The organism is Halomonas sp. LES1 (assembly GCF_031846005.1).
In the GTDB taxonomy this organism is placed as follows: Bacteria; Pseudomonadota; Gammaproteobacteria; order Pseudomonadales; family Halomonadaceae; genus Halomonas.
The window spans coordinates 111,618-162,289 of record NZ_JAVRGC010000009.1; the positions used below are offsets into that span (position 1 = coordinate 111,618).

Sequence of the window (50,672 nt, forward strand, 5' to 3'; positions counted from 1 at the left end):
CCTGGCCACCCCCAACGGGGTCAAGGTCACGGTGATGTTCGAGGAGCTGCTGGCGCTGGGGCATCAAGACGCCGAGTACGACGCCTGGCTGATCCGCATCGGCGATGGCGACCAGTTCGGCAGTGGCTTCGTCGAGGCGAACCCCAACTCCAAGATCCCGGCGCTGATGGATCACTCCACCACGCCGCCCACCCGGGTGTTCGAGTCCGGCTCCATCCTGCTCTACTTGGCGGAGAAGTTCGGTGAGTTTCTGCCGAGCGATCACGTCGCGCGTACCGAGACCCTGAATTGGCTGTTCTGGCAGATGGGCAGCGCGCCCTTCCTGGGTGGCGGCTTCGGGCACTTCTACGCCTATGCGCCGGAGATGCTCGAGTACCCCATCGACCGCTACGCCATGGAGGCCAAGCGCCAGCTCGATGTGCTGGATCGCCACCTAGCTGAGAATCGTTACCTGGCCGGCGACACCTACACCATCGCCGATATGGCCACCTGGCCCTGGTATGGCCAGCTGGTGCTGGGGCGGCTCTATGATGCCGGCGAGTTCCTGCAGGTGCAGGAGTACACCCACGTGGTGCGCTGGGCTCGGGAGATCGACGAGCGCCCGGCGGTGCAGCGCGGACGCATGGTCAACCGCACCTTCGGCGAGCCCGAGATGCAGCTCCATGAGCGTCACGCGGCCGAGGACTTCGCCACCCGCACCCAGGACAAGCTTGCCGACGGTGATGATGAGTAAGCCGCGTGAGCCGAGTGTGAGGGGCGAGGCGAGTGCGCTGCGCCCTGTCTCCTCCCTTGAGGAGCTGGCGGCGCTGGAGGCGGAGTCCCCGGCGCTGCTGGTGCTCTATGGCGGCCCGGCTTGTGGGGTGTGTCAGGCGATCAAGCCGCGCATCGAGGCGATGCTGGCCGAGTCGTTTCCCGCCATGCGGGGCGTCTATGTGGATTGCCAGGGCGAGGGGCAGTCGGTGTGTGCCCAGCGCCAGGTGTTCAGCCTGCCGGTGATACGGCTGTGGTTCGACGGTCGCCCGTTCGACGAGTTCGTGCGCGCCTTTTCGCTGGCGGCGCTGCATCGCTCGATCGAGCGCCCTTACCACAAGGGAAATCAGGCCTGAGAGAATCAGGCCAGGAAAACCCCGCCCCAGGCGTATTTAGGCTTTGTCTGAAAAGTCGGCGAGCGAAGGTTAGACAAGGCAAAAATCGGTGAAAAGACGGAGTTTACGGAGTGTAAATGAGTACTTTGAGTCGATTTTTAACGCCGTATAGCCGAGCGCAGCCAGTTTTCGGACAGAGCCTAGTCACACCAGAGTGACCGCGCCCAGCGCCTCGCTCAGCCGCTCGATCAGCTGGCCGCTATGGCGCCAGCTGTGCCAGTAGAGCGGCACCTCCAGCGCCTCCCCCGGGGCGATGCTGACTAGCTCGCCGGCCGCCAGCCGGCTCTCCACCTGCATGCGCGGGATCATGCCGTAGCCCATGCCGGCCAGGGCCAGCCTGACGAAACCCTCGGAGGCGGGGCAGAGGTGGTAGGGAAAGGGGCCGTGGTAGCCGCACTGGGCCAGGAAGCGGTGCTGCAATTGGTCGTTGGGGCCGAAGACGATGGCCGGCGCCTGGCGAAAGGCTTCGGGGGTAGGGCCCGCCGGGAAGTGGCGCTCGCGATAGGCGGGCGTGGCCAGCGGCAGATAGCTCATCCGGCCCAGCGGCAGGGCGCGTGCCCCGGCGATGGGCTGCGGGCTGGCACACAGGCAGGCGGCCACATCGCCGTCGCGCAGTCGGCGCAGGCCGACTTCCTGATCCTCCACCACCAGGTCGAGGACTACCCCCTCCTCACGACACAGCGCACCGACGGCCTCGGCCCACCAGGTGGCGAGGCTGTCGGCGTTTACCGCGATGCGCAGGCGTGGTGCCTCGCTCTCCAGGGTCGGCAGCGCCCGGCTCAGGTCGCGCTCGAGCAGCTGCACGCGCCGGGCATGATTGAGCAGCTGGCGGCCTACCGGCGTGGGGGCCAGCGCCGGGGTGCGAACCAGCGCGGGCTGCCCCAGGCGTATCTCCAGGGTGCGGATGCGCTGGGAGATCGCCGATTGCGAGAGCCCCAGCGCCTCGCCGGCGCGCTCGAAACCGCCGCACTCCACCACGGCCGCCAGGGCCTCCAGCAGCTTGTAATCCAGCATTCCACGTACCCGGCCGATATTTGGGCTCATCATAAGCAAAACTGATGTGGCATTAACAGGATGATTTTTGCGTATGGATGGCGTCGGCTAGGCTGGACGCCATCGATAACGAGAGGGAGCAGCGAAGTGCTGGAGAGCTATCTTACCGGGCTGGTGGTTAGCGGCGGGATCATCATGGCGATTGGCGCCCAGAACGCCTATGTGCTGGGGCTGGCGGTGCGTCGTCAGCATCACTGGTGGTCGGCCGGGCTGTGCATGACCAGCGATCTGCTGCTGCTCAGTGCCGGCATGCTCGGTATCAGTGCGCTGCTGCTGGCGGTGCCCCAGGCGATGGAGCTGATGCGCTGGGCCGGGGTGCTGTTTCTTGGCTGGCTGGCCGCCCAGGCCCTGTGGCGTGCGGCCAGCGGGCGTCAGGGACTGGATGGCGAGGCCCAGGCACCACCGGGGCGTCGCCGGGTGATCCTGGCCACCCTGGCGGTGACCCTGCTCAACCCCCAAGTCTATCTGGATACCCTGCTGCTGATTCCGGCGGTAGGGGCACAGCAGAGCAGCACCGCCGGCTTCCTGGCCGGGGCGGGGTCGGCGTCGATCCTGTGGTTCAGCCTGCTGGCCTGGGGTGGGGCGGCGCTGGCGCCCTGGCTGAAGCGGCCGGTGGCGTGGCGAGCCATCGACGGGGCCATCGGCGTGATGATGGCCGCCATCGCGGTTCAGCTGGCGAGCGGGACGGGCATGCCGGCCGCCATGGCGGGAGTCAGTTGATCTGGGTAACGACCACCGGGGCCACGCCGCGATCGAGCAACCCCAGCTTTCTGGCGGCGCGCTTGGAGAGATCGATGATGCGGCCCCTCACGAAGGGGCCGCGATCGTTGATCACGACCGTGACCTTCTGGCCGGTGTCCGGGCGCTCTACTTCCACCTCGGTGCCGAAGGGCAGGTGACGATGGGCGGCGGTGAGCCGGTTCTGGTCGAACGGCACCCCGCTGGCCGTGGTGCGGCCCTGGAACTTGTCGGCATAGAAGGAGGCGTATCCCTGCTGAGTCTCGGCGCTGGCGTCATGAGCATGAACGCTGGCAGCAGTGCCGAGGGCCAGCAGGCCTGCCAGGCAGCAGGTCAGCATCAGGCGCGTTCGGGTTCCCATCGGTGTTTCCTCACGATTCTCGCTGGGCACGTGTGCTTTTTCACGATACCACGTGAGTCAGCACGCTGCGGTGCAGCGCGAGGGGAGCTCCTCGCTGCGGTGCACAAATAATACCCGCCAGAGGAGTGGGAGGGCAAGAGGGAGGCAAGGAATCCCGACGATGGGCGCCAATGCCCGCATGATCGCGACAGTCTTATATAGAAGCCCTGTTGTAGAGAGAAAGCGCTGGTGCAGGCCGCCTGCGCGTCAGCTCGCGATGCTGAGACGCCCCTGACGGATCTGCCCGCTGGCGCCGTAGCGCCAGGGCCGGTTGTGCAGTCCATGGCCCACCGGCAGGCCGTGATAGAGCGGGATGCCCAGCGGCGCCAGGGTCGCGGCGAGGATCGCCTCGAGGCATTCGTCGCCCCAGGGCGGGCAGCCCTCGAAGGTACCCAGGCAGACGGCGGCGGCCCGGTCCAGGGCGCCGCCATGCACCAGTTGCCACAGGGCCCGCTCCAGGCGATACCAGGGTTCCCCCACATCCTCGAGGATCACCAGCGCCCCGGGCGGTGCCTGGAAGGCGGCCGGGGTGCCCGCGAGGCTTGCCAGGGTGGTGAGGTTGCCGCCGACGAGAGGGCCGGAGAGTGTGGCAGGGGCCTCGCCCCAGCCGGCAACTGGGTAGTCGAGCGTTGCCGTCCCCTGAATCAGCGCCAGGGTCTCGGTGAACTGCTGATGCACTACCCGGTGCTCCTCGTGGTTGTTCTCGCTAGCGGCCTCGCTTTCGGTCTCCTTGTCGTCGGCCGCGTGTTCGGCCTCGAGCAGGCCGCCCGCGGCCTTGACCACCGGGCCGTGGATCGCCGGCAGGCCGTGGCGGTGCCAGTGGTCGAGCAGCACGGTGACATCGGAGTAGCCCACCAGGGGCTTGGGGTTGGCGGCCAGCCGAGCCCAGTCGATGCCGTCGAGGAGCTGGGCGGCGCCGTAGCCGCCGCGGATCGCCCACACGGCCTGGGTCTCGGGGTCGTCATGGGCGGCATGCAGCTGGGCCAGGCGCCACTCGCGTGAACCGGCCAGGTAGCGACAGGGCCGCTGCAGCGGTTCGGGGCAGCGCACCCTGACACCCAGCGACTCCAGCCCACGAATGCCGCGCGCGATGGCGTCGTCGTCGGTGACCGAGGAGGGGGCAATCAGGCTGATGGCAAGCGACATGGGAAGGATCCGGCGGCTGGAAAAGCCCCTAGGATGGCATGGGGGGCGCGTCGACGCATCTCGTCACCCCGGCTGGAAAGGGCTATCGCACTGGGCGGTACCGCTCAAGGCTGTTCCGGCGACAAGCCGTCGAGGGGGCGCTACGAGTACTTCCTTGTAGGCTACCTCGGCCATCCCTGGTCCTCGGACCCCCTCTCCGGCCTGCCCCCGGCGCCTTTCACTATTACGCTATCGGTAACTGCGATAACTCTGTCCACCTGAAACGAAAACACCCCGAGCGGTGCCCGGGGTGTGAAGGAGTCGCGCAGGCCTCAGTGTCGCGAGGCGTTCTCCTCTTCGAACAGTTCTGCCTTGGCATCACGCATTACGTCCTCGCAGGCCGCCTGGTGGGCGAGCTGGGTGAGTAGGCCCTGGGTCACAGCGAAGCCCTTGCCCAGGCAGGTATCCACTTCCTCCCGGCTCACCGCCGGGACCACATCGCAGTCGACCTTCAACGTTCTACCGCCACCTTCGAGCCGGTCGGCGACATCGCGCAGGCGCCAGGCGATGCGTGCCTTCCAGCCGGCTGCTTCATCCACGCCTTCGTTTACGCTAAACGTGCACCGCCACTCAGGTTTATAGACCTTCATGTGAACCTCCGTGCTGGCTTGGATTGCGGGATCGATCGTGTATTCTGCTCCTTGGTCGTGCGGTACTGCCTCGTCCAGCATACTGGATCGCCGGTGTCGCGGTAAGCGACGTTAGTCGTGACTCGCCCCGTGGGTTGTCTGCCGCACCGCTACTGAATCACAAGCATCGTTTATCGTCATCGTCAGGAGAGCAGCATGGCCAGCATCTTTACCCGCATCATGCAGGGCGAGATCCCGGGACACTTCGTTCACGAGGATGACCAGTGTGTGGTCATCATGACCATCCAGCCGATGAAGCCCGGCCATGTGCTGGTGATTCCCCGGGAGGAGGTCGACCACTGGGATGACCTGCCCGAGCCGCTCTACCAGCACCTGATGACGGTCTCGCGGCACCTGGCCAAGGCGATCAAGAAGGCCTTCCCCTGCGAGCGGGTGGGCATGCTGATCGTCGGCCTGGAGGTGCCCCATGTGCATATCCATCTGACGCCGCTGGATGAGATGAGCGACATCCAGGTGGAGAACCTGCCCATGGCCGACTCGGCCGATCTGGCGGCGGCCGCCGAGAAGCTGCGCGCCGCGCTGGGCTGAGCCCGGGTCAAGCCGGCCAGGCCGGGGCGAACGGCAATGCAAGGCCCGGGTCGATACCCGGGCCTTCCTGCTCTGCGGCGTGTTGCCTGCGACCTGCTACTTGTGAATGGCCGTCCATGGCTCGTGCCCTGTGCAGGGGAGTGAGGAGGTCAGTCGCCCGGTCCACACTCCATGCAGCGGTCGATGACCGCCGGGCCGAGCTGCAGGTTGGCGTTGAGGTCGCGCAGGGCGCTTCGCAGCCCCTCCTCAAGCACCGGGTGGTACCAGGGCATGGCGATCATCTCGGCGACGCCAAGCTTCTGCTCCAGCGCCCAGGCCAGCAGGTGCGCGATATGCTCCATCTGGGGACCGAACAGCTCGGCGCCGAGAAACTGGCTGGAGCCGTGCTCGGCATAGAGCCGCATCAGGCCGCGGTTGCGTCGTAGCACCACGGCGCGCCCTTGATTGTCGAAGGAGGCTTCGCCCACCGCCACCTGATCACGGCCACCCAGGCGTTTCTCGAGTTCCGCGTATCCCTCGCCCACGGTGGCCATCTGCGGGTCGGTGAACACGATGGCCAGTGGCACGTTGCGCCGCCCGGCGCGCAGCTCGGGGAAGCGCCCGGCATTGTCACCGGCGATGCGTCCCTCGCCGTTGGCCTCGTGGAGCAGCGGCAGCTCTTGGTTGGCGTCGCCGGCGATAAATATATGGCCAAAGCTGGCGTCGGCGTTCTGGCATTGCAGGGTGAAGCGGTTGAAGTGCGGCACGCCCTGGTCGTCGAGGGCGAGGCCCGCGTTCTCCAGATCGAGGCAGTCGACGTTGGGGCGCCGACCGGTGGCGGCCAGCAGATAGTCGAAGCGCTCGGTGAGGGTCTCGCCGCTCTCGCGCTCGATAAAGGTGATCACCACGGCGTCGCCGTCGCGTTCGATCTTCTCCACCCTGGCGCCGGGGTCGACGTAGAACTCCTCGTTGAAGGTGGCATCGGCGGTATCGCGGACCCTGTCATCCCTAAAGGGGCCCAGGGAGCCGCTCACGCCGAACATGCGCAGGCGCACGCCAAGGCGATGGAGCGCCTGGCCCAGCTCCAGGCCGATCACGCCGGGGCCGAATACCGCAACCGACTCCGGCAGCCCACGCCATTCGAAGATATCCTCGTTGGTGACCAGCCGGTCGCCGGCGGCATCGAACATCGACGGCCAGGTCGCGCGCGAGCCGGTGGCGATGATGATGGTTCGGGCCTGGACTCGGGTGTGCTCGCCCACAAGCAGGGTGTGCGGGTCCTCGAAGCGGGCATGGCCCTGCAGGCGGTTGGCCTCCGGGATGCGCTGCAGCGAGTCGAGCACACCCCCGACGAAGCGGTCACGCTGCTGCTTGACCCGGGCCATCACCGCCTGACCGTCCACCTCGACACCGCCCACCCGGATGCCGAAGCCTGCGGCGGTGCGGGCCTGGTGGGCGGCTTCGGCGGCGGCGATCAGTAGCTTGGAGGGCATGCAGCCCACCCGGGCGCAGGTGGTGCCATGCGCGCCGCCCTCGATCAGCACCACGCTCTCGCTGTGCTTGCTGGCGGTATGCCAGGCGCTCAGGCCGGCGGTGCCGGCACCGATGATGGCGATATCGACGTCGCGTTGCTCCATCGTGCGTTCCTTCTGTTGTCTGTGGCTTTTGTCTGTGGCTTTCACGATCTCGCGTATCGGTAGGTGCCATTCACTATGGCATATCGCGGGAGAGGTTTGGCTGGGTAGTAATGGTGCGTCTTGTCGCAGTCTGTCAGCGTCGATCAAACAAGGCTTTCCCAGACAAGCCTGGCGGCTTGGTAGCCCGGGGCTGATCTGGCGACAAGCCTTACGAGGAGGCGCTGTAAATACCTCCCTGTACGCTACCTCGGCCGTCCCTGGTCCTCGGACCTCCTCATCGGCTTGCCCCCAGCGCCCCTTGATACCGAAAACTGCGATAGCTATGCGTCGATCAAGAGCTCAAGCAGTGTCGGGGCGGTCTTTCTGTTATCCTGTCGTCATTCAACTCCTCTCTATCTGGCAAATGGCGCCTGCCGCCGGCCCGTGCCATTGCTCGTTTACGACCCGGCTTATCGTCCGTTATGGGTCGCCTCTTTCTGCAGGATACTCCCTTGTCTGATACCCCTTCCGACGCCTCCTTCGCCGCGCTGCCGCTGGCGCCGGAGCTGCTCGACAATCTCGCCTCGCTGGGCTTTACCGCCATGACGCCGATTCAGGCGGAGAGCCTGCCGCCGATCCTGGCCGGGCGCGACGTGATCGCCCAGGCGAAGACCGGCTCCGGCAAGACCGCCGCCTTCGGCCTCGGGCTGCTCTCGCGGCTGACGCTGACCAGCTTCCGGGTGCAGGGGCTGGTGCTCTGCCCGACCCGTGAGCTGGCCGACCAGGTGGCCGTCGAGCTGCGACGGCTGGCGCGCAGCCTGCCCAACGTCAAGATACTGACCCTGTGCGGCGGTGCGCCCTTCGGCCCGCAGCTCGCCTCCCTGGAGCATGGTGCCCATATCGTGGTGGGCACACCGGGCCGGGTGGAGGAGCATCTGCGCAAGGGCTCGCTCGGGCTGGAAGGGCTCGAGGCCCTGGTGCTGGATGAAGCCGATCGCATGCTCGACATGGGCTTCCAGGCGAGCCTGGAGACGATCGTCGCCGAGACGCCGGCCAGCCGCCAGACGCTGCTGTTCAGCGCCACCTTCTCGGATGCGGTGCGTCCCGTGGCCGAGGCGATGCTGCGCCAGCCGCTGAGGGTCGAGGTCGCCGAGACCCACGACGCCAGCAGCATCCACGAGCGGGTCTACCGGGTCGCCGATGGCGACGAGGCGCGCCTGGAGGGGCTGTGTCGGCTGCTGCTGCATTTTCGCCCCGCCTCAAGCGTGGTGTTCTGCAATACCAAGCGCGAGACCGATGAGGTGGCCCAGGCGCTCAACGCGGCGGGCTTCGGGGCGCTGGCGCTGCATGGTGACCTGGAGCAGCCCGACCGCGACCGACTGCTGGTGCTGTTCGCCAATCGCAGCGCCTCGATCATGGTGGCCACCGATGTGGCGGCCCGCGGGCTCGATATCGCCGAGCTGGATGCGGTGTTCAACTACCATATCGCCCGGGACCTGGAGGTGCATGTGCACCGCGTGGGTCGCACCGGCCGGGCCGGCAGCGCGGGGATCGCCTGCACCCTGGTCGGACAGGGCGAGGGCTACCGCCTGGAACGCCTCACCGACTTTCTCGGCGAGACCCTCGAGGAGGCCAGCCTGCCGCCGCGCTCGGTGCTCTCCCGCGAGCCGCTGGTGCCGCCCATGACGACCCTGCAGATCAGCGGCGGCAAGAAGCAGAAGGTGCGTCCGGGGGATATCCTTGGCGCCCTGACCGGCGAGGCGGGGCTGGCCGGTGACCAGGTGGGCAAGATCAAGGTGCTGGCCAACAGTGCCTATGTGGCGGTGCGCCGCGAGGTGGCCGACCAGGCTCTCGAGCGGCTGGCCAACGGCAGGATCAAGGGGCGCAGCTTTCGCGCCCGGCGCATCAGCCGTTGATGGCGGCTCGGCCGCTCGCTTCGGCAAGCCGGTTCAGCTAGCCGGTTCGGTGATTCGTTTTAGCACTACCAGGAACAACAGATGAAGATACCCAAGCGCCTGCAGCCGCTGGTGGATGACGGCCTGATCGATGCGGTCGAGAGTCAGCTGATGAGCGGCAAGGAGGCCCAGGTCTATGTGGTGCGTTCCCACGGGGAACGGCGCTGCGCCAAGGTCTTCAAGGAGGCGAAGCAGCGCAGCTTCAAGCAGGCCGTGCAGTACCAGGAGGGGCGCCGCGGGCGCAACAGTCGCCGCTCGCGGGCGATGGCCAAGAAGACCCGTTATGGCCAGAAGGAGCAGGAGCAGGCCTGGCTCAATGCCGAGGTCGACGCCCTCTACCGGCTGGCCGCGGCGGACGTGCGGGTGCCCAGGCCCTACGGCTTTATCGATGGGGTGCTGCTGATGGAGATGATCGGCGATGCCGAGGGCTTCACCGCACCGCGCCTGGACGATGTGACCCTGAGCGCCGAGCAGGCCCGCGAGTCCTACGCCAAGATCATCCGGGACGTGGTGAAGATGCTGTGTGCCGGGCTGGTGCACGGCGACCTGTCCGAGTTCAATGTGCTGCTGGCCAGCGACGGACCGGTGATCATCGACCTGCCCCAGGCGGTGGATGCCGCCGGCAACAACAGCGCCGAGTGGATGTTCGAGCGTGACGTGGACAATATGCGCCGCTATTTCGGCCGCTTCGCGCCGGAGCTGCTGGCCACGGACTACGGCAAGGAGATCTGGGCGCTGTACGAGGCCGGGGAGCTCCACCCGGAGAGCCAGCTGACCGGCCGCTTCGTGCATGACACCGCTCCCGTCGATGTCGACGAGCTGATGACGGTGATCGATGATGTGCGCGAGGAGGAGGCCAGCCGCCAGGCGGCGCTCAACCGCGGCGACGAGCCCGGCGTGGAGGAAGCCGCCGCGGAGTGGCAGGAGTCCCAGCGCAAGCGCTGAGACACGCCGGCTTGCTCCCGGGCTGACGTACTCTTCGCCCGATTACTCTTCACCCGGGTTAGCCTTCGCCCGACTTACTCCTGGGGCAGTTCGGCGCTGTGGAAGACGTTCTGCACGTCGTCGCAGTCATTCAGGGCGTCGAGTAGCTTCTCGAACGTGGCCACGTCGTCCCCCTCCAGCGGCGTGGTGGTCTGGGGCACGAACTGGATCTCGTCGACCTCGAAGTCGATCTCGCCGAAGGCGTCGAGCAGTGCCTGCTTGGTCTTGGCGTACTCGGTATGGGGCGCGAAGACGGTGATCTGCCCCTCCTCGTTCTCGATGTCGGTGACGTCGACATCGGCCTCCATCAGCGCCTCCAGCACCGCCTCCTCGTCGCTGCCCGGGAAGGCCAGGATGGCGCAGTGGTCGAACATGTGGCTGACGCTGCCCGGCGTGCCCAGCTTGCACTTGGTCTTGTTGAAGCAGGTGCGCACCTCGCCGAAGGTGCGGTTGGGGTTGTCGGTCAGGCAATCGACGATGACCATGCAGTTGCCCGGCCCGAAGCCCTCGTAGCGCGCCGGGGAGAAGTCTTCGCCGCCCACGCCGTTGGCCTTGTCCAGCGCCTTGTCGATGACATGGGAGGGGACCTGGTCCTTCTTGGCGCGCTCGATCAGGCCGCGCAGGCTGAGGTTGCCGGCCGGGTCGGTGCCGCCCTGCTTGGCACACACGTAGATCTCGCGACCGTACTTGCTGTAGACCTTGGTCTTGGCGGCGGCCGTCTTGGCCATGGATTCCTTGCGGTTCTGGAAGGCCCTGCCCATATCACTGTCCTGTCGAGTTCAACATGGGAGAGGATTCTACGAGACCGGGCGGGACGCGAACAGGGCTATTTTTCCGTCCTGAATGCCGCCCGTCACACTACACTCCGGGAATCATCATCCGGTTCCGGAGGCTGCATGGACCATCACGCCTATCGTCACGCCCTGGCCGGCGCCCTGGGCGGCAGCGAGCTGCCGTTTGCCCCTGCCGAGTTCACTGCCCGCCTGGCCCGGGTGCGCGACGCGATGTCGTCGGCCGGCCTCGACGCCCTGCTGCTGACCGATCCGGCGGATATCTTCTACCTCACCGGCTATCACACCTTCGAGGTCTCGGTGCACACCGCACTGGTGGTCGGCGCCGAGCGGCTGGTGCTGCAGGTGCCCTCCATCGAGACCGGGCCCGCGGTGGTCACCGCCGCGGTGGACGAGATCCTCGGCTACCGCTGGGAGGGCATCGATGAGGTGATCGCACCGCTGGCCGAGACACTGGCGGCGTATCGCGCCATCGGCCTGGATCTCTATGGTGCCGGCCTGCGTCTGGGGGTCATCCGTGAGCTGCAGGCGCGGCTGGGAGCCGAGTGTTTCCGCGATGACGGCGGCGCGCTGCTCGATGTCATTCGCCTCGTCAAGACGCCGGCGGAGCTCGACTGCCTGCGCGAGAGCGCCAGGATCACCGCGGCGGGGCTGGCCGCCGCCGAGGCGGTGATCGCGCCGGGGGTGACCGACAGCGAGGTGGCGGCGGAGGGTAGCCGGGCGCTGCTGGCGGCCGGCAGCGAGTTCATGAGCCTGCAGCCCATCGTCACCAGTGGCCGGCGCATCAGCGTCATCCACGTCAACCACAAGCGCAACGTGATCGAGCGGGACGCCCCGGTGTTTCTGGAGTTCGGCTCGGCCTTCCAGCGCTATACCGCGCCGATGATGCGCACCGCCGTGGCCGGGCGGGCCAGCGCCGAGATGCAGGCGCTGCGTGATCTATGTCGGGCGCTCTTCGAGAGCCTGGTCGCCGAGATGCGCCCGGGGCACACCTTCGACGATGCCGCCAGGGCCGCCGAGACGGTACTCGCCCCCCATGCCGACCGGCTCTTCTTCTCGGGGGTATTCGGCTATGCCGTGGGCGCCCAGTTCCCGCCCAGCTGGGTAGAGGGGACCGGCTATATCGCCCGTGGTCAGCGGCGCGAGTTCGCCGCCGACATGGTCTTTCATCTGCCGCTCTGCCTGCGCCGACCGGGGGAGTGGGGCGTGGGCATCAGCGATACGGTGCGCGTCACCCCGCAGGGCGGCGTGGCGATTACCGATAATGACTGGCGGCTGAGGGAGGTTGGAGATTGATATCGCCCTGAAAGGTGTGCGATTGGCGGCCCTCAAGCGGGTAAATGATCATGCGTCGGCAGGAGGCGTGACGAAGTCCTCGGGACATGCTTTGCTATGCCCCATCTACAAACGAAAGGAGTCGTTGGCATGCAGTATTCGATGAAACATCTTCCGGTCCGCTGGTTGGTCGCTACTGCGCTCTTGTTGGGGCTGCTGGCAGGTTGCCAGTCGACGCCACCTTCCCCATCGAAGGAGAACCAGGCGGCCATCGACCGGATGCTTGTGCTAGTCGACGAGCGGCTCGAGGTCGCTCCCCAGGTAGCACGTTCCAAGTGGAACAGTGGCGCCGACATCGAGGCACCTGAGCGCGAAGCTGCGATCCTCGATCGAGTCACCGGCCGCTCGGCTGAGGCCGGGGTCGATGAGAGCTTCGCAAGAGACTTTTTTCAGGCACAGTTCGAGGCCAGCAAGGAGGTGCAGCGTCGGTTGCATCAGCGCTGGTTGAAGGAGGGGCGGGAGCCCTTCGATAATCCACCGGATCTTGCCGAGGAGGTGCGGCCGGTGCTCGATCGCCTGACGCCCGCGCTCATCGAGTCTCTGGGCGAGTTGCAGTCTCTCGTCGAGGTCCCGGGTGTCGGCAGCTATCTCGAGGCTCGTGCGACCGAGCTGGTGACTGGCGACTTCGATGGCGTTCCTCGCCGTATTGCGCTGGAGCCGCTGAAGGACCGATAAGCCATATGCCGCGGGATGGAACTTTATGGTTCAGATGTGTCTGATATGGTCACCGATAATGGCAATGGAGTGACCACGATGATCCGCAGACTCTCTCTTCCGGCCCTGCTGTTGGGTACCGTGACGCTGGCCGGCTGTGCCGGCTTCGGTGCCACCTCCGATGGTCCCGGCGATGAGTCCCTGGAGAACACCTACTGGAAGCTGGAAACGGTGGGTGATCGTGAAGCGGTTGCCATCGATGAGGCGCGGGAGGCGCATCTGGTGCTGCATGCCGAGGATAACCGCCTGGCCGGCTCCACCGGGTGCAACCGCATGATGGGGCAGTATGAGCTCGTGGGGGATCGGCTGAGTTTCGCGCAGGTGGCCACCACCATGATGGCCTGCCCCGGAGAGGTGATGGCGCTAGAGCGTGCCTTCCTCGATGCCCTGGGCAGCGTCGATACCTGGCAGGTGGAGGGGGAAATGCTGACCCTCGCCGATGCCGAGGGCGAGGCACTGGCCCGCTTCGAGGCGGTGCACCTCTACTGAGTGCCGTACGCGACTGAGCCCTGCACTCGCCAGATACCGTTCGACTCGACCGACGCCCGTCACCGCCGTGACGGGCGTCGCCTTTTTACGTTACCGGCCACAGCAGCCAGGCCTTGACCAGATTGCTGGTGGCAGCGGCCAGGGTGATGCCGATCAGCGCGCCCAGCAGCAGGACCACGGCCAGGCGGAGCAGAAGTCGGTTGGCGTCGAGAAAATGGCGGGTGGCCTCTTCCATGGGGACTCCTACTGGCGATGGCAGCGGGGCGAGAGGTGCGGGGGATAGGGTGGTGCGGAAACTGCCCGAATACACCTGGATAGCTGCTAACCTACGGCCAGAATTCAACTGATGACTCAGCTAAGACTGCCACCAGCATGCCCCACTCCCCAGGCCTTGCGCCATTCGATAGCGAACTTCACATCCAGCGCGACAGGCGCCGTGCCATCATCGTCTATGTGGGAGGCATGCTGCTGCTGTTGGCGGTGATCGGTGCCTTTGCCCTCGAGCAGTATCGGCGCGATACCCAGGCCGCCGAGGAGCGTAATTCCGCCAGGGCCGATCTGGTGGCGGAGTGGGTGTCCAGTATCTTCTCCGCCAGCGAGGTGGTGCTGGCCAGCGTATCGGCGCATCTGGAGGGTGAGGCGGGTGCCGAGGACGATACCCCAGCGGCGCTGGCACATTGGCTTGGTGTCCTGGATGCCGACCTGGGGCTCCTTGACAGGATCAGCGTGCTGGGTGCCCAGGGGCGAGTCCTGGCCTCCTCCCGAGGCGACTACCCGCCGGGCCGCCCCCTGGGGGGGCTTCCCTATTACCATCGGCTGCTGACGTTAGCGCCCGGCGAGCAGGCCGTTACCCCGCTTTTCTGGTCACCCGCGGATCGTGGGTACCGAGTGGTGCATGCTAGAGGCCTGGCCGATGGTGGAGTCGTCAGCGTCGAGCTGAAGCCCGAGGTCTTCTACCACGGCCTGGCATCGATGAGCATGGCAGTGGGGCAGAGCACTGCCATCGTCGATACCGAGCAGCAGCTGGTCGCCCGGTTTCCCGCCTTCGAGGAGGGCGGTTCCCAAGGCATGCTCGGCAAGACGGTGCATGGGGCGTTGATCGAGACCTTTCTCGAGAGCGGAACCCAGCGGGGCAGCTATCGCCTCCGCTCGGCCCTGGATGACGAGGAGCGCTTCTTCGATGCGAGGCGGATCGGTGATCTGCCCTTCGTGACGGTGGTTGGCGAGGAGGTGTCGGTGGCGCTGGCGGGCTGGGTTCAGCGACTATGGCTCTACCTTTCGATCGTTGCGATGGCGGCCGGGCTGGGCGGGCTGCTGCTGCGCCACTATCTCAATCGGCTGCGGCTGGAAGGGGGATTACGTCAGCATGAGGCACAGCTGAGAATCGCCGCCGCTGCCTTCGAGACACACCTGGGCATGCTGATCACCGATGCCGAGGGCGTCATCCTGCGCGCCAACGATACCTTCACCCGCATTACCGGTTACTCGGAGGAGGAGGTGTTGGGCCGGACTCCGAGCCTGCTCAGCTCCGGGCTGCATGATGAGGCCTTCTATGCGCAGATGTGGGACAGCATTACGCGCCGTGACAGCTGGCAGGGTGAGATCTGGAATCGCCGACGCGATGGCGAGGTCTTCCCCGAGTGGCTGACCATCGGCGCGGTGCGCAATGCCCAGAATGAGTTGACCCACTATGTGGCGACCCTGAGTGACCTCACCGAGCGCAAGGCCGCCGAGAGAGAGATCCACCAGCTGGCGTTCTTCGACCCGCTGACGGGGCTGCCCAATCGACGCCTGCTGATGGACCGCCTGCAGGGCCTGCTGCGTGACAGCAAGCGTGGTGATCGCTTTGGGGCGCTGATCTATCTGGATCTCGATAACTTCAAGCGGGTGAATGACACCGAGGGCCACCGAAGAGGGGATCAGAGGCTGCGCCAGGTCGCCGAGCGCTTGAGTTCGGTGACTCGTGAAACCGATACCCTGGCCCGGTTGGGTGGCGATGAGTTCGCGCTGCTGCTGCATGATCTCGGCGAATGCCCCGAGGAGGCCGCGAAGAGCGCCGAAGAGGTCGCGCTAAAGCTGCTGTCCGCCCTGCAGGCGCCACAGATGCTCGATGGTGAGCCGCTGGTGGTTACCGGTAGCCTGGGAGTCACACTGTTCCATGAGCATGCGGTCAACCTCGATGGGATCCTCCAGCAGGCAGATACGGCGCTGTTCCAGGCCAAGGCAGCGGGTCGGGATACCCTCAGCTTCTTCGATCCGGATATTCAGGAGCGCCTGCAGGTGCGGGCTCGACTCGAGTCCGATCTGCGTCAGGCGCTGCCACGAGGGGAGCTTCAACTCTATTATCAGCCCCAGGTGACGGCCGCCGGCGAGATGTGTGGTGTGGAGGCCCTGTTGCGCTGGCAGCACCCCGGGCGGGGTGTCGTTTCTCCGGGCGAGTTCATTCCCCTGGCCGAAGAGAGCCGCGTGATCCTGGCGATCGGCGGCTGGGCACTGGAGAGCGCCTGCCGTCAGCTGGCCGTGTGGGCCGCCGATACTGAGCGGCAGCATCTGGTCATGGCGGTGAACGTGAGCCCCGTACAGTTTCGCGAGGGCGACTTCGTCGAGCAGGTACTGGCGATTCTCGATGCCACCCGGGCGCCGGCCAAGCGTCTCAAGCTTGAGGTCACCGAGAGCCTGTTCATGGAGGAGCGTGATGATGCCCGGGCCAAGATGCTGCGCCTGAGCGAGCGTGGCGTGACCTTCTCGCTGGATGACTTCGGCACCGGCTACTCCTCGCTCTCCTATCTCAAGCGCCTGCCGCTGGCACAGCTCAAGATCGATCAGAGCTTCGTGCGTGACCTGCTGGAGGACCAGGCCTCGGCGGCCATCGTGACCAGCGTCATCTCCCTGGCACGCAGCCTGGAGCTGGATGTGATCGCCGAGGGGGTCGAAACCGAGGCGCAGCGTGACTGGTTAATCAACCATGGGTGCACACGCTTCCAAGGCTATCTGTTCAGCCGCCCACAGCCGATCGAGTGGTTGCCCGTGTCCGCCGCTGGTTGAAGCGTCCGCGGGTGTGGTGCCCCCTCTCCTGATTCCCAGTGTTCCATCGTTGTGCCAAACAGTACGGCGCAGCTTTAGCGGTGCTGGAAAATTGCGTGCAACTTGCTGATTTGTTTGGTGCCGCAAAGAGGAGTCGAACCTCCGACCTACGCATTACGAGTGCGTTGCTCTACCAGCTGAGCTATTGCGGCCTGACCGTCATGGTAGCGCCGGGAGGTTTTACCGACTAGTCCCGGGGCTTGTCGTGTAATCGGGTCAGGCCTTCCTGGGCGCTGGAGGCGACCAGCCGGCCATCGCGGTCGTAGATGCTGCCACGGGCGAAGCCCCGTGCCTGACCGGCCCAGGGGCTGTCCATGTCGTAGAGCAGCCAGTCGTCGACCCTGACCTCCTGGTGGAACCAGAGGGCGTGGTCGAGGCTGGCGATCTGCAGCTTGGGGTCACGGAAGCCGATACCGTGGGGCACCAGGGCGGTGGTCAGCAGATTGAAGTCGGAGCTGTAGGTCAGCAGGCCACGGTGCGTTGCGGGGTCGTCGGGAAGGTCGCCCACCAGCCGGAACCAGACGCGCTTGCGGGCCGGCTGGCCGGGCTGACACTCCTCGCTGTCGAGCAGGAACTCGATGGGGTGGTTGTCGAAGCGAGCCAGCTCGGCACCCTCCTCGATCAGGCGCTCCGGTGATGAGACCGTCGGCATCGCCGCCTGGTGGGTGAAACCCTGCTCTGCATCGTGGAAGGAGGCACTGCAGAAGAAGATGGGGCGCCCCTTCTGAATGGCGGTGATCCGGCGCGTCGCGAAGCTGCCGCCATCGCGCACCGCCTCGACTTGATAGACCACCGGACGGTGCGGGTCCCCGGGGCGCAGGAAGTAGCCGTGCAGGGAGTGGGGGCGGCGAGCCGCGGCGACAGTCTGTGTGGCCGCCGAGAGCGCCTGGCCGAGCACCTGGCCACCGAACAGCTGGGGCAGCCCGAGGTCCTGGCTGCGGCCGCGGAACAGGTTCTCTTCCAGGGGCTCCAGGCCAAGCAGGTCCACCAGGTCGTTCAGGGCGTCGGGCTTCATCGGTCTCCTCCGGATGATGGCGTGCAGGAAGGCCATCGGTATCATACGATCGTCTGCCAGCCATTCAGTCTACGGGAGTTCTGGGCAGTGCGCAGTGATGAATTCTATATGCACCGGGCCCTGGACCAGGCCCGGCTAGGGCTCGCCGCGGGCGAGGTGCCGGTCGGGGCGGTGGTGGTGGATGCCGCCGGTGAGATCCTCGGCGTCGGCTACAACGCGCCGGTGCGCGGGCACGACCCCAGCGCCCATGCCGAGATCCGAGCGCTGCGTGAGGCCGGCGCGCGACTCGGCAATTACCGCCTCGATGGCTGTACCCTCTACGTGACCCTGGAGCCCTGCCTGATGTGCACCGGGGCGATCATCCATGCCCGCATCGCGCGCCTGGTCTATGCCGCCCCCGAGCCGCGCAGCGGCATGGTGGAGTCGAAAGCCAATCTGTTTGCCCAGCCCTGGTTCAACCACCGAGTGGCGGTGGAGGGGGGCGTGCTGGCATCGCGGGCATCGCGCCTGCTCAAGGAGTTCTTCGCCACACGTCGCCCCTCGTAGACCTTACGGGGCAGTGGGGGTGGGGCCTGCGGTGCGGGCGTTGAGCTGCGGGAATTCGCGTCGGCTGCGCTCCACGTAGCTGAGAATCTCGTGATAGCGGCGGATGTTGCGGACATAGATCACCGGCTCGCCGCCCCGGGCATAGCCGTACTTCGTCTGGCTGTGCCACTCACGCTGCTGCAGCAGCGGCAGCGACGCGCGGACATCGGCCCAGAGGTCCGGGTCACCGCCGCGCTGCTCGGTGATTCGGCGGGCATCGTAGAGGTGCCCCAGCCCGACGTTATAAGCCGCCATGGCCATGTAGAGGCGGTTGTCTCCCTGAATCGAGTCGGGCAGACGGTCATGCAGCTGGCGCAGGTAGCGGGCCCCGCCATGGATGCTCTGGGCGGGATCGAGACGGTTGCTGACCCCCAGGTCGCCGGCGGTGGCGTTGGTCAGCATCATCAAGCCGCGCACGCCGGTGGGGGAGGTGGCCTGGGGGTCCCAGTGCGACTCCTGGTAGCCCACGGCGGCCAGCAGCTTCCAGTCGAAGTCCGAGGCTCGCGCGGCCTCGCGGAACAGCTCGGTATACTTGGGTAGGCGTGCCTCGACATGGTTGAGGAAGGTGCGCGTGCCGACGTACTCCAGGAAGTCGTCATGGCCGAAGTAGCGGGTCACCAGGGCCGCTAGCTCGCCGCTCTCGTGCAGACCGGAAAGGAAGCGGTTGGCGGCCTCGACCAGCGCTAGGCTGTCCTCGGTCGGGAAGGCCCAGGCCATGGAGAGCGGGTCGCCGAGCAGGAAGCCGCGCTCCACGTCGGGGAAGAAGAGCCGGTTGAGGCGAAACTGATGGTCGAAGAGCACCGCCGCGTCGAGCTCGCCATCCTCCACCTGGCCGAGCAGCTCGGCGACCTCCACCTCGGAGGAGGCCTCCCAGCTCAGGTCCGGATAGATAGCCTGCAGCTCGTTCAGGACACGGTCGGTGCCTGCACCGCCGATGGCGCCCAGGGCCAGGCCGGGCAGGTCGTCGGGTGTCTCCAGCGGGGGAAGCCCTCGGCGATAGACGACGACCGGTTGCAGCTCGATGATCGGACGGCTGAAGACCACCCCAGGCAGGTCGGGCTCCAGGGGCAGGGCCGCCGCCGCCATGTCGCCCTCCTGGCGCACCGCCTCGAGGGCGCTTTCGATATGGTGATCGGCACGAATGGTCAGGCTGACACCCAGCTGCCCGGCGAAGCGGCGTGCCAGTTCGTACTCGAAGCCGGTGGGTCCCTCGCGCCCCTCGTAGTAGGTGGTGGGGGTGTTGCGGGTCTGCACGCTGAGCAGTTCCCGGGCGAGGATCGTCTCGAGCTGGTCCTGTCTGGTCGAGCGCGGCGGCTCGGGGAACAGGCTCAGGACAATCGCCAGCAGGGCGATGGCGGTGTGCCTCAGGGGGGCGCTCGGGATCAGGGGCATGCGGTGACGGGCTGGAATGAGGCCCTTCACGATACCCAGCCCCGCAACGGCTGTCATCCGCCTGTCCGCCATGTTCTCACCCGGATTTCTTCCGTCACTGGCTTTCCAGTATCATGTGCGCTCTGTGCCGCAGGCCGCGGCCCCCCCGATCGTAAAGATTCTCAGAGGCTCCTGGATATGCTCGAACTGCGCGGCGCCCCCGCCCTCTCCGCCTTCCGTCATGCCAAGCTGCTGGCCGCCCTGCGTGATGACGTGGGTGACGTTGCCTCGCTGGGTGCGGAGTATGTGCACTTCGTCGACCATGCGGGCGAGCTTTCCGGCAAGGCCCTGTCCGTGCTGGAGCAGTTGCTCGATTACGGGGCCGAGCCCCAGAGTGATGCCGGCGAGGGCCAGCTCTTCCTGGTGGTGCCGCGCATCGGCACCCAGTCGCCCTGGTCCACCAAGGCCACCGATATCGCTCATAGTTGCGGCCTGTCCCAGGTGAATCGCATCGAGCGCGGCATCGCCTACCGGGTCAAGCTCAAGGGCATGCTCTCCGAGAAGGCCTTCGAGAAGATCACCGCCATCCTGCATGACCGCATGACCGAGACGGTGTTGGCGGACCCCAGCGATGCGGCGCAGCTTTTCGCTCACCATGCGCCGGCACCCCTGGGTAGCGTCGACCTTCTCGAGGGCGGGCGCGAGGCACTGGTGACCGCCAACGCCGAGCTCGGCCTGGCCCTGGCGGATGACGAGATCGACTACCTGGTCGAGGCATTCCGCGAACTGGGGCGCAACCCCACGGATGTCGAGCTGATGATGTTCGCCCAGGCCAACTCCGAGCACTGTCGTCACAAGATATTCAATGCCGACTGGGTGATCGACGGTGAGGCGCAGACGCACTCGCTGTTCAAGATGATCAAGAACACCTATCAGGCCTCGCCGGACGACATCCTCTCCGCCTACAGCGATAACGCCGCGGTGATCCGCGGTAGCGAGGCGCCGCGCTTCTTCCCGGCCCCGCTGACCGGTCGTGAAGGGGAGCGTGCCTCCTACGCCGGCCATAAAGAGCCGATCCAGATCCTGATGAAGGTGGAGACCCACAACCACCCGACGGCCATCGCCCCGCACCCCGGAGCGGCCACCGGCGCCGGTGGCGAGATCCGTGACGAGGGGGCCACCGGCATCGGCGGCAAGCCCAAGGCAGGTCTCAGCGGCTTCACCGTCTCCAACCTGCGCATCCCCGAGTTCGTGCAGCCCTGGGAGGCGTTCGACTATGGCAAGCCCGAGCGTATCGTCTCGGCGCTCGAGATCATGCTCGAGGGTCCCATCGGCGGTGCGGCCTTCAACAACGAGTTCGGTCGACCGAACCTCACCGGCTACTTCCGTACCTACGAGCAGGAAGCGATGGGGGCCAATGGCATCGAGCGCCGCGGCTTCCACAAGCCGATCATGATCGCCGGCGGCTACGGCAATGTCCGCGATGGCCACGTGCAGAAGGGCGAGATCCCGGTAGGCGGCAAGCTGATCGTGATGGGCGGCCCGGCGATGCTGATCGGCCTGGGCGGCGGAGCGGCCTCCTCCATGGCGTCCGGTGCCTCCAGCGCCGACCTGGACTTCGCCTCCGTGCAGCGCGGTAATCCCGAGATGGAGCGCCGGGCCCAGGAGGTGATCGACCGCTGCTGGGCGCTGGGCGAGAACAACCCGATGTGCTTTATCCATGACGTGGGCGCCGGCGGTCTCTCCAATGCGCTGCCGGAGCTGGTCAAGGATGGCGAGCGCGGCGGGCTGTTCGACCTGCGCGCGGTACCCAACGCCGAGCCGGGCATGAGCCCGCTGGAGATCTGGTGCAACGAGGCCCAGGAGCGTTATGTGCTGGCCGTGGCGCCGGAGGATCTCGCGACCTTCGAGGCCCTGTGTGCCCGTGAGCGCTGCCCCTACGCCGTGGTCGGCGAGGCCACCGAGGCCCATCACCTGACGGTGCGGGACGGCCACTTCGAGACCCGCCCCGTCGATCTGCCGATGAGCGTGCTGTTCGGCAAGCCGCCGAAGATGACCCGTGACTTCCAGCGCCAGAGCCACGAGCTGTCGGGCGTGATGCTCGACAACCTCGATCTGCGCGAGGCCATGGATCGTGTCCTGCGCCTGCCCACCGTGGCCTCCAAGAGCTTCCTGATCACCATCGGTGACCGTTCGATCACCGGCCAGGTAGCCCGCGACCAGATGGTCGGGCCCTGGCAGGTGCCGGTGGCCGATGTGGCGGTGACCACGGCGAGCTTCGACACCCATGCCGGCGAGGCCATGGCCATGGGCGAGCGTCCGCCGGTGGCACTGATCGACCCGGCCGCCAGTGCTCGCCTGGCGGTGGCCGAGGCGATCACCAACCTGGCCGCCGCGCCCATCGAGAAGCTCTCCGACATCAAGCTCTCCGCCAACTGGATGAGTGCCGCCGATCATCCCGGCGAGAACCAGGCGCTGTACGATGCCGTGCATGCCGTGGGGATGGAGCTCTGCCCGGCCCTGGGCATCGCCGTGCCGGTGGGCAAGGACTCCATGTCCATGCGCACCGCCTGGCAGGAGGAGGGCGGCTCTGATGAAGGCCAGGGCGAGGCCGAGGAGAAGAGTGTGACCTCGCCGCTGTCGCTGGTGGTCACCGGCTTCGCTCCGGTCACGGATGCCATGCGCACCCTGACGCCCCAGATCAATCTGGAGCAGGACGAGTCCGACCTGATCCTGATCGACCTGGGCGGAGGTCGCAATCGCCTGGGCGGCTCCGCGCTGGCCCAGGTCTACGGCCAGGTGGGGGATGAGTGCCCCGATCTGGACGACCCGGAGGACCTCAAGGCGTTCTTCGCGGTGATCCAGGGGCTCAACGCCGAGGGCAAGCTGCTCGCCTACCACGACCGCAGCGACGGCGGCCTGCTGGTGACCCTGCTGGAGATGGCCTTCGCGGCCCATGCCGGCCTCGAGATCAAGCTCGACTGGCTGGTGGACGAGCCGGTGGAGGCCTTCAACGCGCTGTTCGCCGAGGAGCTGGGCGCGGTGATCCAGGTGAGCCGTGAGCACACCGAGGAGGTGCTGGCCCAGCTTGCCGCGGCGGGGCTCGAGACCTGTGGCGTCATCGCGCGGCCGCGCTACGACGACCAGGTGCGGGTGACCCTGTTCGAGGAGCCGCTGCTCGAGACCACGCGGCTGCGGACCCAGCGCACCTGGGCCGAGACCAGCTATCGCCTGCAGGCGCTGCGCGACAACCCCGAGTGTGCCAAGAGCGAGTTCGACGGCCTGCTCGACGACCGCGACCCGGGGCTCTCAGCCACCCCCACCTTCGATGTCGACGAGGATATCGCGGCTCCCTATCTCCAAGCACCCGGGCTCAACCTGGCGCGGCCGGCGATGGCGGTGCTGCGCGAGCAGGGGGTCAACGGCCAGGTGGAGATGGCCTGGGCCTTCGACCGTGCCGGCTTCGAGTCGGTGGACGTGCATATGAGCGATATCCTGGCGGGCAGGGTGTCGCTGGATGAGTTCAAGGGCCTGGTGGCCTGTGGTGGCTTCTCCTACGGCGACGTGCTGGGTGCCGGCGGTGGCTGGGCCAAGTCGGTGCTGTTCAACGAGCGTGCCCGCGACCAGTTCGCGGCCTTCTTCCAGCGCGAGGATAGCTTCTCGCTGGGGGTGTGCAACGGCTGTCAGATGCTTGCCCAGCTCAAGGAGCTGATTCCCGGGGCCGAGACCTGGCCGCGGTTCGTGCGCAACGAGTCTGAGCAGTTCGAGGCCCGCGTGGCCATGGTCCAGGTGGAGCAGAGCCCCTCGATCCTGCTGGCCAGCATGGAAGGGTCGCGACTGCCCATCGCCGTGGCCCACGGTGAAGGGCGCGCCGAGTTCCGTGACAGCGCCCACCTGCGCAAGCTGCAGGGCAGCGGTGCGGTGGCCCTGCGCTACGTGGACAACTACGGCCAGGTCACCACTCGCTACCCGGCCAACCCCAACGGCTCGCCCTCCGGCGTCACCGGGCTGACCACCCCGGACGGCCGGGTCACCATCATGATGCCCCATCCGGAGCGGGTGGTGCGTGCGGTGACCAACTCCTGGCGTCCCGCCGAGTGGACCCAGGACGGTGCCTGGCAGCGGCTGTTCCGCAACGCCCGCGTCTGGCTCGGCTGATCGCCCAGCAACCCCTCCGCATCTTGCATCGCCCGGGAGCTTTCCCGGGCGATGCCCTTTGACCCTCCCCTCCATGCCAAGCCGACTCACGCCAGCCTGTAACCTCCCCTTTTAAAGGCGTGGGCAGTGCCTGGCGGACGTTCGTCAGGCTAACCGCTATGGCAATGTTGCCGAGTCGGGATAAGGCGGCTCGAGGCTACGGGTCGGCCGGCGTCAGCCGGTAGAGTGCGCCATTCGTGGCGTCCTCGAGCAGATAGATGGTGCCGTCGGGTCCCTGACGGACGTCGCGGATGCGTCCGATCTCGCCCTCCAGCAGGACTTCGTGCTCCACCACCTCATCCCCTTCCAGGGCCAGGCGGACCAGGCGCTCACTGGCCAGGCCGCCGGCCAGGAAGTGACCCTGCCAGGCGGAGAAGGTGTCGCCGCTGACCTCGGCCAGCCCCGAGGGGGCGAAGCGTCCGTCGAAGACATGCACCGGATCACGCATGCCCGGTGCGCTGTCACGTCCGATGGGCTGATTGGTACCGTAGTCGTTGCCGCGGCTGACCACCGGCCAACCATAGTTGTCGCCGCCAACCAGGCGGTTGAGCTCGTCGCCGGTACGCGGACCGTGTTCGGTGGACCAGGGGGTGCCATCCTTTGCGACGGTGAGACCCTGGGGGTTGCGGTTGCCCATCGTGAAGAGCTCGTCGAGCACCGCGGCGTCGTCGACGAAGGGGTTATCGGGCGGTACGCCGCCGGTGTCGGTCAGGCGCAGCACACTGCCGGCATGATCGCCGCCATCCTGGGCGCGGGGTGGCTCGCGGCCGCGGTCACCGATACTCATCAACAGCGTCCCGTCGGGCAGCCAGGCGAGCCGCGAGCCATAGTGGCGCCCGGGGGCGGAGAAACGGTCCTGCTCGAAAAGCGTCTCGAGATGGCTCAGGGAGTCGTCGCCCAGCCGCGCCCGGGAGAGAGTGGTGGCGCTGCCACCGCTGCCGGGCTGGCTCCAGGTGAAGTAGAGCCAGTCGTGCTCACCATCGCCGAAGCGCGGGTGCAGGGCGAGATCGAGCAGGCCACCCTGGCCGCGAGTGCTCACCTCGGGGACACCCTCCAGACGGGTCATCCGCCCCGCCTGGTCGATGCGTGCCAGTCGCCCCGGACGCTCACTGACCAGCAGCTCGCCGTCGGGTAGAAAGGCCAGCGACCAGGGGTGTTCGAGCCCGGTCGCGACGCGCTCCAGGCGCAGCGTGTGATGATCGCTCTCCAGCCCTTCTATCAGGGTCTCGGCTGCCTGGGCCCAAGCGCCGAGGGTCAGGCCGCTCAGCAGCAGGGGCAGGGTCAGCCTGGGCAACATGACCGGCATAATTCGGGCCTCCTCCAGCATCGATTCGGATTCTCACCGAACAGCATAGACCAGCACCCGCCTGTCGTGCGGCGGGGCGGGCACGGTTCGGCTGTACCAGCCCAACCAGTAGTTTCTAGTACAACTCCACCCTCAGTGTGAGTAGGGCTATCGCAGATGGCAGTACCGCTCAAGGCTGTTTCGGCGACAGGCCGTCGAGGGGGCGCCACTAGTACTGCAATAAGACATGGCTCGGTAGCATGGCTTTGCCCCGTTCGAGAAGCGGTAATTCAACGTTGTGGCCTCTTGGGGGTGTGCTAGCTTGCTTGAGGAGTGGCTGTTTATCCGAACGGCACGCTGGAGTCAGCTAGGCAGCTGGACAAGGGCGTCGTCTCGACTCTTTCCATAACGCTCAGGGGGAGTCCCATGTTTCTCAGTATGCACGAGCAAGAGCGGCTAATGATCTACACGGCCGGCAAGCTGGCGCTGGAGCGCAAGGAGCGCGGCCTCAAGCTCAACCTTCCCGAGGCCACGGCACTCATCACCTCGTATCTGCTCGAGGGGGCTCGCAATGGCGAAACGGTTGCCGACCTCATGGAGTCGGGGCGTCACGTGCTGAGCCGTGATGATGTGATGGAGGGGGTGCCGGAGATGCTCGCTCAAGTGCAGGTCGAGGCGACCTTCCCCGACGGCACCAAACTCGTGACGGTAACGGGGCCGGTACAATGACCAGAAAACCATCCAATCCCTTCGGGCCACCCGAAAAGATGGCTGCCGATTCGCCGAAGGCGGAGCACGCCTCCGATGCGCCCGGTTACAAGATCGAGAAGCGAACACGCTCCTCGGGTGCCCACTCGCCAAGCGAGCCCCGTCGGCCCGGCTCCGGGGCTCGCCAGGCGCCGCGGCGGGAGTCGATGGAGCGGCTCGAGGAGAGCGATCCTCTGGTGCCGGGAGAGGTCCTCTACGGAGAGGGCGATGTCGAGATCAATGCCGGTCAACCCATCACCACGATCAGGGTAATCAATGCCGCGGATCGCCCGGTGCAAGTCGGTTCACACTATCACTTCGCCGAGGCCAACGAGGCGCTCGAGTTCGACAGGGAGGCGGCCTGGGGCAAGCGACTCAACGTGCTTTCGGGGGGCGCCGTACGCTTCGAGCCCGGGGCCGTGGAAGAGGTCGAACTGATCCCCATTCGGGGGCGACGCATCGTGCCCGGTCTGCGTGGGCTCTGCCGAGGAGGTCTCGATGGGTAAGATTTCCCGTTCGGAATATGTGGCGTCGTATGGCCCGACCAGGGGCGACCGTATTCGCCTCGCCGATACCAATCTGGTCATCGAGGTCGAGGAGGATCGCTGTGGCGGCGGCGACGAGGCGGTATTCGGCGGCGGCAAGTCGGTGCGTGAGTCGATGGGGCAGTCCACGGCGACGCGTGCCGAGGGCACCCCGGATCTGGTGATCACCGGTGCGGTCATTCTCGACCACTGGGGCGTGATCAAGGCCGACATCGGCGTGCGCGACGGCCGTATTACCGCGATCGGCAAGGCCGACAATCCCGACACCATGGATGGTGTGCACCCCGACCTGGTGATCGGTCCCTCGACGGAGATCATGGCGGGCAACGGGCTGATCGCCACGGCGGGTGCGATCGACACCCATGTGCACTTCGTCGGACCCCAGATGATGCAGATCGCCCTGGCATCGGGCACCACTACCGTGCTGGGCGGTGGCACGGGGCCTACCGAAGGGTCGAAGGCCACCCTCGCGACACCCGGATCCTGGTGGATGGAGCGGATGCTGGAGAGCTTCGATCCCTGGCCGGTCAACGTGCTGTTTCTCGGGCGCGGCAACACCATGTCCCACGAGGCGATGTGGGAGCAGCTCCGCGGTGGCGTGGGTGGCTTCAAGGTGCATGAGGACTGGGGGGCGACGCCAGCGGTCATCGATGCCGTGCTGCAGGTGGCCGACGCCTCTGGGGTTCAGGTCGCGATCCACTCGGACACCCTCAACGAGGCCGGGTTCGTCGAAGATATGCTCAAGGCGGTAGACGGTCGCACCTTCCACTCCTTTCATACCGAAGGCGCCGGTGGCGGGCACGCGCCGGATATCATCCGCATCGCGGGCGAGGCCAATGTGCTGCCGGCGTCGACCAACCCGACACGGCCGTTCACGCGCAATACCGTGGACGAGCACCTCGATATGGTGATGGTGGCGCACCACCTCAACCCGCAGGTCCCCAACGACCTCGCCTTCGCCGAAAGCCGGGTTCGCGCGGGAACGATCGCGGCCGAGGACGTGCTGCAGGATCTCGGTGCGATCTCGATCATGTCCTCCGATGCCCAGGCGATGGGGCGGATCGGCGAGGTGGTGATCCGTACCTGGCAGACCGCGCACCAGATGAAGAAGCTGCGCGGGCCCCTGGCGGGGGACAGCAACGCCGACAATCATCGGGCGCGCCGCTATGTGGCGAAGTACACGATCTGCCCCGCGGTGGCCCATGGGCTCGAGAAGCATATCGGCTCCATCGAGGTGGGCAAGAAGGCCGATCTGGTGCTGTGGCAGCCGGCCCTCTTCGGCATTCGACCCACGATCGTCTTCACGGGAGGGATGGCCGCGACGGCCGCGCTTGGCGACCCGAACGCCTCGATTCCTACGCCTCAGCCCGTGCTCGAGCGACTCGGCTTCAATGTCTACTCCCCCGCGGCTGGGGCGACCAGCATGGCGTTCGTCTCCCAGACGGCGATCGACGACGGGCTACCCGGGCGTGTGAATACCCATCGACAGTTTGTCGCCATCGAGAGCTGCCGCGGCAGGACCAAGATGGATATGCCCGAAAACCAGGCGCTGCCCAGGATCGAGGTCGATCCCAATACCTATGCGGTGAAGATCGATGGCGAGCTCGTCGAGCACGAGCCCACCGATGATGTGCCGATGGCGCAGCGATACTTTCTCTTCTAGGCAGGAAGGCATATGGCACAGGGACAGGCGGCGCTGCTTCTGCTCGCGGATGGTCGCTTGCCGGCAGGCGGCTATGCGCACTCCGGCGGGCTAGAGCCGACGGTTCAGGCGGGCAGGGTGTCGGACGCGACGGAGCTCGAGCGATTCCTTGTCGGGCGAGCCGAAACCACGGGCTTCGTTGCCGCGGCCTTCGCCGCCGCCGCCTGTGAGCGTGCGGCGCGGGATGACACCGCGGCACTGCCGGCGCTGGAGTCCGAGCTCGACGCACGCACACCCTCCCCGGAACTGCGCTCGGTGTCGCGAACGCTCGGCAGGCAGCTGCTTCGAGTGATGAGCACCATTCACCCCCATCCGCACTTCGCGCAGCTCGGCACCGCCCCCCATCAGCCTGTGGTCATGGGGGTGGCCGCCGCGGCGCTCGGCCTCGGCCCTCGCGACGCCGCGCTGGCCATCCTGCACGAGAGCGTGGCGGGGCCGGCCGCGGCCGCGGCGAAACTGATGCGAATCGACCCCTTCGATGTCCACGCCGCCCTCGCGCGGGCCACCGAACGGCTCGACCGCCTGGCCGGCGACGCCGCCGACCACGCCGATGCTCCCGCAAGCGAGTTGCCTTCGCGGGGGGCGCCCTTGAGCGATATCGCGGCCGAACACCACAGGAGCTGGAATGTACGCCTCTTCGCCTCGTGAACATTCGCCTCATAAGCATTCACCTCATGAACATTCGCCTCGCGAGCATGTGCTTCGTGATCAGGGTGCGAGACGGCCGGGTGCGATGTCGTCACGGGCGGTGCTGACCACCGAGGCAGATACCCGGGCACGCTCGCGGGTCGGAGTATTGCGCTCCCAGGGGGCACTCGTCCTGCGACCGGCACACCCCAAGGAGTCGGAGCCGCTGACCCATCGCCGTCGCGAGGTGGCGCGTGTCATGCTGGCCGCCGGCGCCGCCGGCCCGCTCGGCGGCGACGACTATGCGCTCGATGTGCATGTCGGGGCAGGCAGCACACTGGTGCTGACCGAGGCCTCGGCGATGCTGGTGCTGCCGGGCCCATGTGGCGGGCGTTCGCATATGCGAATCACTGTGCATGTCGGCGAGGGCGGCACCTTCGTCTGGCTGCCGGAGCCGATCATCGCGGCTCGTGGCTGTGACCATGAGCATGACGTACGGGTTCGCCTCGAACGCGGTGCCCGGCTGGTGATGCGTGAGGAGACGCTGCTCGGGAGGCACCGCGAGCCGCCGGGAGATTTCCGCACCACCCTGCGGGTGACCCATGACGATACCCCGCTCTATCACCAGCAGCTGTGTGTTGGACCGCAGGCCGATGGCTGGCGTGGCGCCGCGGTCGTGGGCGAGAACGGCGCCGTCGGATCGATCATTGCGGTCGACCCCGCCTGGGAGGGCGGAACCCCGGCCACCTCCACCTTTCATTCCAGCGCCATCCTGGCGCCACTGCCGGGGCCAGGCATGATCGTCAGCGCCGTGGCACCCGATAGCCTGCAGCTTCGCCGGCGCCTGAGCGCCGGGCTCGACGCGCTTGGCGCGCCGTGGGCACCCAGGGATGTCCCCCTGCCCGAACCCGAGGACCACCGTGATGAGGTGGTCAGCGAAACTGAGCACACAGGTGCCGGATAAGCCGGCCACGGAGGAGAACAGCATGGCGAAGACAACCCCGACGAACGAGCATCGTGCACTGAGGATCGGTGTCGCCGGTCCCGTGGGAACCGGGAAAAGCTCAGTGATCGCGACGCTGTGCCGCAGCCTCAGCGATGAATTCGTCATCGGCGTGATCACCAACGATATCTACACCGACGAGGATGCGCGCTTCCTGCGCTCCGAGGGCGTGCTGCCGGCCGAGCGAATCCGTGCGGTGGAGACGGGCGCCTGCCCCCATACCGCGATTCGCGATGACGTGACCATGAACCTGATCGCCATCGAGGATCTCGAGCGTGATTTTGCCCCGCTGGACATCGTGCTCGTCGAGAGTGGCGGAGACAACCTCACCGCGACGTTCTCGCCGGCGCTTATCGATGCACAGCTCTTCGTGCTCGACGTCGCCGGAGGCGGCGATGTGGCGCGCAAGGGCGGCCCCGGCATCGGCGGCGCCGACCTGCTGGTCATCAACAAGGTCGACCTCGCCGAGCATGTCGATGTCGACGTCGAGCAAATGGTCGCGGATGCCGAAAAGGCCCGCGAGGGGCGCCCGGTACTGGCGATATCACGCAAGCGCCCCGCGACCACGAGCCAGCTGTGCGACTGGGTGCGCGAACTTCATCGCGCCTACGCCGATGGCAACCATGCCCCGGTCGACCCCGGCCCCATGGCGCCGCACTTTCATGCAACAGACGATGGCGGTCATGTACACAGCCACGAAGGGGGGCATACCCATCACCATCATGGTCATGAGTGACGCATGGAGATACGGGGCCACCAGGCTCAACACGGCGATCAGCGCCACAGGCGGTTGAGGTCATACCCTTGGGTCAAGGTAGGAGGAGTAACATGCAATCACATGAATTGACGCGACGCATCGGGTGGGGCGCGGCCCTTCTGTTGCTGCCAGCGCTGGCTTATGCCCATGTCGGCAGCGGATACTCGGGAGGGGTGGTGCAGGGCTTCCTGCACCCCTGGATGGGCATCGATCACATGGCCGCCATGCTCGCGGTCGGCCTCTGGGCCGCCCAGCGAGGCGGGCGTGCCATCTGGGCCGTGCCCGTCAGCTTCATGACGGTCATGCTGCTCGGCGGCGCGATCGGCATGGCGGGGATCGCCCTGCCATGGGTCGAGCCGGGCATCGTGGCGTCGGTGCTTGTCCTCGGCCTGCTGGTGGCGGCGGCGGTGCGCCTTCCGCTGCTGGCGAGTAGTGTCCTGGTCGGCCTGTTCGCGGTGTTCCATGGCCATGCCCACGGCACCGAGATGCCGGCGATGGCATCGGGGCTGGCCTACGGTATCGGTTTCGTTATCGCCACCGCGGCTCTGCATGGTTGTGGTGCGGGCCTGGGCCATCTCGCCAGGCGCTGGGCCAGCCCGCGTATCGCGCAATATGCCGGCGCCCTGATCGCCGCCTTCGGGCTCTATCTCGGCTTCGCCTGACCCTCGTGTGGTCAAGCGAACGCAGCGGGCGGGGGTGACCCTGTCCGCGGCGTTGCCGAGCAGTCCGAGCCGGGCTGACGAGGCCACCGTCGCCCGGTAGACTGGCGCCCCTCAGTGTGGGGAGGTGCCTGATGACCGAAAAGCCTGTGCCAAGCCTGCGCCCCTATCAACGGGAGGCGGTGAGGCGCGTCATCGAGCACTTCCGTGGGTCCGACGACCCGGCAGTGGTGGTGCTGCCCACCGGCAGCGGCAAGTCGCTGGTGATCGCCGAGCTGGCGCGCCTGGCCCGCGGGCGGGTGCTGGTACTGGCCCATGTGCGTGAACTGGTGGAGCAGAACCACGCCAAGTATCTGGCCTACGGCCTCGAGGCCGATATCTTCAGCGCCGGCCTGGGGCGCAAGGAGGCCGAGCGCCAGGTGGTGTTCGGCTCGGTTCAGTCGGTGGTGCGTGGCCTGGATCGTTTCGCTTCTCCGGCCCCGGGGCAGGGCAGCTTCACCCTGCTGGTGATCGACGAGTGTCACCGTGTCTCACCGGCGGAGGATGCCAGCTACCGTCGGGTGATCGAGCGACTGCGCTCCGCCAACCCCCGGCTCAAGGTGCTGGGGCTGACGGCGACGCCCTATCGCCTCGGCCAGGGCTTCATCTACCATCGCCACCATCACGGCATGGTGCGCGGTGAGGCCGATTGCTTCTTCCAGGCGTGTGTCTTCGAGCAGCCGCTCAGGCTGATGGTCAAGCAGGACTACCTGGCCGAGCCGGTGAGGGTAGATGCGGCGGTGGAGCGCTACGACTTCTCGGCACTCACGCCGACCACGAGCGGACTCTTCCGGGAGGAGGAACTCAATCGAGTGGTCGCGGGCCATCGTGCCACGCCGGGCATCATTGCCGAGGTGGTCGAGCGAGCCCGGGATCGCCAGGGGGTGATGCTGTTTGCCGCCAGTGTGGCCCATGCCGAGGAGATCCTCGGCTATCTGCCGGCAGAGGAGTCGGCGCTGATCACCGGCGAGACGCCCTCGGCCGAACGTGAACGGATCATCGACGCCTTCAAGACGCGCGAGTTGAAGTACCTGGTCAATGTGGCGGTGCTGACCACCGGCTTCGATGCGCCGCATGTCGACCTGATCGTTATCCTGCGACCCACCGAGTCGGTGAGCCTCTACCAGCAGATCGCCGGCCGCGGGCTGCGCCTCTCGCCGGGCAAGCGCGACTGCCTGATCCTCGACTACGCCGGCAACCCCTGGGATCTCTACGCCCCCGAGGTGGGATCACCCAAGCCGACTGGCGACAGCGAACCGGTGCAGGTGGAGTGCCCGGCCTGCGGTCATGCCAACCTGTTCTGGGGCAAGCGCGACGGTGACCTGGTGATCGAGCATTTCGGGCGTCGCTGTCAGGGGCTGGTGCTTTCCAATCGCGCCCGACCCCGCGCGAAAAGCGTAAATTCAACGTCGACGACGGCGGCGATGGAGCAATGTTCGTTTCGCTTTCGTTTCAAGGTGTGTGGCGACTGCGGCGCCGAGAATGATATCGCCGCCCGGCGTTGCCACGGCTGCGGCGTCCAGCTGGTGGATGCCGACGACAAGCTCAAGGAGGCGTTGCGCCTGCGTGACGCCCGGGTGCTGCGGGTCGCCGGCATGCAGCTGGAGGCCACCGTCAATGGCCGCGGCCTGCCTCGCCTCAAGGTCAGCTACCATGACGAGGATGGCATGACGCTAGCCGAGTGGTTCGCCCTCGAGACGCCAGCCCAGCGCGGCGCCTTCGCCGCGGCCTTCCTGCGTGAGCATCTGCGCGCCCCGGGGGTACCGTTTCGGCCCGAGACCCTCGAGCAGGTGATCGCCGAGCGTCACCGCCTGCGTCATCCCGACTTCGTGGTGGGGCGCAGGGTGGGGCGCCACTGGCAGGTGCGCGAGAAGCTGTTCGACTATGTCGGGCGCTACCGCCGGGCGGCCGAGGCGGAGTAGGGCGGCTGGCTAGTCTGGGGAGTAGGCGAGCCGCATCCAGGGTGTCGGCGTTTCAGGCGTGCGGGTCGTCGTCGCTTCCCGGTTCGTCATGTTCCTTCTGCTCTTGAAGGTAGCGGTCCCGGTGGGCGCTGGAGCAGAATCACTCGCCCTGCGCGCGCTGGGCTTCGCTCTCGGGCACATGCACCTGGCACCAGGCGCAGCGCACCATCTGGTTGCCCCGGGAATCGTCGCGGTCGTCCTCCAGCAGCTCTTCACGGTCCAGCTTCCACTCGCGGTACATGCGGTATAGCTTGAGGCCGGCGAAGAACAGCACGGCGAAGATAATCAGGCGTATTATCAAGAGGTTCATCCGGGTGGCTCCCAGGTGGGGTGGTCGGCTTTGCCAGTCGGCCGCCCATGCGGGACAATGAGGGTATTCACTGATTCTCGAGAGATTTCCAAGCCCATGCAAGACCTGACGCTGGTGATGGCTCAGCTGGATCCCCTGGTAGGGGATATTCCCGGCAATACCGATCGCGCCATCGAGGCGGTGCGCGAGGCGCGCATCGAGCATGGCGCCGATATCGTGGTGCTGCCCGAACTCTGTCTGACCGGCTATCCGCCGGAGGACCTGCTGTTGCGACCCTCCATGGAGAGTCGTCTGCGCGAGGCTCGCGCTCGGATGGCCGCCAAGGTCGTGCGTGATGTGCTGGTGATCGTCGGTTATCCCGGCCGTCGCGAGGGGCAGCTCTGGAACTTGGCCGGTGCGCTCTTCGACGGCGAGTGGTTGGGTGAATATGCCAAGCAGGCGCTGCCCAACTACGAGGTGTTCGACGAACAGCGCTACTTTGCCCGGGGCAGCGAGCCGCTGGTGGTCGAGCATCGGGGCGCGAAGTTGGGCCTGCTGATCTGCGAGGATCTCTGGGAGGAGGCCCCGGCGCGCCTGGCGAAGGAGGCCGGTGCCGAGATCCTGATCAGTCTCAACGCCTCGCCCTTCCATCAGGACAAGCCTGCCGAGCGGTTGCGTCTGCTGGAGGAGCGTGCCGCGGCGGTGTCGCTGCCCATCGTCTATGTGAACCAGATCGGCGGCCAGGACGAGCTGGTGTTCGACGGCGGCTCGGCCTGCGTGGACGCTTTCGGCGAGCTGCGCGTGCAGGCGCCCCACTGGGCCGTGGGTGTGATGCCGGTGCAGTTTATTCATCGCCAGGGCGGCTGGGTGCCCCAGGCCGGCGAGACCGAGCCCGATGTCGAGCCGGAGGAGAACCTCTACTGTGCGCTGGTTACCGGCCTGCGTGACTACGTCAACAAGAGCGGCTTCGAGGGGGTGGTGCTGGGACTTTCGGGGGGGATCGACTCCGCCCTGTCACTGGCGATAGCCGTGGATGCCCTGGGCCCCCAGCGGGTACAGGCGGTGATGATGCCCTACCACTACACCGCCGATATCTCCCGGCAGGATGCCGCCGAACAGGCCGATATGCTGGGCGTGCACTACGAGGTGATGCCCATCGAGCCGATGGTGGAGGCATTCATGGAGACCCTCTCCGGTGCCTTCGAGGGCACGACGCGTGACACCACCGAGGAGAACCTGCAGTCCCGCTGTCGTGGCGTACTGTTGATGGCGATCTCCAACAAGAAGGGCCTGATGGTGCTGACCACCGGCAACAAGAGCGAGATGGCGGTGGGCTACTCCACGCTCTATGGCGATATGGTGGGCGGCTACAACGCCATCAAGGATGTCTACAAGACCTGGGTCTATCGTCTGGCGCGCTGGCGCAACACCCAGTCGCCGGCCATCCCCGAGCGGGTGATCGAGCGATCGCCCTCCGCGGAGCTGGCACCCGACCAGAAGGACAGCGACTCGCTGCCCGACTACGACACCCTGGATGCCATTCTGGTGCGCTATATCGAGGGCGACATGAGCGCCGAGGCGATCATCGAGGCGGGCTTCGACCGTGACGATGTCTACCGGGTGGTCAAGCTGGTGGACCGCTGCGAGTACAAGCGTCGCCAGGCTCCGGTGGGGGCGCGGGTAACCCGCCGCGGGTTCGGTCGCGATCGCCGCTATCCTATCGTCAATGGCTGGCAGCCCGGCGAATAGCGCCGACGAGCTATAAGTGCCGAGCTACACAAGTGCCGAGCGACAAGAAAACCCGGAGGCCGAGGCCTCCGGGTTTTCTTTTACTTCGAACGATTGCATGCGTCTGACGTGCAGCTTGCCGCCGGTCAGGCCGAGATCGAGTCGGCGTCGACGTGGCGGGGCGTGAAGGTGCGGCCCCGCAGCTGTTCGTGGTCGGGGGCGTTGTCGATCAGCACTCGCAGGGTCTCGCGGGCGCGGTCGCGCATCTCCAGGCCCAGGTAGCCTTCGACCATGACCGCCAGGGCGTCGCGAGTGGCCTCGCTCTGGGGGTAGTTCTCGATCACCCAGCGACCGCGCTCCACGGCGGCGAGGTAGGCGCCGCGGCGCATGTAGTAGTCGGCGACATGCAGCTCATGGCGCGACAGCAGATTGCGCAGATAGATGATGCGCTGGCGAGCATCCGGTACGTACTGGCTGTTGGGGTAGAGCCGGCCAAGCTCGCGGAAGTCGCTGTAGGCATCGCGGGAGGCGCCCAGGTCGCGCTTGGAGATGTCGATCAGCTTGAGACGCTCGAGGCTGAAGCGACCGGCCTGCCAGGCGGCCAGCCCCCGCATGTAGAGGGCATAGTCGGCCTGGGGATGGCTGGGGTGCAGGCGGATGAAGCGGTTGGCCGCCGCCCGGGTCGCCTCCCAGTTGTCGGTCTCGTAGTAGGCGTAGATCAGCTCCAGCTGGGCCTGCTCGGCGTGAGCACCGAACGGGAAGCGGGTATCGAGTGCCTCGAGCCGGGAAATCGCCGCGGTAAAGTTGCCGCGGTCCAGGGAGTCGCGCGCCTCCTCGTAGAGTTCGCGCTCGCCGAGGTTGGCATACTCGACCTCTTCCTCCGCAACCCGCTGTGAGGGGCTGGCTTGTGCACTGCTGTCGCTCTCGTCGGGCGAGGCGTCGGAGCCACCGCCGAACAGGGAACAGCCGGTCAGCAGGCTGGTAGCCAGGAGCAGGGCCGCGAAACGGGCAGGGGTGTTGGAAACGCGCATCGTGATCCTCGTGGCAAACAACGCGGACGGGCCGTGTTAGAATCGGCCGTAAACCCGCCCACTATAAAGCACTGCGTGGCAAAACGCAGTCATCGGCGGCGCCCGATTCCGATCCCCGAAACGGTCACTCTCTTCATGTCCCAGACCTTCGAAGCACAGCAGCGTGTTCCCGACGCGATGGCCGGCCAGCGGCTCGACCAGGCCGCGGCGGAGCTCTTCTCCGACTTTTCCCGCGAGCGCCTGAAGGCCTGGATCAAGGCCGGCGACCTGACCCTGGACGACCAGACGGCACGCCCCAGGGATAAGGTCTACGGAGGCGAATGGCTGCGCCTCTGCACCGAAGTCGAGGACGATACCCGCTTCGAGCCCGAGGATATTCCCCTCGAGGTGGTGTACGAGGATGAGCAGGTGCTGGTGATCAACAAGCCGCCGGGCCTGGTGGTGCACCCGGCAGCAGGCAACCCGAATGGCACCCTGCTCAATGCGCTGCTGCATCACGACCCGGCGCTGGCGACGGTGCCCCGGGCCGGCATCGTTCATCGCCTGGATAAGGACACCAGTGGCCTGATGGTGGTGGCCAGGACACTGGCCGCCCAGACGGCGCTGGTGGAGCAGCTGCAGGCACGCACGGTGTCACGGGAGTATGACGCCATCAGCGTGGGGGTGATGACCGCCGGCGGCACAGTGAATGCGCCGATCGGCCGACATGCCAAGGATCGCAAGCGCCAGGCGGTGACCGCCGCCGGCAAGCCGGCGGTGACCCACTACCGTGTGGTCGAGCGCTTCCGTGCTCATACCCATGTGCGCTGCCGGCTGGAGACCGGGCGTACTCACCAGATCCGCGTGCACCTGGCGCACCTGCGCTACCCGCTGGTCGGCGATCCCGTCTACGGCGGTCGTCTCAAGCTGCCCGCCGGCTCCTCGGATACGCTCAAGGAGATTCTGCGCGAGTTTCCTCGCCAGGCGCTGCACGCCCGCCGGCTGGCTTTCGTGCATCCGGGCAGTGGTGAGACGATGAGCTTCCGGGCGGCCCTGCCGGACGATCTGCTGATGTTGCTCGACTACCTGCGTGACGATCACGAGACGATGCGCTGAACCCCTGCGGCACCGAGGATACTGTCATGAGCGACGCCCCCGACCTGCGGCCCACCCTGGTCCTGCCCGACTGGCCGGCACCCACCTCCGTGGGGGCCTTCGTCACCACCCGCGAGACCGGTCCCAGCCAGGGGGACTTTGCCTGCTTCAACCCGGCCGACCATGTGGGAGACAACCCCGCCCATGTGGCGCTATGCCGTCGCCTGCTGCACAAGCAGGTCGATAACGAACGACCGCTGCTGTGGCTTAATCAGGTACACGGGGCGCGGGTTCAGCAAGGCTATACGGACGAATCGCCGGAGGCCGATGCCGCGGTCGCCCTCGATCGTGGTCATGCCTGCGTGGTCCTTACCGCCGACTGCCTGCCGGTCTTCTTCTGTGACCGCCGCGGCGAGCGCGTGGCGGTGGCCCATGCCGGCTGGCGTGGGCTGGCGGGCGGGGTGCTGGAGGCCACGGTGGCGGCACTGGGTGTGCCGCCCGAGGAGCAGCTGGCCTGGCTGGGGCCGGCGATCTCCAATGCCCAGTTCGAGGTGGGACCCGAGGTCTATCAGGCCTTCGTTGGCGTGCACCCCGAGGCCGCCGATGCCTTCGACCCCAGCCCCTATCGCCTGGGCCACTACATGGCCGACCTCTACCGCCTGGCGCGCCTGCGTCTGGAGCGTCTGGGCGTCTCCCATATCAGCGGCGGCCACTTCTGCACCGCCTGCGAGTCACGCTTCTACTCCCACCGTCGCGACAATGGCAGCACGGGAAGAATGGCCAGCGTGATCTGGCTGCGCTGAAGCGAGCTACAAGCTTCAAGGCTCAAGGAAACCCGCGGCTATCGCAGACGCACTAAGCTAGAGGCGCCGGGGATAGGTCGCAGAGGGGGGCCGAGGACCAGGGGTGAGGAGCACTGCTCCGAACGGGCTGGCCATGGATGGCCAGCACCGGACCTGCAAGCGGAGCGGGACGCGAGAGCGCCGCAGGGCCGAGGTAGCGTATAGGGAAGTATTTACAGCGCCCCCTCGAAGTCCTGTCGCCGGAGCAGCCTCGCGCAACCCCTTGTCGCTTGATCCGCGTCAACTTGTCATGCACTTCCTCCCGACGGCCGACTTGAAACCGGCCTGACTTGACGCCATTTAAGTTGTCAAGACATTCACAGGGTCAAGCGGGGCGTCCGATCGCCTCGCCATCCCGATGGAGGACGTGATATGCGTTTCGACAAGTTTACCGCCAAGCTGCAGAACGCCGTGGCCGATGCCCAGTCGCTGGCCGTGGGGCACGGTCATAACCAGCTCGAGCCCGGCCATCTGCTGCTGGCGCTGCTCGACGCCACCGACACCGGTGCCAAGGCGCTGGTTCAGAGGGCCGGTGGCGATGCCGCCCGGTTGCGCGATGTGCTGGTCGGGCATCTCGACGACCTGCCCAGGGTCGCCCAGTTCGACGGTGAGGTGCAGCCCTCCCGCGACCTGATCAAGCTGTTCAATCTCACCGATCGCGAGGCCCAGAAGCGTGGTGATCAGTACATCGCCAGCGAGCTGGTGCTGCTCGCCGCGCTGGAGATGGGGGGCGCGGTCGGCAAGCTGCTCACCCAAGCGGGGCTCTCGCGCCAGGCGCTGGAGTCCGCGGTCGATGGCGTGCGCGGTGGCGAGAGGGTCGATGACCCCAATGCCGAGGATCAGCGCGAGGCGCTGGAAAAGTACACCCTGGACCTCAACGAGCGGGCCGCCAGCGGCAAGATCGACCCGGTAATCGGGCGTGATGACGAGATCCGCCGCACCATTCAGGTCCTCCAGCGGCGCACCAAGAACAACCCGGTGCTGATCGGTGAGCCCGGGGTCGGCAAGACCGCCATCGTCGAGGGGCTGGCTCAGCGCATCGTCGATGGCGAGGTGCCCGAGGGGCTCAAGGACAAGCGCGTGCTGTCGCTGGATATGGGCGCGCTGCTGGCCGGGGCCAAGTTCCGTGGCGAGTTCGAGGAGCGTCTCAAGTCGGTGCTCAAGGAGCTCGCCCAGGAGGAGGGCCGGGTCATCCTGTTTATCGATGAGCTGCACACCATGGTGGGGGCAGGCAAGGCCGAGGGGGCCATGGATGCCGGCAATATGCTCAAGCCGGCCCTGGCTCGCGGCGAGCTGCACTGCGTGGGTGCCACCACCCTCGATGAGTATCGCCAGTACATCGAGAAGGATGCGGCGCTGGAGCGTCGCTTCCAGAAGGTGGTGGTGGATGAGCCTTCGGAGGAAGACACCGTGGCGATCCTGCGTGGCCTCAAGGAGCGCTACGAGGTGCACCACAAGGTCGATATCACGGATGGCGCCATTATCGCCGCGGCCAAGCTCTCCACCCGCTATATCACCGATCGCAAGCTGCCCGACAAGGCGATCGACCTGATCGACGAGGCCTCCTCGCGCATTCGCATGGAGCTCGACTCCAAGCCCGAGGAGATGGATCGTCTCGACCGCCGGCTGATTCAGCTGAAGATGGAGCGCGAGCACCTCAAGAAGGAGACCGACGAGGCCTCTCGCCGGCGCCTGGAGAGCCTCGAGGAGGAGATCGCCGAGCTCGAGCGTGACTATGCCGATCTCGACGAGGTGTGGAAGGCCGAGAAGGCCAGCATCCAGGGGGCGGGACAGTTCAAGGAGGAGCTCGACCGGGCTCGCATCGATCTGGAACAGGCCAGGCGACAGGGGGACCTGGCACGGATGTCCGAGCTGCAGTACGGCGTGATCCCCGAGCTCGAGAAGAAGATCGCCGAGTTCAGCGAGGCCGAGTCGGATACCTCGAAGCATACCCTGCTGCGCTCCAACGTCACCGAGGAGGAGATCGCCGAGGTGGTCTCGCGCTGGACCGGCATTCCGGTCGCCAAGATGCTCGAGGGTGAGCGTGACAAGCTGCTGCGCATGGAGGAGGCGCTGCATGAGCGGGTGATCGGCCAGCACGAGGCGGTGACCGCGGTGGCCAATGCCGTGCGTCGCTCCCGGGCAGGGCTGGCCGACCCACATCGTCCCAACGGCTCCTTCCTGTTCCTCGGCCCCACCGGGGTCGGCAAGACGGAGCTGTGCAAGTCGCTGGCCAACTTCCTCTTCGATACCGAGGAGGCGATGGTGCGCATCGACATGTCGGAGTTCATGGAGAAGCACTCCGTGGCAAGGCTGATCGGTGCCCCTCCCGGCTATGTCGGCTACGAGGAGGGGGGCTATCTGACCGAGGCGGTGCGTCGCAAGCCCTACTCGGTGCTGCTGCTCGACGAGGTGGAGAAGGCACACCCGGATGTCTTCAATATCCTGCTGCAGGTGCTGGAAGATGGACGCCTCACCGATGGCCAGGGTCGCACCGTGGACTTCCGCAATACGGTGATCGTGATGACCTCCAACATGGGTTCGGACATCATCCAGCGCATGGGCGGTGGCGACACCGGATACGAGCAGATGAAGAGTGCGGTAATGGAGGTGGTCGGTACTCACTTCCGCCCCGAGCTGATCAACCGCATCGATGAGGTGGTGGTGTTCCATGCCCTCGGACAGGAGCAGATCCAGGCCATCGCCGGGATCCAGCTCGATCGCCTGCGTATGCGACTGGCGGAGCATGAGCTCTCTCTGGAGGTCAGCGATGCGGCCATGGCCCAGCTCGCGGTGGTGGGCTTCGATCCGGTCTTCGGTGCGCGGCCGCTCAAGCGGGCCATCCAGGCGCGTATCGAGAACCCGCTGGCCCAGGATCTGCTGGCCGGAAAGTTCGCGCCCGGCGACACCATCCAGGTGGACGCCGAAGAGGATCGGCTGGTGTTCGGTAGCTCACGGGAGGGTGCCGCCGTACAGAAGTGAAGGGAAGCCGGTGCCGGCGCACGCTGGGGCGAGCGTCGGCACTCGCATCCTGAGCCTGGCCGGCTAGACTGAATGACAGGTTGCGTCCTGTAACCCCCTTGCCCGCCCCTCCCTGCGAGAGAGCGGGCTTTTTTTGGATCAGATTTCCAATCTCGCCTTGCCCAACCCCCTTTCATGGGCTACCCACGCTGTTTCCGCGGTTGACACGCCCTTGGCGCTAATGGAATCTTGACCCTTCCTGATACGGGCACGGACCCAGCGGGCAATCCCCCATTACCGTGTGAAGGGTAGGCCTGTGGCCTCTACCCGCCGAAGGACTTCCGATTGCGGGCTCACCGCCCGGGTCGGCCAACGCCCCGACGCGGCAAACCGCCGTGATGAGAGTGCAGGCCCTAACAGGGCTTCTTGCCAGGGTTTGGCATCAGGTGCCGGTGTATCCGGCAGCGGCATACCGCCGCACTCGACACCGTTGCCCCAAGTGGTGACGGATCGCACTCGAGACCTCCAGGGGAGAAAAACACGTGGAATTGCTTTCCGGCGCGGACATGATCGCCCGCTTCCTGCAGGATGAGGGCGTCGAATATATCTATGGTTATCCCGGTGGCGCGGCGCTGCATATCTATGACGCCCTGTTCCGCCAGGACAAGGTCAAACATATCCTGGTACGCCATGAACAGGCCGCCACCCATGCCGCCGATGGCTATGCGCGAGCCTCCGGCAAGCCAGGCACGGTACTGGTGACCTCCGGTCCCGGCGCTACCAACGCCGTCACCGGCATCGCCACCGCCTATATGGACTCGATTCCGATGGTGGTGCTGTGTGGCCAGGTGATGAGCCACCTGATCGGCGATGATGCCTTCCAGGAAACCGACATCGTTGGCGTGACTCGGCCGATCGTGAAGCACAGCTTCTCGATCAAGCATCCGAGCGAGATTCCGGAAGTCCTCAAGAAGGCCTACTACCTGGCCGCCAGTGGCCGGCCGGGCCCGGTCGTGGTGGATATTCCCAAGGACATGACGGCCCCCACCGAGCGCTACGAGTACGTCTACCCCAAGAAGGTCAAGATGCGCTCGTACAATCCGGTGACCCGCGGCCATAGCGGTCAGATCAAGAAGGCCGTGGAGCTGATGCTCAAGGCCAAGCGCCCGGTGTTCTATACCGGCGGCGGGGTGGTCACCGGGCGGGCCAGCGAAGGCCTGACCGACCTGGTCAAGCGACTGGGCTACCCCATCACCACCACCCTGATGGGCATCGGCGCCTATCCCCAGAGCGACCGCCAGTGCCTGGGCTGGCTGGGCATGCACGGCTCCTATGAGTCGAACATGGCCATGCACCATGCCGATCTGGTGATCGCCATCGGCGCGCGTTTCGACGACCGCGTGACCAACAACACCTCGAAGTTCTGCCCCACCGCCAAGGTCATCCATGTGGATATCGACCCCAGCTCGGTCTCCAAGACCGTGCGGGCCGATGTGCCCATCGTGGGGCCGGCGGGCAGCGTGATCAGCGAGATGATCAGCCTGGTGCAGGGCAAGGAGATCGCCAATCCGGAGGCCCTCGAGGAGTGGTGGCAGAAGATCGAGGGCTGGCGCGAAGAGCGCGCGGGCAAGCTCTATGAGCCCTCCAGGCCCGGCGAGACGCTCAAGCCTCAGGAGGTGGTCGAGGCACTGTGCCGGGTGACGCGCGGCGAGGCCTATGTGACCACCGATGTCGGACAGCACCAGATGTTCGCGGCCCAGTATTACAAGTTCGACAAGCCCAACCGCTTCATTACCTCGGGGGGGCTTGGCACCATGGGCTTCGGATTCCCGGCCGCCATGGGAATCAAGCAGAACTTCCCGGATGAGCAGGTGATCTGCGTGACCGGGGAGGGCAGCTTCCAGATGATGATGCAGGAGCTCTCCACCTGTAAGCAGTTCGGGGGCGGCGTGAAGATCGTCAACCTCAACAATGCGTCACTGGGCATGGTGCGCCAGTGGCAGGACCTCAACTACAAGTCGCGCCATGCGCACTCCTACATGGAGTCGCTGCCCGACTTCCAGAAGCTGATCGAGTCCTATGGCTTCACTGCGCTGAAGGTCGAGACCCTCGAAGAGCTCGAGCCGGCACTGGAGCGTGCCTTCGCCGATCCGCACGAGCTGGTGTTCCTCGACGTTGCGGTTGACCCGCACGAGCACGTCTATCCGATGCAGGTGCCCCTTGGCTCCATGCGTGACATGCTGCTTTCCAAGACGGAGCGGACCTGATGCGCCATATCATCTCGATTCTGATGGAAAACGAACCGGGCGCCCTGTCTCGCGTGGTGGGGCTCTTCTCTCAGCGTAACTTCAATATCGAGACGCTGAACGTGGCGCCCACCGAGGACCCGACCCTGTCGCGCCTGACGGTCACGACCGTGGGAGACGACCGGGTCGTCGAGCAGATCACCAAGCACCTCAACAAGCTGATCGATGTGGTCAAGCTGGTCGACCTCACCGAGGGCAACCATATCGAGCGGGAGTTGATGCTGGTGAAGGTGAAGGCATTGGGGGCGAACCGCGACGAGGTCAAGCGCACCGCGGATATCTTCCGCGCGCAGATCGTCGATGTGAGCCCGAGCCTGTTCACCGTGCAGATCGCCGGCGACGCCGGCAAGCTCGATGCCTTCCTGCAGGCCATGGAGCCGGTAGGAGTGCTGGAAGTGGCGCGTACCGGGGTGTCGGGGATTGCCCGGGGCGACAAGGTGTTGAGCCTCTAGCTCGACTCCTGGTTGTTAGTGGTATGCGAAGGCCGCCTCTCGAGGCGGCCTTCTGCTGCCAGCAGGACCCGGCCGCCGACGGACAACGCCACCGGCACCTCGTCGCGGCCGCTACCCAGGTAGGCCAGCTTGTGGGTGGCGCAGGTGTCGCCCCCGATCTCCAGGTCACCCTGAAGCGCCTTGTGCCGGCGGCCGAGCCCTAGGCGCTCTATCGACAGCGTCGAGACGCACAGCGGTGCCTATTCGAGGCTTGTCGCCTGGTCGCTGTCATGGGTTCGTACCGGGTCGGCGCCTTAGTCCAGCTTGCTTTGCTGATTATAACTCTGCATCAGGTTGGCGTAGGCGGGCAGGTGGCCGGCCAGCAGGCCGCCGAAGCCTTCGATATCGTTACGCCAGTCGCGGTGCAGCTCGCAGCCCACGCCGAACCAGGTCATCAGCTGGGCACCGGCCTGGGACATGCGATCCCAGGCGGCCTCCCGGGTGGTCTGATTGAAGGTTCCGGAAGCGTCGGTGACCACGAAGACCTCATAGCCCTCCTCCAGAGCCGAGAGCGCCGGGAAGGCCACGCACACTTCGGTGACCACCCCGGCGATCAGCAGCTGCTTCTTGCCGGTGGCCTTGATGGCGGCGACGAACTCCTCGTTGTCCCAGGCGTTGATCTGCCCCGGGCGGGCCAAATAAGGCGCCTGCGGGAACATCTCCTTGAGCTCCGGCACCATGGGGCCGTTGGGTCCATCCTCGAAACTGGTGGTGAGGATGGTGGGGATAGCGAAGAACCTGGCGATATCGGCCAGGGCCAGGACATTGTTCTTGAAGTCGTCCGGGCTGAAGTCGCGCACCAGAGAGAGCAGGCCGGCCTGGTGGTCCACCATCAGCAGGGCCACATCATCCTTGTCGAGTCGGTTGTAGGTAAAGGACATGGTCATTCTCCTTTCGCTGTCATTGGCAGTCAGGGGACTGCCCGGCGACCATCGCCGGGCAAGGGTGGGGGCTCATCTGCCCCTCGAATCGCCGAACTTTCCGGCTTGGAAGTCGGCAAAGGCTTGCTGGATCTCGATCTCGTTGTTCATCACGAAGGGGCCCTGGCCGGCCACCGGTTCGTCGATGGGTTCGCCGCTCAGCAGTAACAGCTTGGCGTCGTTGTTGGCCTCCAGGTGAAAGGCCTCACCGGGGCGCTCGAAGGCGACGACGCTCTCGTCGCGGACGATGCGCTCGCCGTTGATCAGTGCCGTGCCCTCCAGCACGACCAGTAGGGTCGTATGGCCCTCGGGTATGTCGAGCCTGACATCACCACCGGCCACCAGGCGCAGGTCCCAGACGTTGATGGGAGTAAAGGTGCACGCGGGACCTTGCCGATCAAGATAGCTGCCTGCGACCACTCTGAGCTGGCCGGCATTACCCCGCAGCTCGACTCGGGGGATCTCGCTGTCGAGAAGGGTCTGGTAGGCTGGCGAGGCGGACTTGTCCCGGGCCGGCAGGTTGACCCATAGCTGCACCATTTCCAGGAGGCCACCACCTTCGGCGAAGGCTGGTGCGTGGTACTCCTCATGAACGATACCTGCGCCGGCGGTCATCCACTGGACATCGCCCTCGCCGATCTGGCCGCCATGCCCCGCCGAGTCGCGGTGCTCAAGAGCTCCCTGGTAGACCAGCGTCACGGTCTCGAAGCCCCGATGGGGATGGGGTCCCACCCCTCGGCGGTAGCGAGTCGGGCTAAAGCTGTGCGGACCGGCATGGTCGAGCATCAGGAACGGGCTGATGTGTTCGGCCCCCAGGCGGTCGTAGCTGAGCAGGGAGCGCACCGGAAAACCGTCGCCGACCCAATGACCGTGTGGGGCGCCGTATACTGCTTGTATCGCCTTCATCTTCGGCTCCTGTCATGACGGAAGAGGCTTGCCTTCCGATGCAGAAAGCCTACACCTTGAACAGTGATGCTTTTATACGCTGAAATTGACACTCAGCGTTTCACTGGTGGAACGAAAACATGCAGGACCTCAACGACCTCTACTACTTCGTTAAGGTGGTGGACCACGGCGGCTTCGCCCCGGCCGGGCGCGCTCTGGGCATTCCCAAGTCGAAGCTGAGCCGGCGCATCAACCAGCTAGAGGAGCGCCTCGCTACGCGGCTGATCAACCGTTCGACCCGTCATCTCTCGGTCACCGAGCTGGGGCAGGTCTACTATCGTCACTGCCTGGCCATGCTGGTAGAGGCGGAAGCCGCCGAGGAGCTGATCCAGCGCCATCATGCCGAACCTCAGGGCACGGTACGGCTGAGCTGCTCGCCCAGCGTGCTGCACTATCTGATCACGCCGCTGCTAGTGCGCTTCATGGCTCGCTGTCCCAAGGTGGAGGTTCAGGTGGAGGCCACCAGCCGGCGGGTGGACGTGATCAAGGAAGGCCTCGATCTGGCGATCCGTGTGCGCTTCCCGCCGCTTGAGGACAGCGACCTGACCATGAAGGTGCTCGCTTCAAGCCCTCAACGGCTGATGGCCGCCCCTACCCTGTTTAACAACCGGCCATGGCCCCGCAGCCCGGCAGACCTCGCCGGGCTGCCGAGTCTCGACTTCGAATCATACGACAACCGCCACTGCTGGGACCTGGTAGGGCCAGAGGGGGCCAGCGCGCAAATCTCCCATCGACCGCGGCTGGTTACCGACAGCGCCGAGACCCTGCATGCCGCCGCGCTGAAAGGGCTTGGCGTGGTCAAGCTTGGGTTACTGGTCGGCGCTCGAGATATCCAGGCCGGTCGGTTGGTCGACGTCCTTCCGGGCTGGGAGCCTCGGGGGGGAATCCTGCATGCGGTCTTCCCCTCGCGGCGGGGACTGCTGCCGGCGGTCCGGGCGCTTCTCGACTTTCTGGACGAGCAGATCGCGGAGGAGGACTTCGCTACCCTGGAGGCTCTGATCAACGCGTAAGGAACGTCTTGATGGATAAACGCCGACGTCTCCTGTAGACACTCACAATACCGCCTACAGGGCTATGACCTTTCAATTTCACGCGATAAGAAAAACGTCGTTTTCTTCACTCATGCTGACCGCCTATCCAGGCCCTCCTGGGGCGGCGGTTTTTATGTAAAGACGTTGCGAAAAAGTTGTTTTTTCGCCAGCACATTGCCTACCTTTCCGCCACTTCATCCCACAGGGCGCGGATCAGCGGGCTCTTCAGGCGCCGTTCCAGCACACAGAGGCCGACGTCGTAATGGGGTAGTTCCGGTTTCACGGGCAGCACACGCACACGCTCGCGCAGCGGGCTGTTGTCGAGCACGATCCGGGGCACCACGCCGATGCCGAAGCTCAGGCCCACCATGCTGACGATCGCCTCGTGTCCGGCAACCTGGGCATAGATCCTCGGCACGATGCCCAGGGCGCGAAACCAGGTGTCGGCGTAGCTGCGCGAGAGTCCCGCCTCGGAGAGGATCATCGGTACCTCACGCCACTGCTCGGCGCAGGGTGTCTCGGGCGTGGAGGGGATCCAGTCCGGTGCCTCCCTGGGGGCGATAAACACCAGCGGGGCTCGGGTCAGCGACTTGAAGGCGAGGGCCTCCGGGGGCTGGCGCGGGCGGGGGGTGATCGCCATGTCCTCGTCACCGGCCAGGACCCGGTTCATGGCTTCGGCGGGGTCGCCGGTGTGCAGCTTGAGCTCGATGCCGGGGTGGTGGCTGCGGAACTCGCTGAGCAGCTCGTAGAGAAAGCTGTAGCTGGCGGTGACCGAGCAGTAGACGCTGATCTTGCCGGTCAGTCGGCGGGCCTCGCTCATCAGCGACTGGCGTAGCTCTTCCCACCGCTCGAGAGTCTCACGGGCATAGTGCTGGAAGATCTCGCCCTGGCGGGTCAGCGCCACGTGGCGGTTGTCGCGCTCGAAGAGGGTGACGCCCAGGCTCTCCTCCAGATGTCGGATGGAGCGGGAGAGGGTGGAGGTACTGATGTGACACGCCTCGCTGGCGCGCCCGAAGTGCAGGGACTCCGCCAGGGCGAGGAAGTGATTGAGGGGGCGCATGTCCATGGCCATTATTGTTGCACAAATCGGGATGTGTCGTTGCAAATATAGCGTTTTACGCAATGGCTGGGCTGACGTATGGTTGGGTCATCGGATGCCGCAAGCCCAGCCCTGCGCTAGACGGGGCGGGTGGCCATCGACGCTGACACGCCTTACTCAACCATGTTTTTCAGATCACGTTTCCAGGAGCACGAGATGCACGTTTATTACGACAAGGATTGCGATCTCTCCCTTATCCAGGGCAAGAAGGTCACCATCGTGGGTTACGGCTCCCAGGGCCATGCCCATGCCAACAACCTCAAGGAGTCGGGTGTCGACGTTACCGTCGCCCTGCGTGAGGGATCCTCTTCTGCCGCCAAGGCTGAGGGTGCTGGCCTCAAGGTGGCTTCCGTCGAGGAGGCGTGCAAGAGCGCCGATGTGGTGATGATCCTGGCGCCTGACGAGAACCAGAAGGCGATCTACGAGAATCAGGTCGAGCCCAACCTGAAGCAGGGCGCGACCCTGGCCTTCGCCCATGGCTTCAACATCCACTACAACCAGATCGAGCCGCGCAGCGACCTGGATGTGGTGATGATCGCCCCCAAGGCGCCGGGCCATACCGTACGCTCCGAATTCGTGCGTGGCGGCGGCATCCCCGACCTGATCGCCATTCACCAGGACGCTACCGGCAACGCCAAGGAGCTGTCGCTCTCCTACGCGGCAGCCATCGGCGGCGGTCGCAGCGGTATCATCGAGACCACCTTCAAGGATGAGACCGAGACCGACCTGTTCGGCGAGCAGGCCGTGCTGTGCGGTGGCGCCGTCGAGCTGGTCAAGGCCGGTTTCGAGACCCTCACCGAGGCAGGCTACGCACCGGAAATGGCCTACTTCGAGTGTCTGCATGAGCTCAAGCTGATCGTCGACCTGATGTACGAGGGCGGCATCGCCAACATGAACTACTCCATCTCCAACAACGCGGAGTATGGCGAGTACGTGACCGGCACCGAGGTGATCAACGAGCAGTCGCGTGCCGCCATGCGCAATGCGCTCAAGCGCATCCAGACCGGCGAGTATGCCAAGATGTTCATCAACGAGGGCAACAGCAACTACTCCTCGATGACCGCCCGCCGTCGTCTGAACGCCGAGCATGAGATTGAGCAGGTGGGGGCCAAGCTGCGCGGCATGATGCCGTGGATCGCCGCCAACCAGCTGGTCGACAAGACCAAGAACTGATCGTCCGGTTCGGTCGAGAGTGACAACACGACCAGGGGCGCGGGTGACCGCGCCCTTGGTCGTTTTGGTGTGACCGACGCTGAATGGCAGCGAGTCGGCTTTGCGCTTGTGGGTGGTCGTGCAAGAATGGCCAGCATGACTTCCAGGCAATGGGTGGGACAATGAGTCAGGATTCCCGTAATAACGAGCATGTCGACACGCCGCATGGCGAGGATTCGCCCCGGGAGCAGGGGGGCCACCGGGAAGAGGACCTGGCGTCGGTCTTTCTGCGTGAGACGGAGGTGATCGAGGAGGCCGAAGAGGATGGGCGTACCGTCCGGCGCAAGGGTATCTATCTGTTGCCCAACCTCTTTACCACTTCGGCCCTGTTCGCCGGCTTCTTCGCCGTTGTTGCCGGTATCAACGGTGACTTTGCCGCGGCTTCCGTGGCGATCTTTATCGCCATGGTGCTCGATGGGCTGGATGGCCGGGTCGCCCGGATGACCAATACCCAGAGCGCCTTCGGTGCCGAGTACGACAGCCTCTCCGATATGCTCTCCTTCGGGGTGGCGCCAGCGCTGGTGTCCTTTACCTGGATTCTTCAGGATATCGGCAAGACCGGCTGGGTGGTGGCCTTTCTCTATGTGGCCTGTGCCGCCTTGCGGCTGGCCCGCTTCAATGTACAGGTCGGCAGCGTCGACAAGAAGTGGTTCATTGGCCTGCCCAGCCCCTCGGCGGCGGCGCTGGTGGCGGCCAGTGTCTGGACCTTCCATAGCTTCGATGCCGAAGCCTTCGGCTACAAGCTGCTGATGCTGGTGATTGTCGGTGCCGCCGGGGTGCTGATGGTCAGCAATATTCGCTACTACAGCTTCAAGGATGTGGACGTCAAGGGGCCGGTCCCCTTCGTGGTGCTGCTCGCCATCGTGCTGGGCTTCGTGGTGATCTCCCTTGAGCCCTCCGTGATGCTGTTGCTGCTGTTCGGCACCTATGTCACCTCGGGCCCGCTGATGGCGACGATGCGCAAGCTGCGTCATGCGCCTCCATCGCGCTGATCCGAGCTCATGTCGCATATACCGACGCCCGCCCCGTGCGGGCGTCGTCGGTTTTGAAGCTTTTTTACAGGAAGGCCTTGCGGACCCGCGGGGAAAGCCGTAAAGTACGCATCCGCTGCCGGCGACGGGCAAACGTTGCAGGCGGTGGAGGTGGCAGAAGTGGCTGTTCTACAATGGTTTTTTTCGGAAGGCTTCGAAAATCACCGGTTGACAGTCGCGGCAGATTCGCTAGAATGTGCGCCACTCGTGACGGCGGCCTCACGGCCTCCGCGGCGATCCTCTCGAAACGACCCTTCAAGGGTTGAGTGTCGAAAGGTGTCGGTCACTCGCAAGGTTCCTCGGAATACTTCGCCGGGTTGACAACGACAGTCAGTCACGTAGAATACGCCTTCCTCGCAGGGCGCTGGCGAGACCGCCGCTTCTTCGGTATGCAGTTCGGTACCAGGTGATAAAGCGACGGCACGACAGCAAGCGAGACGCTCCGTCTCTCAACGAGACGTGAGCCGCTCTTTAACAATCGATCAGGTAATTCATGTGGGCGCTTGTCGATGGCTCGGTGATCATGTCACAGAACCATCAAGGCAAGCGACTCGTCATAGATCGCAAGATCTA

Annotated in this window: 44 protein-coding genes and 1 tRNA gene (1 of these 45 only partly in view); 29 read left to right on the forward strand and 16 right to left on the reverse strand. The window is 65.9% G+C overall.

The window, feature by feature from the left end:
* Positions 1-733, forward strand: the 3' portion of a protein-coding gene (gene yghU, locus RM463_RS16225; RefSeq protein ID WP_311430609.1) for a glutathione-dependent disulfide-bond oxidoreductase. Its footprint begins 149 nt before the window's first position; the window shows 733 of its 882 coding nt (coding positions 150-882); the start codon falls outside the window, past its left edge; the stop codon is at positions 731-733.
* Entirely contained in the window at positions 726-1,106 is a 381-nt protein-coding gene (locus RM463_RS16230) for a thioredoxin family protein (RefSeq protein WP_311430610.1), read from the forward strand. Before yghU ends, RM463_RS16230 begins: the two co-directional genes overlap by 8 nt.
* 183 nt (positions 1,107-1,289) lie before the next feature.
* Here RM463_RS16230 and RM463_RS16235 read toward each other — a convergent pair whose 3' ends face one another.
* Positions 1,290-2,159: a LysR family transcriptional regulator ArgP gene (locus tag RM463_RS16235; RefSeq protein ID WP_311430611.1), complete on the reverse strand. Its 870-nt coding sequence runs from the start codon at positions 2,157-2,159 to the stop codon at positions 1,290-1,292.
* 126 nt (positions 2,160-2,285) lie between these two features.
* On the opposite strand from RM463_RS16235, the gene RM463_RS16240 reads away from it, so the two are divergent.
* On the forward strand, positions 2,286-2,918 hold the full coding sequence (locus tag RM463_RS16240; protein WP_311430612.1) for a LysE family transporter: 633 nt from the start codon (positions 2,286-2,288) through the stop codon (positions 2,916-2,918).
* Here the strand turns inward: RM463_RS16240 and RM463_RS16245 are convergent.
* From RM463_RS16245 to RM463_RS16255, 3 genes are all read right to left on the reverse strand, one after another.
* The gene (locus RM463_RS16245; protein WP_195689254.1) at positions 2,911-3,297 is read right to left on the reverse strand and encodes a septal ring lytic transglycosylase RlpA family protein; all 387 of its coding nucleotides are present in this window, start codon (positions 3,295-3,297) and stop codon (positions 2,911-2,913) included. The two genes, RM463_RS16240 and RM463_RS16245, sit on opposite strands and share 8 nt — an antisense overlap.
* 246 nt (positions 3,298-3,543) lie before the next feature.
* The gene (locus RM463_RS16250; protein ID WP_311430613.1) at positions 3,544-4,482 is read right to left on the reverse strand and encodes an LD-carboxypeptidase; all 939 of its coding nucleotides are present in this window, start codon (positions 4,480-4,482) and stop codon (positions 3,544-3,546) included.
* Between the two features lie 311 nt (positions 4,483-4,793).
* A complete protein-coding gene (locus RM463_RS16255; protein WP_132045174.1) occupies positions 4,794-5,111 on the reverse strand; it encodes a hypothetical protein in 318 nt (105 codons plus the stop codon).
* Between the two features lie 195 nt (positions 5,112-5,306).
* On the opposite strand from RM463_RS16255, the gene RM463_RS16260 reads away from it, so the two are divergent.
* On the forward strand, positions 5,307-5,699 hold the full coding sequence (locus RM463_RS16260) for an HIT family protein (RefSeq protein WP_195689256.1): 393 nt from the start codon (positions 5,307-5,309) through the stop codon (positions 5,697-5,699).
* A 149-nt stretch (positions 5,700-5,848) separates the two neighbouring features.
* Here the strand turns inward: RM463_RS16260 and RM463_RS16265 are convergent, their stop codons facing one another.
* A complete protein-coding gene (locus tag RM463_RS16265) occupies positions 5,849-7,315 on the reverse strand; it encodes a dihydrolipoyl dehydrogenase (protein ID WP_311430614.1) in 1,467 nt (488 codons plus the stop codon).
* Positions 7,316-7,776: 461 nt separating this feature from the next.
* Between RM463_RS16265 and dbpA the strand changes: the two genes are divergently transcribed.
* Positions 7,777-9,210 carry an ATP-dependent RNA helicase DbpA gene (gene dbpA, locus RM463_RS16270; protein ID WP_311430615.1) on the forward strand — a complete coding sequence of 478 codons (1,434 nt, stop codon included), beginning with the start codon at positions 7,777-7,779 and terminating at the stop codon, positions 9,208-9,210.
* Positions 9,211-9,291: 81 nt separating this feature from the next.
* Entirely contained in the window at positions 9,292-10,194 is a 903-nt protein-coding gene (locus RM463_RS16275) for a PA4780 family RIO1-like protein kinase (protein ID WP_311430616.1), read from the forward strand.
* 74 nt (positions 10,195-10,268) lie between these two features.
* On the opposite strand, the gene RM463_RS16280 is transcribed toward RM463_RS16275, so the two are convergent.
* Entirely contained in the window at positions 10,269-10,994 is a 726-nt protein-coding gene (locus tag RM463_RS16280; RefSeq protein WP_311430617.1) for a YebC/PmpR family DNA-binding transcriptional regulator, read from the reverse strand.
* Positions 10,995-11,129: 135 nt separating this feature from the next.
* Between RM463_RS16280 and RM463_RS16285 the strand changes: the two genes are divergently transcribed.
* The 3 genes from RM463_RS16285 to RM463_RS16295 all read left to right on the forward strand — a co-directional run bounded on the left by RM463_RS16285 (position 11,130) and on the right by RM463_RS16295 (position 13,562).
* Positions 11,130-12,320, forward strand: coding sequence for a Xaa-Pro peptidase family protein (locus tag RM463_RS16285; RefSeq protein WP_311430618.1), 1,191 nt, complete (start codon positions 11,130-11,132; stop codon positions 12,318-12,320).
* Positions 12,321-12,449: 129 nt separating this feature from the next.
* Positions 12,450-13,034 carry a gamma subclass chorismate mutase AroQ gene (gene aroQ, locus RM463_RS16290; RefSeq protein WP_311430619.1) on the forward strand — a complete coding sequence of 195 codons (585 nt, stop codon included), beginning with the start codon at positions 12,450-12,452 and terminating at the stop codon, positions 13,032-13,034.
* 78 nt (positions 13,035-13,112) lie between these two features.
* On the forward strand, positions 13,113-13,562 hold the full coding sequence (locus RM463_RS16295) for an META domain-containing protein (RefSeq protein WP_311430620.1): 450 nt from the start codon (positions 13,113-13,115) through the stop codon (positions 13,560-13,562).
* Positions 13,563-13,647: 85 nt separating this feature from the next.
* Here the strand turns inward: RM463_RS16295 and RM463_RS16300 are convergent, their stop codons facing one another.
* Positions 13,648-13,797: a hypothetical protein gene (locus RM463_RS16300; protein WP_311430621.1), complete on the reverse strand. Its 150-nt coding sequence runs from the start codon at positions 13,795-13,797 to the stop codon at positions 13,648-13,650.
* A 137-nt stretch (positions 13,798-13,934) separates the two neighbouring features.
* Here RM463_RS16300 and RM463_RS16305 point away from each other — a divergent pair, with 137 nt between their 5' ends.
* Entirely contained in the window at positions 13,935-16,607 is a 2,673-nt protein-coding gene (locus RM463_RS16305; protein WP_311430622.1) for an EAL domain-containing protein, read from the forward strand.
* 115 nt (positions 16,608-16,722) lie between these two features.
* Here the strand turns inward: RM463_RS16305 and RM463_RS16310 are convergent.
* Together RM463_RS16310 and RM463_RS16315 are read right to left on the reverse strand one after the other, a co-directional pair.
* A tRNA-Thr gene (locus tag RM463_RS16310) sits at positions 16,723-16,798 on the reverse strand.
* A gap of 35 nt (positions 16,799-16,833) precedes the next feature.
* A complete protein-coding gene (locus tag RM463_RS16315; protein ID WP_311430623.1) occupies positions 16,834-17,661 on the reverse strand; it encodes an acyl-CoA thioesterase II in 828 nt (275 codons plus the stop codon).
* 87 nt (positions 17,662-17,748) lie between these two features.
* Between RM463_RS16315 and tadA the strand changes: the two genes are divergently transcribed.
* Positions 17,749-18,207 (forward strand): tRNA adenosine(34) deaminase TadA, encoded by a 459-nt coding sequence (tadA, locus tag RM463_RS16320; RefSeq protein WP_311430624.1) that lies wholly within the window; start codon positions 17,749-17,751, stop codon positions 18,205-18,207.
* A 3-nt stretch (positions 18,208-18,210) separates the two neighbouring features.
* On the opposite strand, the gene mltF is transcribed toward tadA, so the two are convergent.
* On the reverse strand, positions 18,211-19,638 hold the full coding sequence (gene mltF, locus RM463_RS16325) for a membrane-bound lytic murein transglycosylase MltF (protein ID WP_409228920.1): 1,428 nt from the start codon (positions 19,636-19,638) through the stop codon (positions 18,211-18,213).
* 177 nt (positions 19,639-19,815) lie between these two features.
* Between mltF and purL the strand changes: the two genes are divergently transcribed.
* Positions 19,816-23,775 carry a phosphoribosylformylglycinamidine synthase gene (purL, locus tag RM463_RS16330; RefSeq protein ID WP_311430626.1) on the forward strand — a complete coding sequence of 1,320 codons (3,960 nt, stop codon included), beginning with the start codon at positions 19,816-19,818 and terminating at the stop codon, positions 23,773-23,775.
* Positions 23,776-23,971: 196 nt separating this feature from the next.
* On the opposite strand, the gene RM463_RS16335 is transcribed toward purL, so the two are convergent.
* Entirely contained in the window at positions 23,972-25,120 is a 1,149-nt protein-coding gene (locus RM463_RS16335) for a PQQ-dependent sugar dehydrogenase (RefSeq protein ID WP_311430627.1), read from the reverse strand.
* Between the two features lie 405 nt (positions 25,121-25,525).
* Between RM463_RS16335 and RM463_RS16340 the strand changes: the two genes are divergently transcribed.
* From RM463_RS16340 to RM463_RS16375, 8 genes are all read left to right on the forward strand, one after another.
* On the forward strand, positions 25,526-25,828 hold the full coding sequence (locus RM463_RS16340; protein ID WP_132045202.1) for an urease subunit gamma: 303 nt from the start codon (positions 25,526-25,528) through the stop codon (positions 25,826-25,828).
* 38 nt (positions 25,829-25,866) lie between these two features.
* Positions 25,867-26,352 (forward strand): urease subunit beta, encoded by a 486-nt coding sequence (locus RM463_RS16345; RefSeq protein ID WP_311430628.1) that lies wholly within the window; start codon positions 25,867-25,869, stop codon positions 26,350-26,352.
* Positions 26,345-28,054 carry an urease subunit alpha gene (locus RM463_RS16350; protein WP_311430629.1) on the forward strand — a complete coding sequence of 570 codons (1,710 nt, stop codon included), beginning with the start codon at positions 26,345-26,347 and terminating at the stop codon, positions 28,052-28,054. The genes RM463_RS16345 and RM463_RS16350 overlap by 8 nt, the downstream gene beginning before the upstream one ends.
* 117 nt (positions 28,055-28,171) lie before the next feature.
* The gene (locus RM463_RS16355; protein ID WP_311430630.1) at positions 28,172-28,741 is read left to right on the forward strand and encodes an urease accessory UreF family protein; all 570 of its coding nucleotides are present in this window, start codon (positions 28,172-28,174) and stop codon (positions 28,739-28,741) included.
* A gap of 85 nt (positions 28,742-28,826) precedes the next feature.
* The gene (locus tag RM463_RS16360) at positions 28,827-29,684 is read left to right on the forward strand and encodes an urease accessory protein UreD (protein ID WP_311430631.1); all 858 of its coding nucleotides are present in this window, start codon (positions 28,827-28,829) and stop codon (positions 29,682-29,684) included.
* A 22-nt stretch (positions 29,685-29,706) separates the two neighbouring features.
* On the forward strand, positions 29,707-30,459 hold the full coding sequence (ureG, locus tag RM463_RS16365; RefSeq protein WP_311430632.1) for an urease accessory protein UreG: 753 nt from the start codon (positions 29,707-29,709) through the stop codon (positions 30,457-30,459).
* A 92-nt stretch (positions 30,460-30,551) separates the two neighbouring features.
* Positions 30,552-31,142 (forward strand): HupE/UreJ family protein, encoded by a 591-nt coding sequence (locus RM463_RS16370; RefSeq protein ID WP_311430633.1) that lies wholly within the window; start codon positions 30,552-30,554, stop codon positions 31,140-31,142.
* 131 nt (positions 31,143-31,273) lie between these two features.
* Complete coding sequence (locus RM463_RS16375) at positions 31,274-33,100, forward strand: DEAD/DEAH box helicase (RefSeq protein WP_311430634.1); 1,827 nt, start codon at positions 31,274-31,276, stop codon at positions 33,098-33,100.
* A gap of 139 nt (positions 33,101-33,239) precedes the next feature.
* On the opposite strand, the gene RM463_RS16380 is transcribed toward RM463_RS16375, so the two are convergent.
* Positions 33,240-33,449, reverse strand: a complete 210-nt coding sequence (locus RM463_RS16380; RefSeq protein WP_311430635.1) for a PP0621 family protein — start codon at positions 33,447-33,449, stop codon at positions 33,240-33,242.
* A 96-nt stretch (positions 33,450-33,545) separates the two neighbouring features.
* On the opposite strand from RM463_RS16380, the gene RM463_RS16385 reads away from it, so the two are divergent.
* Positions 33,546-35,177, forward strand: a complete 1,632-nt coding sequence (locus RM463_RS16385; RefSeq protein ID WP_311430636.1) for an NAD+ synthase — start codon at positions 33,546-33,548, stop codon at positions 35,175-35,177.
* 125 nt (positions 35,178-35,302) lie between these two features.
* Here RM463_RS16385 and RM463_RS16390 read toward each other — a convergent pair whose 3' ends face one another.
* The gene (locus RM463_RS16390) at positions 35,303-36,187 is read right to left on the reverse strand and encodes an outer membrane protein assembly factor BamD (protein WP_311430637.1); all 885 of its coding nucleotides are present in this window, start codon (positions 36,185-36,187) and stop codon (positions 35,303-35,305) included.
* A 135-nt stretch (positions 36,188-36,322) separates the two neighbouring features.
* Here RM463_RS16390 and rluD point away from each other — a divergent pair, with 135 nt between their 5' ends.
* The 5 genes from rluD (at position 36,323) to ilvN (ending at position 43,822) form a co-directional block, all read left to right on the forward strand.
* On the forward strand, positions 36,323-37,282 hold the full coding sequence (gene rluD, locus RM463_RS16395; protein WP_195689275.1) for a 23S rRNA pseudouridine(1911/1915/1917) synthase RluD: 960 nt from the start codon (positions 36,323-36,325) through the stop codon (positions 37,280-37,282).
* A gap of 26 nt (positions 37,283-37,308) precedes the next feature.
* Entirely contained in the window at positions 37,309-38,064 is a 756-nt protein-coding gene (pgeF, locus tag RM463_RS16400; protein WP_195689276.1) for a peptidoglycan editing factor PgeF, read from the forward strand.
* 411 nt (positions 38,065-38,475) lie between these two features.
* Positions 38,476-41,085 (forward strand): ATP-dependent chaperone ClpB, encoded by a 2,610-nt coding sequence (gene clpB, locus RM463_RS16405; RefSeq protein ID WP_311430638.1) that lies wholly within the window; start codon positions 38,476-38,478, stop codon positions 41,083-41,085.
* Between the two features lie 521 nt (positions 41,086-41,606).
* Entirely contained in the window at positions 41,607-43,331 is a 1,725-nt protein-coding gene (locus tag RM463_RS16410; RefSeq protein ID WP_195689278.1) for an acetolactate synthase 3 large subunit, read from the forward strand.
* Entirely contained in the window at positions 43,331-43,822 is a 492-nt protein-coding gene (ilvN, locus tag RM463_RS16415; RefSeq protein ID WP_132045230.1) for an acetolactate synthase small subunit, read from the forward strand. The genes RM463_RS16410 and ilvN overlap by 1 nt, the downstream gene beginning before the upstream one ends.
* Positions 43,823-44,115: 293 nt before the next feature.
* Here the strand turns inward: ilvN and ycaC are convergent, their stop codons facing one another.
* Positions 44,116-44,742: an isochorismate family cysteine hydrolase YcaC gene (gene ycaC / locus RM463_RS16420; protein ID WP_311430639.1), complete on the reverse strand. Its 627-nt coding sequence runs from the start codon at positions 44,740-44,742 to the stop codon at positions 44,116-44,118.
* Between the two features lie 72 nt (positions 44,743-44,814).
* Positions 44,815-45,687 (reverse strand): pirin family protein, encoded by an 873-nt coding sequence (locus RM463_RS16425; RefSeq protein WP_311430640.1) that lies wholly within the window; start codon positions 45,685-45,687, stop codon positions 44,815-44,817.
* A gap of 119 nt (positions 45,688-45,806) precedes the next feature.
* Between RM463_RS16425 and RM463_RS16430 the strand changes: the two genes are divergently transcribed.
* Complete coding sequence (locus RM463_RS16430) at positions 45,807-46,736, forward strand: LysR substrate-binding domain-containing protein (protein WP_311430641.1); 930 nt, start codon at positions 45,807-45,809, stop codon at positions 46,734-46,736.
* A 199-nt stretch (positions 46,737-46,935) separates the two neighbouring features.
* Here RM463_RS16430 and ilvY read toward each other — a convergent pair whose 3' ends face one another.
* Positions 46,936-47,823: an HTH-type transcriptional activator IlvY gene (ilvY, locus tag RM463_RS16435; protein WP_195689332.1), complete on the reverse strand. Its 888-nt coding sequence runs from the start codon at positions 47,821-47,823 to the stop codon at positions 46,936-46,938.
* 189 nt (positions 47,824-48,012) lie between these two features.
* Between ilvY and ilvC the strand changes: the two genes are divergently transcribed.
* Together ilvC and pssA are read left to right on the forward strand one after the other, a co-directional pair.
* Positions 48,013-49,029 carry a ketol-acid reductoisomerase gene (gene ilvC, locus RM463_RS16440; RefSeq protein ID WP_409228865.1) on the forward strand — a complete coding sequence of 339 codons (1,017 nt, stop codon included), beginning with the start codon at positions 48,013-48,015 and terminating at the stop codon, positions 49,027-49,029.
* A gap of 161 nt (positions 49,030-49,190) precedes the next feature.
* On the forward strand, positions 49,191-50,060 hold the full coding sequence (gene pssA, locus RM463_RS16445) for a CDP-diacylglycerol--serine O-phosphatidyltransferase (RefSeq protein ID WP_311430643.1): 870 nt from the start codon (positions 49,191-49,193) through the stop codon (positions 50,058-50,060).
* Positions 50,061-50,672: the final 612 nt, after the last annotated feature.

Coding starts and splice junctions, on each gene's coding strand:
- RM463_RS16230 (WP_311430610.1), top strand. CDS start 726: ATGAGTAAGCCGCGTGAGCCGAGTGTGAGGGGCGAGGCGAGTGCGCTG.
- RM463_RS16235 (WP_311430611.1), bottom strand. CDS start 2,159: ATGCTGGATTACAAGCTGCTGGAGGCCCTGGCGGCCGTGGTGGAGTGC.
- RM463_RS16245 (WP_195689254.1), bottom strand. CDS start 3,297: ATGGGAACCCGAACGCGCCTGATGCTGACCTGCTGCCTGGCAGGCCTG.
- RM463_RS16250 (WP_311430613.1), bottom strand. CDS start 4,482: ATGTCGCTTGCCATCAGCCTGATTGCCCCCTCCTCGGTCACCGACGAC.
- RM463_RS16255 (WP_132045174.1), bottom strand. CDS start 5,111: ATGAAGGTCTATAAACCTGAGTGGCGGTGCACGTTTAGCGTAAACGAA.
- RM463_RS16260 (WP_195689256.1), top strand. CDS start 5,307: ATGGCCAGCATCTTTACCCGCATCATGCAGGGCGAGATCCCGGGACAC.
- RM463_RS16265 (WP_311430614.1), bottom strand. CDS start 7,315: ATGGAGCAACGCGACGTCGATATCGCCATCATCGGTGCCGGCACCGCC.
- dbpA (WP_311430615.1), top strand. CDS start 7,777: ATGGGTCGCCTCTTTCTGCAGGATACTCCCTTGTCTGATACCCCTTCC.
- RM463_RS16275 (WP_311430616.1), top strand. CDS start 9,292: ATGAAGATACCCAAGCGCCTGCAGCCGCTGGTGGATGACGGCCTGATC.
- RM463_RS16280 (WP_311430617.1), bottom strand. CDS start 10,994: ATGGGCAGGGCCTTCCAGAACCGCAAGGAATCCATGGCCAAGACGGCC.
- RM463_RS16285 (WP_311430618.1), top strand. CDS start 11,130: ATGGACCATCACGCCTATCGTCACGCCCTGGCCGGCGCCCTGGGCGGC.
- aroQ (WP_311430619.1), top strand. CDS start 12,450: ATGCAGTATTCGATGAAACATCTTCCGGTCCGCTGGTTGGTCGCTACT.
- RM463_RS16295 (WP_311430620.1), top strand. CDS start 13,113: ATGATCCGCAGACTCTCTCTTCCGGCCCTGCTGTTGGGTACCGTGACG.
- RM463_RS16300 (WP_311430621.1), bottom strand. CDS start 13,797: ATGGAAGAGGCCACCCGCCATTTTCTCGACGCCAACCGACTTCTGCTC.
- RM463_RS16305 (WP_311430622.1), top strand. CDS start 13,935: ATGCCCCACTCCCCAGGCCTTGCGCCATTCGATAGCGAACTTCACATC.
- RM463_RS16315 (WP_311430623.1), bottom strand. CDS start 17,661: ATGAAGCCCGACGCCCTGAACGACCTGGTGGACCTGCTTGGCCTGGAG.
- mltF (WP_409228920.1), bottom strand. CDS start 19,638: ATGCCCCTGATCCCGAGCGCCCCCCTGAGGCACACCGCCATCGCCCTG.
- purL (WP_311430626.1), top strand. CDS start 19,816: ATGCTCGAACTGCGCGGCGCCCCCGCCCTCTCCGCCTTCCGTCATGCC.
- RM463_RS16335 (WP_311430627.1), bottom strand. CDS start 25,120: ATGCCGGTCATGTTGCCCAGGCTGACCCTGCCCCTGCTGCTGAGCGGC.
- RM463_RS16340 (WP_132045202.1), top strand. CDS start 25,526: ATGTTTCTCAGTATGCACGAGCAAGAGCGGCTAATGATCTACACGGCC.
- RM463_RS16345 (WP_311430628.1), top strand. CDS start 25,867: ATGGCTGCCGATTCGCCGAAGGCGGAGCACGCCTCCGATGCGCCCGGT.
- RM463_RS16350 (WP_311430629.1), top strand. CDS start 26,345: ATGGGTAAGATTTCCCGTTCGGAATATGTGGCGTCGTATGGCCCGACC.
- RM463_RS16360 (WP_311430631.1), top strand. CDS start 28,827: ATGTCGTCACGGGCGGTGCTGACCACCGAGGCAGATACCCGGGCACGC.
- ureG (WP_311430632.1), top strand. CDS start 29,707: ATGGCGAAGACAACCCCGACGAACGAGCATCGTGCACTGAGGATCGGT.
- RM463_RS16370 (WP_311430633.1), top strand. CDS start 30,552: ATGCAATCACATGAATTGACGCGACGCATCGGGTGGGGCGCGGCCCTT.
- RM463_RS16375 (WP_311430634.1), top strand. CDS start 31,274: ATGACCGAAAAGCCTGTGCCAAGCCTGCGCCCCTATCAACGGGAGGCG.
- RM463_RS16380 (WP_311430635.1), bottom strand. CDS start 33,449: ATGAACCTCTTGATAATACGCCTGATTATCTTCGCCGTGCTGTTCTTC.
- RM463_RS16385 (WP_311430636.1), top strand. CDS start 33,546: ATGCAAGACCTGACGCTGGTGATGGCTCAGCTGGATCCCCTGGTAGGG.
- RM463_RS16390 (WP_311430637.1), bottom strand. CDS start 36,187: ATGCGCGTTTCCAACACCCCTGCCCGTTTCGCGGCCCTGCTCCTGGCT.
- rluD (WP_195689275.1), top strand. CDS start 36,323: ATGTCCCAGACCTTCGAAGCACAGCAGCGTGTTCCCGACGCGATGGCC.
- pgeF (WP_195689276.1), top strand. CDS start 37,309: ATGAGCGACGCCCCCGACCTGCGGCCCACCCTGGTCCTGCCCGACTGG.
- clpB (WP_311430638.1), top strand. CDS start 38,476: ATGCGTTTCGACAAGTTTACCGCCAAGCTGCAGAACGCCGTGGCCGAT.
- ilvN (WP_132045230.1), top strand. CDS start 43,331: ATGCGCCATATCATCTCGATTCTGATGGAAAACGAACCGGGCGCCCTG.
- ycaC (WP_311430639.1), bottom strand. CDS start 44,742: ATGTCCTTTACCTACAACCGACTCGACAAGGATGATGTGGCCCTGCTG.
- RM463_RS16425 (WP_311430640.1), bottom strand. CDS start 45,687: ATGAAGGCGATACAAGCAGTATACGGCGCCCCACACGGTCATTGGGTC.
- RM463_RS16430 (WP_311430641.1), top strand. CDS start 45,807: ATGCAGGACCTCAACGACCTCTACTACTTCGTTAAGGTGGTGGACCAC.
- ilvY (WP_195689332.1), bottom strand. CDS start 47,823: ATGGACATGCGCCCCCTCAATCACTTCCTCGCCCTGGCGGAGTCCCTG.
- ilvC (WP_409228865.1), top strand. CDS start 48,013: ATGCACGTTTATTACGACAAGGATTGCGATCTCTCCCTTATCCAGGGC.
- pssA (WP_311430643.1), top strand. CDS start 49,191: ATGAGTCAGGATTCCCGTAATAACGAGCATGTCGACACGCCGCATGGC.